This window comes from Pseudomonas sp. PS02290 (assembly GCF_029960075.1).
Classification (GTDB): domain Bacteria; phylum Pseudomonadota; class Gammaproteobacteria; order Pseudomonadales; family Pseudomonadaceae; genus Aquipseudomonas.
Genome location: NZ_JASCOY010000004.1, coordinates 107,824 through 164,820, shown reverse-complemented (window position 1 = coordinate 164,820; position 56,997 = coordinate 107,824). Strand labels below are relative to the sequence as shown.

Annotated in this window: 60 protein-coding genes; 44 read left to right on the top strand and 16 right to left on the bottom strand. The window is 53.3% G+C overall.

The genetic code is table 11. From position 1 onward, the window contains the following. Positions 1–28 precede the first annotated feature (28 nt). The 3 genes from QMX88_RS04320 (at position 29) to QMX88_RS04310 (ending at position 4,176) form a co-directional block, all read left to right on the top strand. On the top strand, positions 29–1,732 hold the full coding sequence (locus tag QMX88_RS04320; protein WP_282366678.1) for a hypothetical protein: 1,704 nt from the start codon (positions 29–31) through the stop codon (positions 1,730–1,732). 138 nt (positions 1,733–1,870) lie between these two features. Further along, positions 1,871–2,923, top strand: a complete 1,053-nt coding sequence (locus QMX88_RS04315) for an AAA family ATPase (protein WP_230691880.1) — start codon at positions 1,871–1,873, stop codon at positions 2,921–2,923. Between the two features lie 125 nt (positions 2,924–3,048). After that, positions 3,049–4,176 carry a DUF3150 domain-containing protein gene (locus QMX88_RS04310; protein WP_230691881.1) on the top strand — a complete coding sequence of 376 codons (1,128 nt, stop codon included), beginning with the start codon at positions 3,049–3,051 and terminating at the stop codon, positions 4,174–4,176. Positions 4,177–4,245: 69 nt separating this feature from the next. Here the strand turns inward: QMX88_RS04310 and QMX88_RS04305 are convergent, their stop codons facing one another. Continuing rightward, positions 4,246–5,130: a helix-turn-helix domain-containing protein gene (locus QMX88_RS04305; RefSeq protein ID WP_282366676.1), complete on the bottom strand. Its 885-nt coding sequence runs from the start codon at positions 5,128–5,130 to the stop codon at positions 4,246–4,248. Between the two features lie 498 nt (positions 5,131–5,628). On the opposite strand from QMX88_RS04305, the gene QMX88_RS04300 reads away from it, so the two are divergent. The 3 genes from QMX88_RS04300 (at position 5,629) to QMX88_RS04290 (ending at position 11,850) form a co-directional block, all read left to right on the top strand. Further along, on the top strand, positions 5,629–6,606 hold the full coding sequence (locus QMX88_RS04300; RefSeq protein WP_230691883.1) for a hypothetical protein: 978 nt from the start codon (positions 5,629–5,631) through the stop codon (positions 6,604–6,606). 154 nt (positions 6,607–6,760) lie between these two features. Beyond that, a complete protein-coding gene (locus QMX88_RS04295) occupies positions 6,761–9,346 on the top strand; it encodes a DNA topoisomerase (protein ID WP_282366673.1) in 2,586 nt (861 codons plus the stop codon). Next, a complete protein-coding gene (locus tag QMX88_RS04290; protein WP_282366671.1) occupies positions 9,343–11,850 on the top strand; it encodes an HD domain-containing protein in 2,508 nt (835 codons plus the stop codon). Before QMX88_RS04295 ends, QMX88_RS04290 begins: the two co-directional genes overlap by 4 nt. A 93-nt stretch (positions 11,851–11,943) precedes the next feature. Here the strand turns inward: QMX88_RS04290 and QMX88_RS04285 are convergent, their stop codons facing one another. Next, the gene (locus QMX88_RS04285; protein ID WP_282366669.1) at positions 11,944–12,942 is read right to left on the bottom strand and encodes a DNA-binding protein; all 999 of its coding nucleotides are present in this window, start codon (positions 12,940–12,942) and stop codon (positions 11,944–11,946) included. Between the two features lie 249 nt (positions 12,943–13,191). Here QMX88_RS04285 and QMX88_RS04280 point away from each other — a divergent pair, with 249 nt between their 5' ends. The 8 genes from QMX88_RS04280 to QMX88_RS04245 all read left to right on the top strand — a co-directional run bounded on the left by QMX88_RS04280 (position 13,192) and on the right by QMX88_RS04245 (position 23,394). Continuing rightward, entirely contained in the window at positions 13,192–13,863 is a 672-nt protein-coding gene (locus QMX88_RS04280) for a hypothetical protein (protein ID WP_282366667.1), read from the top strand. A gap of 14 nt (positions 13,864–13,877) precedes the next feature. Beyond that, positions 13,878–15,008 (top strand): tyrosine-type recombinase/integrase, encoded by a 1,131-nt coding sequence (locus QMX88_RS04275; RefSeq protein WP_230691888.1) that lies wholly within the window; start codon positions 13,878–13,880, stop codon positions 15,006–15,008. A 689-nt stretch (positions 15,009–15,697) separates the two neighbouring features. Next, positions 15,698–16,819, top strand: coding sequence for a ParA family protein (locus QMX88_RS04270; protein WP_230691889.1), 1,122 nt, complete (start codon positions 15,698–15,700; stop codon positions 16,817–16,819). Beyond that, positions 16,816–17,850, top strand: a complete 1,035-nt coding sequence (locus QMX88_RS04265) for a ParB/RepB/Spo0J family partition protein (protein ID WP_282366662.1) — start codon at positions 16,816–16,818, stop codon at positions 17,848–17,850. Before QMX88_RS04270 ends, QMX88_RS04265 begins: the two co-directional genes overlap by 4 nt. Before the next feature lie 245 nt (positions 17,851–18,095). Continuing rightward, a complete protein-coding gene (locus QMX88_RS04260; protein WP_282366660.1) occupies positions 18,096–18,707 on the top strand; it encodes a hypothetical protein in 612 nt (203 codons plus the stop codon). A gap of 482 nt (positions 18,708–19,189) precedes the next feature. After that, positions 19,190–19,360 (top strand): hypothetical protein, encoded by a 171-nt coding sequence (locus tag QMX88_RS04255; RefSeq protein ID WP_282366658.1) that lies wholly within the window; start codon positions 19,190–19,192, stop codon positions 19,358–19,360. Between the two features lie 754 nt (positions 19,361–20,114). Then, positions 20,115–20,627 carry a hypothetical protein gene (locus QMX88_RS04250; RefSeq protein ID WP_230691893.1) on the top strand — a complete coding sequence of 171 codons (513 nt, stop codon included), beginning with the start codon at positions 20,115–20,117 and terminating at the stop codon, positions 20,625–20,627. A gap of 1,312 nt (positions 20,628–21,939) precedes the next feature. Next, positions 21,940–23,394, top strand: coding sequence for a RepB family plasmid replication initiator protein (locus QMX88_RS04245; protein WP_282366655.1), 1,455 nt, complete (start codon positions 21,940–21,942; stop codon positions 23,392–23,394). A 16-nt stretch (positions 23,395–23,410) separates the two neighbouring features. Here QMX88_RS04245 and QMX88_RS04240 read toward each other — a convergent pair whose 3' ends face one another. The 3 genes from QMX88_RS04240 to QMX88_RS04230 form a co-directional block, all read right to left on the bottom strand. Then, positions 23,411–24,352 (bottom strand): hypothetical protein, encoded by a 942-nt coding sequence (locus QMX88_RS04240; protein WP_230691895.1) that lies wholly within the window; start codon positions 24,350–24,352, stop codon positions 23,411–23,413. 138 nt (positions 24,353–24,490) lie between these two features. After that, a complete protein-coding gene (locus QMX88_RS04235; RefSeq protein ID WP_282366651.1) occupies positions 24,491–25,150 on the bottom strand; it encodes an XRE family transcriptional regulator in 660 nt (219 codons plus the stop codon). An 18-nt stretch (positions 25,151–25,168) separates the two neighbouring features. After that, on the bottom strand, positions 25,169–25,987 hold the full coding sequence (locus QMX88_RS04230; RefSeq protein ID WP_282366649.1) for an HDOD domain-containing protein: 819 nt from the start codon (positions 25,985–25,987) through the stop codon (positions 25,169–25,171). Between the two features lie 300 nt (positions 25,988–26,287). On the opposite strand from QMX88_RS04230, the gene QMX88_RS04225 reads away from it, so the two are divergent. Then, entirely contained in the window at positions 26,288–26,908 is a 621-nt protein-coding gene (locus QMX88_RS04225) for a hypothetical protein (protein WP_230691898.1), read from the top strand. A gap of 438 nt (positions 26,909–27,346) precedes the next feature. Here QMX88_RS04225 and QMX88_RS04220 read toward each other — a convergent pair whose 3' ends face one another. The 5 genes from QMX88_RS04220 to QMX88_RS04200 form a co-directional block, all read right to left on the bottom strand. Further along, positions 27,347–28,510, bottom strand: a complete 1,164-nt coding sequence (locus tag QMX88_RS04220) for a hypothetical protein (protein ID WP_282366646.1) — start codon at positions 28,508–28,510, stop codon at positions 27,347–27,349. A 23-nt stretch (positions 28,511–28,533) separates the two neighbouring features. Then, positions 28,534–28,818 carry a hypothetical protein gene (locus tag QMX88_RS04215; RefSeq protein ID WP_230691900.1) on the bottom strand — a complete coding sequence of 95 codons (285 nt, stop codon included), beginning with the start codon at positions 28,816–28,818 and terminating at the stop codon, positions 28,534–28,536. A gap of 166 nt (positions 28,819–28,984) precedes the next feature. After that, positions 28,985–29,287: a hypothetical protein gene (locus tag QMX88_RS04210; protein WP_282366643.1), complete on the bottom strand. Its 303-nt coding sequence runs from the start codon at positions 29,285–29,287 to the stop codon at positions 28,985–28,987. 234 nt (positions 29,288–29,521) lie between these two features. Further along, positions 29,522–30,079, bottom strand: a complete 558-nt coding sequence (locus QMX88_RS04205; protein WP_230691901.1) for a hypothetical protein — start codon at positions 30,077–30,079, stop codon at positions 29,522–29,524. A gap of 124 nt (positions 30,080–30,203) precedes the next feature. Beyond that, entirely contained in the window at positions 30,204–31,223 is a 1,020-nt protein-coding gene (locus QMX88_RS04200) for a lambda-exonuclease family protein (RefSeq protein ID WP_230691902.1), read from the bottom strand. Positions 31,224–31,370: 147 nt separating this feature from the next. On the opposite strand from QMX88_RS04200, the gene QMX88_RS04195 reads away from it, so the two are divergent. Then, complete coding sequence (locus tag QMX88_RS04195; RefSeq protein ID WP_282366641.1) at positions 31,371–31,820, top strand: hypothetical protein; 450 nt, start codon at positions 31,371–31,373, stop codon at positions 31,818–31,820. Positions 31,821–31,861: 41 nt separating this feature from the next. Here QMX88_RS04195 and QMX88_RS04190 read toward each other — a convergent pair whose 3' ends face one another. From QMX88_RS04190 to QMX88_RS04170, 5 genes are all read right to left on the bottom strand, one after another. After that, positions 31,862–32,509: a hypothetical protein gene (locus QMX88_RS04190; protein ID WP_230691904.1), complete on the bottom strand. Its 648-nt coding sequence runs from the start codon at positions 32,507–32,509 to the stop codon at positions 31,862–31,864. Positions 32,510–32,630: 121 nt separating this feature from the next. Next, positions 32,631–33,458 carry a hypothetical protein gene (locus QMX88_RS04185; RefSeq protein WP_230691905.1) on the bottom strand — a complete coding sequence of 276 codons (828 nt, stop codon included), beginning with the start codon at positions 33,456–33,458 and terminating at the stop codon, positions 32,631–32,633. A gap of 915 nt (positions 33,459–34,373) precedes the next feature. Beyond that, complete coding sequence (locus QMX88_RS04180) at positions 34,374–34,901, bottom strand: RDD family protein (RefSeq protein WP_282366635.1); 528 nt, start codon at positions 34,899–34,901, stop codon at positions 34,374–34,376. A gap of 45 nt (positions 34,902–34,946) precedes the next feature. Then, on the bottom strand, positions 34,947–35,564 hold the full coding sequence (locus QMX88_RS04175) for a hypothetical protein (RefSeq protein WP_282366634.1): 618 nt from the start codon (positions 35,562–35,564) through the stop codon (positions 34,947–34,949). After that, on the bottom strand, positions 35,557–36,588 hold the full coding sequence (locus QMX88_RS04170; RefSeq protein ID WP_230691908.1) for a ParM/StbA family protein: 1,032 nt from the start codon (positions 36,586–36,588) through the stop codon (positions 35,557–35,559). The genes QMX88_RS04175 and QMX88_RS04170 overlap by 8 nt, the downstream gene beginning before the upstream one ends. Positions 36,589–36,880: 292 nt before the next feature. Between QMX88_RS04170 and QMX88_RS04165 the strand changes: the two genes are divergently transcribed. From QMX88_RS04165 to QMX88_RS04085, 17 genes are all read left to right on the top strand, one after another. Then, positions 36,881–37,339 carry a hypothetical protein gene (locus tag QMX88_RS04165; protein WP_198860026.1) on the top strand — a complete coding sequence of 153 codons (459 nt, stop codon included), beginning with the start codon at positions 36,881–36,883 and terminating at the stop codon, positions 37,337–37,339. A 1,648-nt stretch (positions 37,340–38,987) separates the two neighbouring features. Then, positions 38,988–39,278 carry a hypothetical protein gene (locus QMX88_RS04160; protein WP_282366628.1) on the top strand — a complete coding sequence of 97 codons (291 nt, stop codon included), beginning with the start codon at positions 38,988–38,990 and terminating at the stop codon, positions 39,276–39,278. 25 nt (positions 39,279–39,303) lie between these two features. Continuing rightward, entirely contained in the window at positions 39,304–41,175 is a 1,872-nt protein-coding gene (locus tag QMX88_RS04155) for a UvrD-helicase domain-containing protein (protein WP_282366626.1), read from the top strand. A 35-nt stretch (positions 41,176–41,210) separates the two neighbouring features. Beyond that, complete coding sequence (locus tag QMX88_RS04150; protein WP_282366625.1) at positions 41,211–41,612, top strand: hypothetical protein; 402 nt, start codon at positions 41,211–41,213, stop codon at positions 41,610–41,612. Beyond that, positions 41,605–42,285 carry a hypothetical protein gene (locus tag QMX88_RS04145; RefSeq protein ID WP_282366624.1) on the top strand — a complete coding sequence of 227 codons (681 nt, stop codon included), beginning with the start codon at positions 41,605–41,607 and terminating at the stop codon, positions 42,283–42,285. Before QMX88_RS04150 ends, QMX88_RS04145 begins: the two co-directional genes overlap by 8 nt. Before the next feature lie 138 nt (positions 42,286–42,423). Beyond that, positions 42,424–42,909 (top strand): DUF2726 domain-containing protein, encoded by a 486-nt coding sequence (locus tag QMX88_RS04140; RefSeq protein WP_282366622.1) that lies wholly within the window; start codon positions 42,424–42,426, stop codon positions 42,907–42,909. 96 nt (positions 42,910–43,005) lie between these two features. Then, positions 43,006–43,860, top strand: coding sequence for a hypothetical protein (locus QMX88_RS04135; protein ID WP_282366620.1), 855 nt, complete (start codon positions 43,006–43,008; stop codon positions 43,858–43,860). 49 nt (positions 43,861–43,909) lie between these two features. Next, on the top strand, positions 43,910–44,500 hold the full coding sequence (locus QMX88_RS04130; RefSeq protein ID WP_282366618.1) for a hypothetical protein: 591 nt from the start codon (positions 43,910–43,912) through the stop codon (positions 44,498–44,500). Between the two features lie 318 nt (positions 44,501–44,818). Continuing rightward, a complete protein-coding gene (locus QMX88_RS04125) occupies positions 44,819–45,106 on the top strand; it encodes a hypothetical protein (protein ID WP_230691917.1) in 288 nt (95 codons plus the stop codon). A 105-nt stretch (positions 45,107–45,211) separates the two neighbouring features. Continuing rightward, entirely contained in the window at positions 45,212–45,535 is a 324-nt protein-coding gene (locus QMX88_RS04120; protein WP_230691918.1) for a hypothetical protein, read from the top strand. A 127-nt stretch (positions 45,536–45,662) separates the two neighbouring features. Further along, the gene (locus tag QMX88_RS04115) at positions 45,663–45,974 is read left to right on the top strand and encodes a hypothetical protein (RefSeq protein ID WP_282366615.1); all 312 of its coding nucleotides are present in this window, start codon (positions 45,663–45,665) and stop codon (positions 45,972–45,974) included. Between the two features lie 126 nt (positions 45,975–46,100). Next, positions 46,101–46,283, top strand: a complete 183-nt coding sequence (locus QMX88_RS04110) for a hypothetical protein (protein ID WP_282366613.1) — start codon at positions 46,101–46,103, stop codon at positions 46,281–46,283. Between the two features lie 245 nt (positions 46,284–46,528). Beyond that, positions 46,529–46,828, top strand: a complete 300-nt coding sequence (locus QMX88_RS04105; protein WP_282366611.1) for a type II toxin-antitoxin system MqsR family toxin — start codon at positions 46,529–46,531, stop codon at positions 46,826–46,828. A gap of 1 nt (position 46,829) precedes the next feature. Continuing rightward, entirely contained in the window at positions 46,830–47,231 is a 402-nt protein-coding gene (locus QMX88_RS04100) for a type II toxin-antitoxin system MqsA family antitoxin (protein ID WP_282366609.1), read from the top strand. After that, entirely contained in the window at positions 47,228–47,446 is a 219-nt protein-coding gene (locus QMX88_RS04095) for a hypothetical protein (RefSeq protein WP_282366607.1), read from the top strand. The genes QMX88_RS04100 and QMX88_RS04095 overlap by 4 nt, the downstream gene beginning before the upstream one ends. 16 nt (positions 47,447–47,462) lie before the next feature. Continuing rightward, entirely contained in the window at positions 47,463–47,684 is a 222-nt protein-coding gene (locus QMX88_RS04090) for a hypothetical protein (protein WP_282366605.1), read from the top strand. Positions 47,685–47,743: 59 nt separating this feature from the next. After that, the gene (locus tag QMX88_RS04085) at positions 47,744–48,043 is read left to right on the top strand and encodes a hypothetical protein (RefSeq protein WP_282366600.1); all 300 of its coding nucleotides are present in this window, start codon (positions 47,744–47,746) and stop codon (positions 48,041–48,043) included. A 273-nt stretch (positions 48,044–48,316) separates the two neighbouring features. Here the strand turns inward: QMX88_RS04085 and QMX88_RS04080 are convergent, their stop codons facing one another. Next, positions 48,317–49,006 (bottom strand): VRR-NUC domain-containing protein, encoded by a 690-nt coding sequence (locus QMX88_RS04080; protein ID WP_282366598.1) that lies wholly within the window; start codon positions 49,004–49,006, stop codon positions 48,317–48,319. 227 nt (positions 49,007–49,233) lie between these two features. Here QMX88_RS04080 and QMX88_RS04075 point away from each other — a divergent pair, with 227 nt between their 5' ends. From QMX88_RS04075 to QMX88_RS04025, 11 genes are all read left to right on the top strand, one after another. Next, positions 49,234–49,611, top strand: coding sequence for a hypothetical protein (locus QMX88_RS04075; RefSeq protein WP_282366596.1), 378 nt, complete (start codon positions 49,234–49,236; stop codon positions 49,609–49,611). Next, a complete protein-coding gene (locus QMX88_RS04070) occupies positions 49,604–50,017 on the top strand; it encodes a GntR family transcriptional regulator (protein ID WP_230691928.1) in 414 nt (137 codons plus the stop codon). Before QMX88_RS04075 ends, QMX88_RS04070 begins: the two co-directional genes overlap by 8 nt. Further along, the gene (locus QMX88_RS04065) at positions 50,014–50,223 is read left to right on the top strand and encodes a hypothetical protein (RefSeq protein ID WP_230691929.1); all 210 of its coding nucleotides are present in this window, start codon (positions 50,014–50,016) and stop codon (positions 50,221–50,223) included. Before QMX88_RS04070 ends, QMX88_RS04065 begins: the two co-directional genes overlap by 4 nt. Then, positions 50,220–51,236 (top strand): hypothetical protein, encoded by a 1,017-nt coding sequence (locus tag QMX88_RS04060; RefSeq protein ID WP_282366590.1) that lies wholly within the window; start codon positions 50,220–50,222, stop codon positions 51,234–51,236. The genes QMX88_RS04065 and QMX88_RS04060 overlap by 4 nt, the downstream gene beginning before the upstream one ends. After that, complete coding sequence (locus QMX88_RS04055; RefSeq protein ID WP_282366588.1) at positions 51,229–52,197, top strand: hypothetical protein; 969 nt, start codon at positions 51,229–51,231, stop codon at positions 52,195–52,197. The genes QMX88_RS04060 and QMX88_RS04055 overlap by 8 nt, the downstream gene beginning before the upstream one ends. Next, positions 52,194–53,525: a hypothetical protein gene (locus QMX88_RS04050; protein ID WP_282366587.1), complete on the top strand. Its 1,332-nt coding sequence runs from the start codon at positions 52,194–52,196 to the stop codon at positions 53,523–53,525. Before QMX88_RS04055 ends, QMX88_RS04050 begins: the two co-directional genes overlap by 4 nt. Next, on the top strand, positions 53,522–54,766 hold the full coding sequence (locus tag QMX88_RS04045) for a hypothetical protein (protein ID WP_282366586.1): 1,245 nt from the start codon (positions 53,522–53,524) through the stop codon (positions 54,764–54,766). The genes QMX88_RS04050 and QMX88_RS04045 overlap by 4 nt, the downstream gene beginning before the upstream one ends. Continuing rightward, entirely contained in the window at positions 54,757–55,128 is a 372-nt protein-coding gene (locus tag QMX88_RS04040; protein ID WP_230691934.1) for an HNH endonuclease, read from the top strand. Before QMX88_RS04045 ends, QMX88_RS04040 begins: the two co-directional genes overlap by 10 nt. Then, on the top strand, positions 55,125–55,499 hold the full coding sequence (locus tag QMX88_RS04035) for an ASCH domain-containing protein (RefSeq protein ID WP_230691935.1): 375 nt from the start codon (positions 55,125–55,127) through the stop codon (positions 55,497–55,499). The genes QMX88_RS04040 and QMX88_RS04035 overlap by 4 nt, the downstream gene beginning before the upstream one ends. 534 nt (positions 55,500–56,033) lie before the next feature. Then, complete coding sequence (locus QMX88_RS04030) at positions 56,034–56,282, top strand: hypothetical protein (RefSeq protein ID WP_230691936.1); 249 nt, start codon at positions 56,034–56,036, stop codon at positions 56,280–56,282. Between the two features lie 70 nt (positions 56,283–56,352). Further along, the gene (locus QMX88_RS04025; RefSeq protein WP_230691937.1) at positions 56,353–56,901 is read left to right on the top strand and encodes a hypothetical protein; all 549 of its coding nucleotides are present in this window, start codon (positions 56,353–56,355) and stop codon (positions 56,899–56,901) included. The last annotated feature ends 96 nt before the right edge of the window (positions 56,902–56,997 follow it).

The window sequence follows — 56,997 nt, the reverse complement described above, 5'->3', positions numbered from 1 at the left end:
TGCAATTTTCAACGAAGGGAGATTCACCATGGGTCATTTCGAAGCATTGCCGTCCGCGTCAAAATTCTCAATGCGCCATCTGTACTTGTATACCCATATGCTCATCGCGGAAGCGAACAGGGCGGGACGGAAAGTACGCATAGTTTGGGCTCACATCAGCACAGCTTCAATTGGCCCCGACTCAACCACTCCTGGTGGCTTGGTCATGAAGCTTCCGAAGATGGCTTCATTGGGGTCAGAGGAAGACGTTGTACTGATCGATGGACTGATCTCTCACGAGATCATTTGCCACGGACTGCATACCGACTTTTCTGTACCAATGAAACCTGGCATCGCCGGCGACTTGTTCAACATTCTGGAGGACCCACGTGGCGAGCTCTTAGGTAAGTCCAAATATCCTGGAGCCAACCAAAAGATTCACGCAGCAATTCGCATTTTGAAGGCTAAAGGTGTGTTTCGTGGGCCTGAATTGGCGCAGGAAACGCCGCCGTCGATTCTGGCCAGCTGGCTTGTCACCGAGCTACGCAGTGAGCTGCTCAATCAGGACTGCCTGACGGAGTTCGCAAAAGCGTACAGGGCCCTCGCAGTCGACACCTTCGGGGCCGACCTTGTTGGCCAGGTAAAGCAAATAGCACTCGATGGTTGTCACGCGGGAAGTTCACAAGGTGCCTGTGATGCAGCAGACCGTATAGTCGCTTTGCTGAAATTTGCAAAAGACAATTCACCTGATAAGCCCAAGTCCAGCGACAATGGCAATGGCAATGGCAATGGCAATGGAGAGCCTCAGCCATCCAAGGAGAATTTGAGCAGCACGATCGATCAGGTCTTGAACGCATCGTCGAACGAATTGGGACCGTTCGGTAAAGGCCTCGAAGAGGTCCTCAGCGCGAACAACAATGCACTATCGAAATCGGGAGGAGGGTATCAACCCGATAACGCAAATGAAATGCAGGAGTTACGCCAGTCGAAGACGGGAGGCTCTATTCAGAACCGCGCACACCTTCGAGCAGGAGCTCAAAAGACCGCTGCGATGTTGTCCTTGACGTTTGAGGACATGATCGAAACGGTCACCAAAAGCGAAACTCGACGCACAACCGAAGGCAAACTCAACACCCGAGCTTTGTGGCGGTATCCCCTCGGCGAGGAGAAGCTCTTCACCAAAACGGCGGAAGGCGAGTCAATTGACACGTGCTTCTATCTGCTCGGTGACGAAAGCTCTTCTATGGCCAGTAAATTCGGGCCAGTCCCAGCCCAACCTGATGAAGACAAACGAATCACCGCTCATGAGGCCTGCAAGCGCGTATCCGTTGCAGTAGGGGAAGTGCTGAACAACCTCTCGATACCGGTGGGCATAGCCACTTACAACAACGTCGTTAGGGAGTGGCATGGGTTTGAAGAAAATTGGGCAACCACGCTGCAACGGTTTGCTCCAACTCCGGAAAATGGGACCAGCACTCACCTTGCGGTGGTATGGGCTCTGAAGAAACTGATCGATCGGCCTGAGGCCCGGAAGATCTTGATTGTGGCAACCGATGGCGATCCAGGTAATAGCGAAACTCTGAACGCGGCTATTGCAGAATCATCCGCCCTCGGAATCGAGGTTCGCTTTGTTCTGATCGGTGACCGATATAAGAGCCAGTACGCACGTGCCGGCTTAAACCATGGGGTTGCTCTCAACGAAAACGAGCTGGCAAAGGCGGTGTTCGAAGCGCTAAAACAGGCAGTAGCCTAGTCCTAAACTCTCCACACACCGAGTTCCTAAGGGAGCTCGGTTTTTTTTTGCATTTCTCTTCAATTCTCATCCCATGTGAAGCATTTCCCTGTACCAGGCCTTCGCAAGAGGCCCCAACCTGTCTATATGGGGATTACCATGGAAAACGTCGCTCAGTTCGCTCCTGTGAATGTCGAATTTGAAACAAAAACTGCGAAAGAAGTTTTTGGAACCACGTCGCCGTTCTTCGAAAACATGCAAATAAAAGTCTTCCCCGCTACGCCGCATACACCAGTAGTAGGGCATTTCAAATTCAAAGAAAGCAGCCTTACTCGGTTGATGCTTTGGGCCGCGGCAGCAAATCTTCCCGCTGGCTATTTTGGCGCAGAGATGAAACGCAACATGTATACGTTCGGTCCATCCGGGTGCGGTAAGACCAAACTAGTCGAAGCTTTTGCTTCGCGAACCGGACGCCCTATCTTCAGGGAGCAGTGTTCGAAAGAAACCACCCTGTCTGACCTTTTCGGTAGTTGGAAGCTTTGCGGTAAGGATCAAGGCATGAAATGGGTATATGGAAAGGTTTGCCAATGGGCAAAGACACCAAATGCGATACTGCTATTGGATGAGTGGGATCAGGTTCCAGCTGACGTCGCTATGGGTCTTAACGGTGTTCTGGATGGCGCTCCGATCCATCTGGACCAAACAGATGAAATCATCAAAATTGCTCCCGGCTGCATGATCATGGCCACAGGTAACACGAATGGCCGCGGCTCAGCGGGGGGACAAGGTGGGAGCGCTGCAATTTATAAAGGTACGCAAAAGATGAACTTTGCGAATCAGGACCGCTTCAACGTCATGTTCGAGACGTACCTGACTGAGCAGGATGAAATCGATCTGCTCGTAAAGGAGACGAATGCAAGCCCGTTAGCAGCAAAAGCAATGGCAAGTCTTGCAGCAAAAATTCGAGCCAATTTTATTGGCTTGAATGAAGACGCTGGCGCCGGCGGTATGGCTTTCCAGTTCACAATCACAACCCGCAACGTCCTTAACTGGTCAATGAACTTCAAGCTACTCACGGGGTTTGGGAAAAAACCAGAAGATGCGTACGTCGAAGCACTTAAAATGACGGTACTCGATTTTGCATCGAAGGACGAAGCATCGGCAATTCTCGGAACTTGGTCGTCCATCATGGGCACTCCCAGCAATCAATAACGCTTCACCCCACCCCGGCTTTGCCGGGGTTTTTTTTGTCTTCAAGTTATGGGTAGCTGTGCGCCATCTCCTGTCACTAGGTCTTCGCAAGAGACCTGCATTTCAGTGAAATTCAGGAGAAACATATGAGCACAATCCAATCCAATACCGACGTCAGCGTTCAGATCCTTCAGGATGTCGTGTTGTTCGACTGCATCATCGGTGGGAGCACTGGCGAGAAGACGGTTGAGGCTGATGACTTCATTCGTGAAGTCGGTAAAACATTGCCTAGTGGCACTTTTGCTTGGGTCAATAAATACCGAGCTGAAGCCAAACGCGAGATCCTGAAGGTGGGGGTTTCTCGGCGAGTTAACAATCGTGTGCGGGGGTATTTCGTACCCACGGCGCACGCTCAAGGCCTAGCCTTGGTGCTAAAGCAAATCAAAGATAAATACTTGGCAGAGAAGAAGAAATTCTTGGCTGAACTACCAGGTAAAGTCGAAGAGTGGGCCAAAGCGCCAGAGAATGCCGGTGTTACAAAGGCCGGCGGGAAAACTCGGGCAGAACTGATTCGTCTGCATGCTCCTCAACAAGGAGCTCTCGAAAAGATGCTGACTTTCGACGTCTCAGCTATTCGTATCAATGACACCAGCTACTTTGGTGAAGATGATGCGCTTCAGAAGGAGGTCAAGGGCCTGGTTGGTCAAGCTGCTTTTGAGATCTCCGAGGACGTACGTAGATCCTGGTCGGGACCGACAAAGGGCAACACAACATCTCGCGTTTTGGGGCTGGTGCGACGTGTCCAGGATAAGGCAGAAGCAATGAGTGTGCTTTCGAGCAAGTTCGGGAATCTGGCCAAGTTGTGTGGTGACGTTCTGGCCGCTGTACCAACAGGCCAGAGCATCGAAGGTGTCGCCTTCATTCAAGTATCCAGCTTGCTACAGTTCTGCATGGATCCGGAAAAAATCATTGGCGATCAAGCCACTGAATTTGATCCGCTCGAAGTCACTGATCAGAGCGCTACAACTGAAACTGAAAATAACACGAACGTCATTCACGGAGGGCCTCAACCTGCGAATCCGGCGACGGGAAACTCAGCACCAAAAACGCCCGACACCGAAACAGGGGTATCCATCGTTCCTCCACTCCCAACTGATCGCGAGGCACATACCAACATCTTCACCGATGACAAGCATGACGCCGTAGCCCTCGAGCCTGCTGCTCCGGTCTCTGAACCGGAACATCAGGAACCTGTCCAGCCGTTCATTTTCTAACCCACAAAAAAGCCCCGATCCGTATGGACCGGGGCTTCTTCATTTCCGGGGATACCGCGGCGGACAACGTTACTCGGTGAAGTTGTTGCCAGGCACTTCCACTTCGGCTTTAGCCATCAGGTAACGCTTGGATTCGCGCTCATACAACGAGACAAGGGTTATCCGCACGTTAATCGGGGTTTGTTCCCATTCTTCAGAGCTTGGTGCATATCCAGCCCACTGGGGGTCTTCTTGCATCTTCCTGATCGAGAGCCACAGCTGCTCGTTGAGATCTTTGGAGTTAAAAAAATCTTCAGCAGTGAAGTGCTCGGCGAGTAGGTAGACCTGGATAAGAGGAAGCCCCAAAAACTCAGCAATTTTTTGCAGCTTCTCTTTGCCCAGTGATTTGATCTGGCGGTTGCCATTCGCAAGGGAGTTCCAGTAGATCTGAGTTACACCCACGATATCGGCAATAGCGCGATCTTGAAGGCCACGTTCAATAATGGCCTTTTTGATCATCTTAATCAGACGATGGCCTTCTATTTTATTCCGGTCACGTGGCGACGATTCATCTGTGGATGCCAGGTTTGAATCCACCGGCGCATGAGCCTCAAGGTGCGGTTGTGCCTGCGCGGAAGCTGATGCTGAAATTCTCTGCCGGCTAGATTTAGGTTCAGTCGTAGCGGACGCCGGCGGAACAGTCGCGTCAGGTGCGGCTGCTGGGGTAGGGGACGGTTGTTTAGTAGCGGCAGTCGATCGCGCTCTAGAGGCGGGCTTCGCAGTCCCCGATGGCGCTTTTGGTGCAGAAGCCTTTGCTTTACTTGCAGCACTTGCAGCCGCTGGTTTCTTTGCTGTGGTGCGAGTCTTGCTCTGCGGCTTCTTCGATTCAGTCGCAGGCGCACCTGCTTTATTTGCTGAAGCGCGAGACTGCCCTTGCGTAGAGCCACTTGGTTTCTTGTCGCTAGGTTTTGTCATGGTTACGGCTCCAGGTTGTTCGCGTGGGGTCGAAGAAGAAGGCGCCCCCTTGTATGATTAAATAAAGCAGGGAAATGCCATTATCTGTGAAATTAATTCTACACAGTTAACAACAAGATTCAATCTCTTGTTCATGTGGAACAAGAGGGTAATCGCCCCGTTTTTTGGTCTCTAAATTTGAGCTGCATTGGGCCATATGCGGGCCCTATTGGTTGTGGTTTGTCTACAACCTTGGCTCGAATCCGAGCATAGAGCCCGGCCCGCGCCAACAAGTTCCCAACACTCTTCACTTACCAACCTTCATCACCACCGAGGCGCCCCCCAGCCAGGTAGGCATCCGAACCATCGATTAGTCACCCGCAAGCATTCGAATCGTATGCCTGTGTATCGATCCAAATGCCGCCCCCGCACCTAAAGCATGAAAAGTCGACTAGTTGTATTATTGCTACGTGTTGAGTATCCTCAGGACCACCAACTCCAGCAAAAAAGAGGTTCCTCATGCTCCCCCAGGACGCAAAGCGCAATCCGGATTCCTATTCGTATCCAAACGGGATGCTCAACTCAGGCTATATCGCCGGCGTCCTGCGGAATAACGATCCTGTAAAAGGGATTTGCTACATCCAGCAGACCCGCAGTGAAAACCACATGCTTCCGATCCATTACGACCCGAAAAAGTCGCCGATTCCACGCGAAATCAAAGAATGGGATCTGATCATGGCGTTCGTACACACCGAAGGCGCTGTGGAGGGTGAAGATCGAATTGCCAGGCTCAAAAGCATCCGCTTTGAAGCCCCAAACTTCATGCACCTGGGCCCGCGATTCAGGGATGACTTTATGAAGAAGTGGGGCGCCGCGGTTCATGCCGCAGCCATTGATTCCGGCACCCCGAAATCCGTCGAAGAATTGCAATCGATGCCAAGCGACGACAACGATGCTCGCCGGGATTCGTTTGACTGGAAAGCAATGGAATTGAACAAGAACGCCTCGAACCAGATTCGCATCGCAGGCTTCATTCAAGCGAAGTCGCTTGAGCGCAATCGCAGGCATCCGGTTGAAGGAACTCCGATCAATGATCGACTAGTAGTTCTGATCCGGCAGAGCAAGGATTCCGATCAGTCGATCCCGGTGCGCTGGTACGGTCGTAACCTCCAACCTCTGGCCGAGAAACTGGCCCGTGGTATGCCCATCGTTGTCTCGGGTGAGTTCCGTATCGACGTAAAGGCACTTTCGCTGCCGGATCCTGAGACTCAAATCGCCCCTGTCTCGAAGATCCCTTTCATTCAAGCGAAAGACATGCCTGCACCGGTCTCCCCTGATTCAGGACATATCAAAATCGTCCCAGGCTGGGCGGCAGAACTCTTCAAAAGCCACGGTAGCGGGCAAACAGAAAAACCTGCTACCGAAGATCGAACTGCTCTGTTTGACGCTGCCTTTGTTCCACAAGAAGGCGGCGTGGTCGAACAACCAAGTTCGTAAATAATCGGCAACGCCATACAAATAAAAAAAGCCATCGAGGTCCTTGACCGCTGTCGATGGCTTTTTCCGTTCTGAAGCTGTGATAACTCACTCCAGCACGAGAACGCGCTTGGCAGTTGGCTTCACCTCTAGAAAACAGAAGGCATGGGCAGCAATGGGCAAGATACTCATCATCACTGAAAAATCGACTGTGGCAGTCACCATCGCCAAAGCGATCGGCGGGTTCAGCAAGGTTGAAAACTGGCTCGAGAGTGACGACGCCATCCTTGCTCCCGCTGCCGGGCATTTGGTTGAGATCCACTCAGAGGAGATGGCGAAGGCCGGCAGGGATATCATCAACCTGCCGGTGATTCCGGAACAATTCGAACTAAGGGTCATTGAGGAAAAGAAAAAATTCTACCAGGTGCTCGATCGCCTCATGCGCCGCCCGGATGTTAACGCTATCGCCAACGCCTGTGACGCCGGTCGAGAAGGGGAATTGATTTTCCGGTTGATTTACAAAAGGGCCGGCTGCACGAAGCCAATGCTGCGCCTTTGGATGACCTCGACCACAGACGAGGCCATCAAATCTGCCTATGCAGGAATGCGTCCTGGCTCGGACTACGACAACCTCGCGGAAGCTGCTGAGATTCGCAGCGAGGGTGATTTTATTGTCGGGATCAATGCTTCCCGTGGCATTACCCGCCTCTACGAACGACAAACAGCAAAAGCTGAGACTTTCCCACTGGGCCGGGTTCAGACTCCGACGCTCTCATTGGTCTGTGAACTGGAGCTCAGTATTCTTACTTTCCGCCCTGTGCCTTACTGGGAAGTACACGCTACATTCGGTGTTGGCGCCGGCGACTATGTCGGTAAATGGCAGGCACCTATAGCGGTTGACGGATCACGCGAACAGAAGGACATCCACCCACACCGGATTCTGAATCGTGCAATAGCAGACGCCATAATTGCCAAATGCTCTGGTGCGGTGCCGACCAGTGTTGAAGAGGAAGTCAAACCAGCACAAAAGGGCGCCGGCAAGCTGTACGACTTGACCGGTCTTCAGCGTGAAGCGAACCGCAAGTTTGGCTTCTCTGCTGCTTACACCCTGGAGCTCGCTCAGAAGCTCTATCTCGATCTGGGCCTGACCACCTACCCGAGGACTGACTCCGCCTACCTGCCGGATGACTTCGTTGGTGAAGCAAAAAAACTCATGGGCGCGTTCGGCGGCACTTTATACGAAGTTCACGCCCAGCGCGTTCTTGATTCGGGATGGGTTAAGCCGAACAAAAAAATCTTCGACTCGAAAAAAGTGTCTGATCACTACGCGATCGTGCCCACCGGCAAGCGGGCTGGAGAGCTCACCCAAGACCTACAAACGATTTACGACATGATCGTGCGTCGATTCCTCGCCGTCTTCCACCCGCCGGCTGAGTACTCAGTTACCGTGCGACTTACGACTGTTGAAAATGAAGTGTTTCGCACAACGGGCCGCGTGTTGGTTTCGCCAGGCTGGATGCAAGTTTACGGACCGGGTGCCGCGGACGCCGACGATTCAGAAGACCGCGACGCTGATGCTGACGACAAAAAAGAGTTAGTCCCTTACGTGAAGGGCGAGCCAGTCAACGCCATCGGCGTCGACTTGAAGATGCTTAAAACAAAGCCACCTCAGCGGTACACCGAGGATACTCTGCTCGGTGCCATGGAAACAGCAGGGCGCCTTATCGACGATGAGGAGCAGCGAGAGGCAATGAAGGATCGCGGTCTCGGCACGCCTGTCACACGCTCAGCAATGATCGAATCGCTATTGGCGGCGAAGGATGGATCTAACCGCAAGAAAGATCCTTACATGTTGCGTGACAAAAAGTATCTCGCGCCCAGTGCCAAGGGGATGACGGTCTACCGGTTTCTGGTGGAGAACAATATCCACGCACTGACCTCCCCGATACTCACCGGTGAGTGGGAACAGAAACTGCGATTGATGGAGAAGGGCCAATACAGTCGGAGCACCTTCAAACATGAACTGTCTGAGCTAACAACTCAGATTCTTGAAACCATCAAAGAAAAGTATGCTGGCATCACTGTAAAGGTGCTGAAGGCGCCTTGCCCGAAGTGCGGTGGGGCAGTAGAGATCCAGGCCAAGACGTTCGCATGCGCTGAGAAATGCGGCTTTTCGATCTGGCGTGAAATTGCCAAGCGCATTCTCAAGGTGTCCGAAGCTGAAACCCTGCTTTCTGAAAAGCTGGTGCTAGGCCTGAAGGGGTTTGTCAGTTCGAGTTCAGGGAAAAAATTTGAAGCGGGCCTGCGGCTGATGGATGAAGGGAAGTTGGAGTTTTACTTCGACCCAACCGCCAATACCAAAGACTCGAAGGGCAACGTTGTGACATGCCCGAAATGTCAGGGCCCAATGCGGAGGATCAAAACCGATAAAGGGCACTTCTGGGGATGCTCAGACAGGGATGTGTGCAAACATTCCATGAACGACCGTAACGGGGATCCAGTAGAGCGTCCAAAGGCACATGAATGCCCAGAATGCGGAAAGCCCATGTACTTACGAAACGCTGATAAATCGCCGTTTTGGGGATGCAGTGGTTTCGTTAAAGGCGGCGGCGGATGTAACAACACCCTGAAGGACAATAACGGGACACCTGTACCGAAGTCTTCACCGCTCCCAGCGCCCACGCCGGCGCCAACATCCGTTGTCCAACAGCCAGAACAAGTTACCAAACCCCAGCTGGCGGACTCAGAGGTGTTCCTGTGAACGCAAACAACCGAGTGATCCGAGCGGCCTTCCTTGTATTTGGCTTTTGGTGGCTGGTATTCACCTTGATGGAGTTCGGCGGCCAGCCTCTTGAGGTGCTGGAAAACTGGCAATACGTTGGGAGCACGGTGTCACGTTGGGTGCTGGGCGTCGTCGCCGGTCTGATCATTGGTGTTTGGTACATCTGGTTCGGCCGAGTGACCGCGATGAACCGATTGTTCAAGGGAAAGTTGGGCAATCGTAGCAATGGTGCACGCTCGACGTTGGGGGATGTGCCCATGCCATCCAGGACACCAAAGCGGGTCGACAGCCCGTCCAAAAGACTCCCTATTAAAAGTCAGCTAGTGAAGACATGGGTTGCAGCCAACGAAAAAAAATTCCCACACCACGTAAAATTCTTTTGGGCAATCTGGGACACCTATTCGGCGCATCAACTCTTTCCAGCTTCGCACCGAAAAGGTGGCCATGGTAATCGGCGGCTGTGGGAGCACTGCCTGGCGGTCGCTGATACGGCCCTTGCTGATGCCGGTACCTATGTATTTGATGGGGTCTACGTAAAGGCTCGGGGCAAACCCAAGTTTAAAATCATCGATCTCAAAAACAAGGAATTTCGGTTCGACGCACATGACCCGCTGATCCCACTGTTGGCTCTCGCACATGACATTGGCAAGCTCGAGGCTTATATCCTCGAGCCAGATGGGTCAGTCAAAACCAAGGAGGAGGGTAGCGCCCTTACCCCGCAGGATGACAATCGTATCTCTCATGACTCATTGGGCGCCCGCATTCTGGCGCGGTTTCCTGAATATTGGGATCTACCTGGGCGTGACAGACAAGCTATCAACCTGGTCATCGGTCACTATCATCACCCGAGTCAATTCCCCGTCGATCGCAACGGGCTGAGCCTAGATGACCGAATGACTGCGCTGATGGAGTTTTTGATTCAGGTCGACAAGAAGACCGGGATGGCTGAGTCAAACATCACAGACAGTTTGAATGAGCAAGAGATCACCGAGGAAGAGTCGAGCTCGATCTACCACAGTTTCGTCAGCATCATCACCGAATTCGGCCGTGTAAACGGCACTGGTGACAAAGCCCGAGACTCCACGCTGAAAATTGCCCAAAAGCATGATGGTCTGATCGTGGTGAAAGAAAAGGACCTCCGCATGCTCATCCTCGCCAAGATGGGCTGGTCCTTGGACGAAGGCGATGGCCGCTACCGAGTCACGCTCAATTTGATGTCGACACTGCAAGAGAAGGGTGTCCTGCACTCGACCCACAACAATGCGGACATGAGCAGATTCCTTCCGATGTTTTCGGTATCCTTCAGAGACCCGCAGACAGGTGCGCATCAGACGACGTGGGAGCCCGTAATCATCATTCGTCCTGTGTCGACAACACCTGAGTTGTCAGGCCTGGCCGGGTTAGCGAATCTGGGTTCGAAACTGGACGTGGAACGCCCACTCTTTACTCACAATCTTGGGATTCAAGAGGTCGACGGCCTCCGGTCGCTGATCGCGCTCGGCTTTGGAAGCGACGTTGCCGCCAAGGCGAATATCGCAGGCAAACAAGCGAAAGTACTGAACACTGCGCCACCTGAAGCGGTACAGATTCCGCAGCCACAGAATGTCCCAATTGTCCCTTCGCCGGCGGATGCAGCACCAGGCCCAAATCCCATTGATGTATCTGTTGACGCTGGGGCCACCACACCAGTCAATCAAACCGTAGAGGCAACTCCCCAGCCCTCGGTAACTGGAAAGCCTTTATTGCATCTGGTGGAAACAACGCCTCCCACCAACATCGTTAACAGCGAGCCGCCATCGGAGCCGTTTGAAACCACGACTGAAGAAGATATGCAGCCGGATGAACTGCAATTGGAAATGGCGGGGGCGCTTGAGCAAGCTTCGGCCGATAACGACGATGATGAATTTATGGCGTTCGTCGGAGAATCCTTATCCGACGATGACAGTTTCGGAGATGGGTTCGCCGACTTTGACGAGGAGCTGGCCAGCCCTCAGCTTGAATCAACCATAAAACCTGAAACAGTACCGGCTATTCCTGAAGAACAGCAGCTCGAACCAGATGAATCACAGTCCTTGATCAGTCAGGACCTGGCAACTTCAGCTCCGGTGGCTGTAGCGATACCCGATCCAGATGCACAACCTTCCAGACGTAAGCTAAGCCCGGCGGCAGAGGCCGCTGCGTTGAAGGCTCTCGGTGATGCCACCCCGGACTTCACTGCTTTCGTGCAGCCACGAAAAAAGAAGAAATCGGTCTTGAACAACATGGCCCGCATTCGCGACGCTGTCGCACGTCAAGTGATACCTGTGTGCGGTAGCAGGGATGGGTTCGAGTATTTGCTGGAAGCGGACATTGTTGCCTTTGACGCTGATATGGACCTTAAAGCCCTAATCAAAGCAGAGAAACTGCCCACTGTGACGCCTAAGCCGGGTTACACGATGATCGGATTTCCGATCGTGACTGAACGGTTGAGCCAAGACTGGTAAAGCGAGCGATCGGATCTCCCTGGCCAGCGCGATGCAGGCCGGGGAATATGCACAGTGGATTGAGCCAGGCTTAGGCCCCCTCAAAATCGCAACTCACCCCTTGTCCTCAGGTGGAGTCGGTAGCTCCTCTACCAGTTGCTCTGGCGCAATAACTCTGGCTTTGACGCTTTCGAGCAGGGTAGTTTGAAGTTTGTCATTCTGCTCTCTGAGTTGCGTGATCTGCCGCTCAAGTTTCTCTTCATTTTTCTCCATCGCCTCAAGCCTACCCCGGAGCTGAGCAGCTTCATCGCGTGCAGTGGAACGTAACTGTCGAAGCTGATCCTTCTCATTCCTCTCACGCTCAAGCTCTTTGGTCAGCTTGTCAGTTTTAGCTTTCTCTTCATCGCGAACCCTGGCTGTTTCGCGCATCAAGAAGTCTTGTGTCTTGACCAGTTCAACCTGGTGGCTTTCAGCCAAGGTGGTCAGCTCCCGCTGGGAGCTCGAACGAAGATCCGTCAACTGCTGCTGCAAGCCATCCATGAGCCCTTGGAGGCGCTGCTGTTCCTGAATATTGTGCGCATGCTGAGCAGCGGCTTTTTCTGTCTGATCCTTCAGCTCAACCGCCAACCCTTTACGCTCAGCCTCGTTGGCCTGTAGCTGTTCAGTGAGGTTGAGTTTGTCGGCCCGCAGGCCTTCAATCTCACGCGTTTGACCGTCGAACCGCTCAATGGCCGCCTGTTCATTCGCCTGGGCAGTTTTCATTGCAGCCACCGCGTCGTCTGCCTGAGTCTGGAGCTGCTTGCGCTCAAGCTCATGCCCGGAAGCGGCTGCATCCAGAGCGACGTCCCAGATTTTATCGAAACTCGTGCAGACCTCATCCGGAATGCCGGGCCGGCGCAGCCGCGCACTCATGAGCGGACCAGCCTTCACCCAGAACTTCTTGATCTCATCATTGACCAGATTGGGTGATGCGGTGATGCCGTGCTCGGCCGCAATCAACTCGCGAATGGTTGTCTGCCGGACTTCCTCGCCATTCGCGAGCAAGCGGGCGGCATAGTCATGAACCCATTGGCGGGTGCTCTTGAGTTGGGCGCTGCTGGACTGAGTGGACATGGTTTCTGGACCAGTGGTTGAGGTGAATTTTCGTAAAAACGCTACTATTTCAGATAGATGATTATGTATTGAAATCGATAGGATTTGTATTATTTTGTAAAAGATTCGTGAATACTGTTTGTTATCACGAATTTTTATAAAGAGAGGTCTCTGAGGGGGTCTCAACGAGTAGCTGGCTGTTGATGGGAATGGGTTGCCGTTCTGTCAAAACCCTTTAGAATCGGGTTTTTACTTCAAAAGACTTGCGCTGTGGATCAAGCCAAATCACGCAAGGTGGAAAAGGGTTCACCATTCTTGCGCCCGCCGACGCTGTCTCGAGCGGCCTTCAAAGCGTTGATTGACCAACGTGGCTGGCGAATGGCAGACGTGGCGTGCCGCTGGTCAATCCGCCCCGAGCACTTGAGCCGGATTGCCGCGGATGAAGACCGCGACCTGAAATGGGATGACCTGGTGCGCTCGCTGCCGACATTGAGCGCCTTCGAGCGGTCGTGTGTGACCGCGGCTAGGCTTTCCCTCATTCCGCCGAAACCCCGACGGCGCAAAGGCCAGCATATTGGCGAAGCGGTCCAATCAGTAGAAGCTGAGGCCGCCGGCGCCGCCGTGCAACCGGATCCACCGTTCAAGTGGGAGCATGGCGACGAGGAGGATGAGGATGAGGCGTTCGTGCCAGGCGTAGACGGCTTTCGCTACCGCAGCTATCTGTCGCGGGGCTCAGAGCTGGTGGTCGTGCAGGAGATCGATGGCTTTGCCCGCGAGCATGCCATCCTGGTCGTAACCGCTACCCGGGTCGGCGTCGACCCCGCCGGTGGAGCACAGGAAGAATACCAATGTGAGTCAGCGACAGGTGATCAACGGTGGTTTGCGCCGGATCAGATTGACGATTGGCTGGTGTCCAACGGAAAAATGCGGGATCTACGATGAGCTCACGAACAAGCTTGCCCACCCGCCTGGATTTCCAGGCCAACACCGAGATCACCTTACTCGACGCATACGCGATGGTGGAACCAGGTGAAACTCCCGACCTGATCCAGGCCAACAGCGACATCGAGGCGGCAGCCATCTGGCTGACAACCACCGCCACCAATTTCAAAACTCGCCGGGTCATGCGCAAGGAGGTAGAACGCTTCATCTTGTGGGCGCTGCATACCCGCGGCAAGCAGCTGTCACAGATCAACGTCATGGACGTGAGTGACTATGCCGCGTTCCTGGCAGATCCCCAGCCCCGTGAGGTGTGGGTCAGTGAGACCAAATATCCGCGTCATCATGAGCAGTGGCGACCATTCGCCGGCCCCTTGAGTTTGAGCTCACAGCGTTATGCCCTGGTGCAAATTGGCAGCATGTACACGTGGATGGTCAAAGGGGGGAGACTCAAAGGTAATCCCGTCGCGTTGGTTCGAAAACCAGAAGCACCGCATGACAATACGATCAAGCGCTTGCTGTCAGAAGAAGGCATTGCCCTCGCCTTTGAAGCGATCAGCCTGACCAAGAGTCCGCGCAAGCGAGCGCGGGATCACTTCATGCTCAGTTTGTTTTACCTGACCGGTGTGCGCACCTTCGAAGGCACCACGTCGAACATGAGCAGCATCCATCGTGCGGCCAGCGGAACCTGGTGGCTGACAGTCCTCGGCAAGCGCAACAAAATCCGGGACGTGCCCATCTCTGACGAGCTGTACCAGGATCTGCAAAAATATAGAGAGGCCTTCGGTTTGCCGCGGGACATCCCAGCGAAAGACGCAACCCCCCTCCTCCTGGCTGCCAACTCCAAACTCAAACGGGCCCACACCAGCACAGTGCTCAAAGCCATCATCGAAATCATGACCCGGGCGGCAGATCTGGCCATACAACGCGAGCAGTTTGACCTGGCCGATCGGCTATCAGAAGCAACGACGCACTGGCTCCGTCACTCCTGTTTCAGCCATCTGGCCAAGGCCACAGGCGACTTGGTGATGATCAAGTCCTTGGCTGGCCACAGCAAGATGGAAACCACCAGCCGTTATCTCCACACGGAAAACGATGAGCTTCATGCAGGCGTTGTCCAAACCCTGAGCACCCCGCGCCTCAAGTAATTCATTTTCGGTACAGATGTCCAAATTCTACGGCTCCGTTACAGCGGAGCCGCCACCATCCCTCGAGCGCCGGCCCACCTTCTATTCGTTAGCCCTGTGGTTTGCCTTTTCGCGCCACTTTGTTTCGGCGCTTGACTGGCTGGAACTGCGGACCTCAATTCGTTCTCCGCGGAAATCCGCATAGGCTCGGAATGTCTTCCCGTCTTTCACGATCCAACCTTCGGCCAGCTCATCGTCAATCATGGCTGAAAACCTTATCGCCGCGCTCATCCCACCCGCCTCATATGTCAATGATGCTTCCAGATTGACGTCACGACACCGTTCAATGCGAATTTCCTGTGGCTTGCTTTCAGACTTGAGGACGCGTGGGCTCGCCTGACGGGCTGGTAACAAGCCGAGTCTTGCGAGTGCCCGCCTAGCCGAAACAGTTTCCCCCCGCTTACAAGCCGCTTGGTTGCCCGGGAGATCGATATCCTTAATAGCTGGTACAGATTTGTTTTGCTTGCATCGGGTATACGAATAAAAAAATCGATTCCATACGGTCTTAAACGTGAATTTGCCATTTACCTATATAGAGCTAAAGTCAGTTTGTCGGTTTCTATGCGGTGATTCCTCCTTTTTGGCTTGTGCAACCCCTTTTTCCGGTACAGAATGGCCAAAATCACCCTTTTCTTTCGCTGGTGCCCTACATGAACGCAGCAACAGAACATCTTGACCAATACACGTTCACCGATTTCACCACTCTGCGATACAGCCCTAAGTTTGTGGCTGAAAGCTTGCAGATAAGCACCCAAACCCTCAAAGCGATCGAGAAGGACAATGACCTAATCATTGATCGTATCCGCGGCCCAGTCGGAGTGCGAAGCTACTCTCTGGCAGATATGTTTCGTATCGCGGCAATTCGACGACAGAACGGCAACACCAAAGGTCTCGGTCGCCCGGTAACTTTCAGTACCTACGTTCAAAAAGGTGGCACAGCTAAAACCACGACTACTTGCAACACAGGGATTCTGTCAGCACTGGCTGGCTATAAGACGCTGATTATCGACAACGATCCCCAAGCTGACGTATCCAGCATGCTGGGCTATGACCCAGACCAAACGCCTGAAGAACTCGCCGAACTTGGTCTACCAGTTGATCGGGCAGTAGAAGGTCACTTGGGTAACCTGATGCGCCTAGGATCGACCTTCACGCCGATGGATCTTGACCAGGTAATCAAGAAGCCTTTTGGCGAGGATGGCCCGCATCTGATTCCAGCTTTTGATTCTCTTGATGATATGGACGTCGTCCTTCGAAATGCGCAAGGTGCCGACTTCCGCTACTCGCTATTCATTGAGCGTGCCCGCCAGGGGAAGATTCCCCACTGCGACCTATCGAGCTACGACGTCATCGTCATGGACAATGCACCCTCGGGCACCATGCTTTCGCGTAACAGCCTCGCAGCGGCAGATTTCCTGTTGTGCCCGATTCGAATGGACAAGTTTTCTTTCCGCGCTCTGTCCCGGCTTGCATTCAAGATCAATGACATGGGTGCTGATTTTGGTCGGGCGCCCGAAATCATTGCCATACCTACAATGTTCATCCGTAACCGGCCTCGGATTCAGGCCAATTTGGCTAGGCTGTCGTCTCTCTTCCCGGGTAAAGTTACCGAACAACAACTTATCCAATCTGAGGACTACACAAAAAGCCTCGAGGACGGCATCCCGCTTGCTCTCTGGAAGCAGGGCTCCGAAAACTCCCTCGGTGCCTTCCGTAAAGTTTTTGACGAAATCATGCAGCGTGCTAAGGCCGTACTGGAGAAATCCAAATGAGGAGAACGAGTCCGATCGGCAGCCCCACAGTCATACCAGCTGAGGGCGGCAGTATTCAGGGCGTTTCAGTCCCCAAAGTTATGCCAGAAGCAAACCTGAAACCGATGGAACAGGTTCTTCGGGAAATGGGTTTGGGTGAAGATCCGGTAGCGGAAACGTCGTCATCTTTGAACGGTCTGATTGAATCCGATACACGTCACTTTGAGCCAGGTCCCTCAGATGTTGTGCTGGCGGGTGAGAAGCTGCCCGGCGAAGTGATGTTTCTGCCGATGTCGAAGATTCGTAAAGGGAAGTATCAGCCCCGTCGAGTTTTTGATCAGGAGAAGCTTGCCCTACTCGCCAACACAATCGAAGACAACGGCGGACTAAACAACGCCATCGTTGTCCGACCTCTGCCTGATGGTAACTTCGAGCTGATTGCCGGCGAGCGTCGCTTCATGGCGCACGAGCTGTTGCGCAGAAACAATATCTACGCACTTATCCGCAATCTCTCGGACGAAGAAGCGGCCGTGCTGTCGGTGGCGGACAACGACGCTCGTGAGGACCTGACGGATTTCGAGCGCGGCGTAAGCTACAAGCTGCTGCTTGACGATAAGATCGTTCAGAACCAGACAGAGCTTTCCCGACGCGTTGGCCGAAGCATGGCCACTATTAGCCGGTGTCTTGCATACTTCAAGTTGCCCGCACCAGTAATCGAAATGCTTGAGGAGAATCCTGAGCTTATTGGCAACAGGGTGGTGGCGGACCTGGTCGCGCTGTCAGATCAAGGCCATCGAGAAACGGTCATCGCTGCCGCTTCGAGGATCCGCGACGGTTCCTCCCAGGACAGCTCTATTAACTGGGCAAAAAGCGAGGTTCGGAAAAAAGCCAGCCCTCATACCCCATCACCTCCCAAACACATCGCCTACAAAGAGCGCACGCAGCTCGATGCTCGTATTGACGGCCGGAAGGTGATTCTTACTCCACCGAAAGGCGTGAATCCTGAAGACGTCTTGAAGTACTTGGAAGAAATGCTCAAAGATAAGTCGTAGTACAGCGCACTAATCAAAATCGCCACTGGAGACAGTGGCGTGATTTTGCTTCAGCCCCCTCCCCGCTTTATTCCTCACTCCCTCCTCTGGTGTGTCCTCGCTTTTAAACACGGATCCCCCCCTGGCACTACCCTAGTGATCACATAGAGCGTCCTCACTCGAATCAGTTCTATAAACTCCGTGCGTCAGCTACGCATCAGCCGGTATCGTGAACTCAACTAAACCATTGGGCATCTGGATCAGCCATGCACAATTACCCAGCAGAATCGCTCGATATACAAGCGCGCCTACATAGCTTAGGCCTGATGCCATCTCACTTGATGCTGATAGGAGGGTTCGTCGTGGTGTACGGCCTCTTCGAAACGACTCTTGAGCGTGCACTCTGGTCGCTATCTGAGTCGGATGTCGCTGGGACTCGACCCTTTACTGAAAAGATGAAAACGGAAGATCAGTTCAAGATGCTAGCTGGCGGCAACCCGCATCTCAGCGATAGATGTAACGCTGTTTTGAAAGTAGCTGCAAAAGCTGCTGAGGATCTGAACGACTATCGAAACAGTCTGGTTCATGGGTACCTACTCGCTCTGGGTGGTACGCCCATGTTTATGAAAAACCCCAGGTGGCATGACGTCAAGCGGAACAAACCCGTTGGCGATGCTTACATAGATGAGCCCTTTCAAGATCTAGTGCTCGTTGCCGCCTGGACACTTTTCAAAGTCGTGCAACTTGCAGAAAAAGCACCCATAGACCCTTCCGCAGCACTTGCTATTGAGAACCTCTCTGATGACGTTAACCGGGCAAGCAGCTATGCCAACGAAACACGTTATCTGTGCCAGCTTCTCAATTCAGAAAAGTACTGAGGCATGAACTCGACCACTAACTGATTCCACCTGAGCCCAAAGTTTCAGCAATACCTTATGGCGTGTTTTCTGCTCACACGTACTGACTGCTGTCTTCCCAACCTATTGATTTTACACCGAGTTTTTGGTGATCTGATTTTTCACTGTGAAAATCGTGTGGGTTTTCACAGTGAAAATTCTCATTGCCGATTTTCACAGTGAAAAATTGGGCACTCAGCATTCACAAATCGAACGCTGTTCACGATAGACAGGTGACGATACCCAAGATTGTATTCGTGTTCCGCTGCTGCGACGCTAACCCTGCTTAGGAAGGGCTCTTTCCTTAGTCAGCGCAGTACATCCTGAGCACTGAGCGCTGAGCGCTGAGCACTGTGCAGTGCACACTGCACACTGCACAATGCACAATGCACAATGCACAATGCTGACTGCCCAGTGCACGATGCGCAGCCCTCGCCCAATACCCTAAGCTCGAAGACCTAGCTATGCGCTCAATCCTCGGCGCGACCAAGATACGTCAAACCACATCATCAAACACCCCGCCGCTCAACCCTTCTGCTTTCAGCAAAAATCGAAGCTCGCCTTTTGCCGAAATCATATTTGGCGATCTGCTCGATTTCACAGTGAAAATTTACCCCTTCCATTTTTCACTGTGAAAACCTGTTTCTTAGTAAGGTCGTCAATCCAGTTTTCACCGTGAAAAACACCAGCGTATTCCAATGGCGAAATCCGCTATCAGTTTTCATTTCCAGGAATATCACCCACTGCGCCAAAGCGAAATTTTCACTGTGAAAATCCACAATCTTGATCAGCGCGGGTTTACCCCAATACGTTATCTGCACGCCGCGCTCTTGAGCGATCTGCTCTCAACGTTTTCCTTCGCTCAGCCCCTGGCCTTTTTCACTGTGAAAACCTTTGGGTAGCGAACGGGGTACGCACGATAAGTCGACGTTTTCACGGTGAAAAGTTCGCCAATTCAAGGGGCACATTGTTTCCCCAGGTAGGCCCACTTTCTAACTGGCATAACGAGGCGATTTGGGGATAACTTTTTTCACAGTGAAAATCTAGCCAGGTTGCGTTCGCGGTCCCAGTGGAAGGATGTGATCGGCTGTCGCCGATATCAATAAGAAGGATGCATATGTCCGCGGATGCCGAAGTGGGGTACCTGGAGCCACCATTCCGGGTTTCACTGTGAAAAATTCAGTCTTCTGCATTTAGGCAAAAACGCGTTAACGATAGGTGCGCAGGGATAGGTTTTGGATTTGGAATCGTAGCGCATACCATGATTCATGCTTTAGATTCACACATGATATCTCTACGCGTTATAGACGGATTACAATGCCATGTGATTCATACCGAGTTACACCCAACGGCTCAAAATGAGTCACCTCAAATACGTCGGAGATCCACATGACTACTATCGCACTGCTTCTCAATGAAGGCTCAGGCACCATTTTCGCTAACGCTGATCGGACCTCTGACCGTGCACCGATCATGGTTGGTTATGTCGAATTCACACAGAACAAGGAGAAGAATCAAAAGCTCAAGCTCGACGTAGCTGTCTGGTTGAAACAAAAGACCAATTCTGAGGAGAAGTTTTACTCACTCTCGATCGGAGGCATAAACGCCAGCCTGTTTAAAGAGAGCGAAAAAGTGGGGGATGGCCCTGACTACGCCGGTAGTTTCGGTTTCAACCATGAAATGCGCATCGCGGGCTGGAAGAAACCGGGCGTCAACGGCGCCAAGGATTACATCAGCCTTTCTATTACACCGAAGATAAAGAGTGCCTCCCAGCCAGACTCCCAACAAACCCCGGCATCAACGCAGGCCGCTTCACAAGGTCAGGCAAATCAACAAGGTCAAGGGCACGATGATCAGTCCACGCCCCTTGTTCAAACTGGTACACCTGGATTCGTATTCTAGGAACCGTTTAACCCCCCAAGCCTTGCACGTACGTGCAGGGCTTTTTTTTTGGCTGAATTATGATCGTGAAAAGACCCTGCCATCTGAATGGCCGTCTGATTCACTGAGCGATCGTATCGAAATGCAGGACCTGGTTACCGGCTCCAATGAACGCGCATCGGGAATCGCGAAGGATGCCCTCTGGTCGATCCTTTCTTTTGAACAGGGGGCACGGCGCTGGTTATTCAACACATGAGCAGCGCCTTGGCCAAGCAATAAAAAGAAGCAGGCTGGCACCGGAGGCGTGCGATTTTCACAGTCATGCCTCGTAGCAATGGATTCCAAATGTGCCATGGCTAGATGAGGTCATTTGATAACTGTCAAATGATGCAGATTGATCAAGATCCCCTCAATACAGAGGACACATCATCAATTGTGCCATCGTTAGATCGCAAAAGGTCGGGATACTGCCCGAGTTGTGCCACTGCTAGGGATCGTAAGCTACATACAGGCTCCAGAGATGTGCCACCGTTAGTGTTTATAGCCAGAAACGATTACAAGCCCTTTTCACTGTGAAAACTCAACGAGAGGTGCCTGATCGCTGCGATGACCAGGGTCGTCTCAGTATCGTTTGTAGGGACTGCTGAGGGTCGCTGGGGGTTAAACGTCACTCGCCCCGCCTAATGTGCCATGAATAGTGGCAATAGAGAGGTGCTACCCCATTGATCTACCTAACAAAACCCAAATGTGCCACGGTTAGAGCATTGCTAAAGTAAAACGCCAGAAATAGCTGCCGGAGGTTCCACCGATCGAGCTGAAATGTGCCATGGTTAGAAACGCGAGTGTGGAAATGGTTTGCGCTACTAGGCCTAGAGGCCTTTAAAGACGTGGTGTTCGGGAGATGTGCCATGACTAGTGAAAAGCATCACTAAGGGCGGCACGATAATCCGTTGTATCTGACACTGGCACAATTCGGCTCTAACAGCGGCACATCACCCTAAGCCTGGCACTCTGCAACTCTACCGAGGGCACAAATGACAAGAGCGCTGGCACTGTTGGCCCTAACAGTGGCACACAAAAAGGGCTGAAGGCCTTATAAACCGGGGCTTTAGGGGGGGCACTAACAAAGCTTCTAAAAAGCAGTAAAAACAAAACAAGCTGTTGTTTGTTTTTTTGATCTGACCTAGCTGCAAGTCAAAAGCGAAAAACACAGAAAGGGGCGACGCACTAACGGTGGCACAATTTGACCCTGAGAATGGCACCGAGAAATGATTGACCCAGTCGGAAACGTTCGAGTAATGTGCCACATCAGTTCACCAATGGCACATTTGAGATGGATACCCCCTCAACACGATCAGCAACAAAACGGAAGTCAGTTACGTCTGGCGATGTTGATAAAAATCCCGTGAAGCGTAAACGTGCACCCAAGATCGTTGTTGTTCGGGAAATTGAACCCTCAAAAGCTGTTGAGCTGAAAAAGGCTGTGGAAGCCCAGGCGATGCGAAACGTCTCGACAACTAGCGATCTTACGTTCCTGCAACGCAAGCTTTACAACACGCTAACTCAATTCGCTCAACAAAGACCAGCAACGGAAATGGTTCACGATATCCCAATCAAGCTGGTTGAGGAATATGTGGGTCATACGACATCGAACAGCAGAGACCACCTGAAGAAAGTGCTTAGGGGAATGACTCAGGCACAGGTTGAGTTCGATTACAAAGGCGACAGCCCAGGTCGCAAAAGTGGATGGGGCGTAGCGAATCTGATCGCAGAGGCCTATATCCTCGAAGACAATGAGACCATCCGATACTCCTTTCCACCCGAATTGAAACGCCGGCTACTCGATCCGACCATTTTCAATCTGATCGACCTGCGAATGCAGTATCACTTCACGAGCTACTCAGCGCTGTCCCTGCACGAGCTCGTTTCCCGCTACTACGGGTTTTCCCAGAAAGAAACCTTTCGGGAGCATTGGACTGCCTGGAGTGTCCTGCTATCGGGTTCTGCGACCCCGCATGCGGAATTCCGTGATTTCAATAAAATGCTTGGCCGAGCCGTTGAGCAGGTCAACAGTATTGAAAGCCGCTTTAAAATCGAAGTCGTTGTGACCAAAAACAACAGGAAGTATGACAAGCTGTGGTTCAAGCTTGAGACGTTGATGCAACCAGAGTTGGGGTTATCGCCAGCACCCGAGATCGTTGGTGCTGAGCTATCAAAGCGACTGAAATCTCTTTGCTTGAGTAGCAAGGACATTGAGGAATTGGCAATGAGTCATGACGAGGAGTATTTGCTAGCTCAGGCCGACTACACCGAGTCGCAGATGAAGAAAAAAGATTCTGTTGCAAGTCCAGCGGCGTACTTCAAAGCAGCTGTTACTAACAACTATGCTAAAGCGCCGAGCAAACAAAAAGCGCCTGCAAAAGCCAATACAACTACAGCCGCGCCTAGCCAACCGAAACTGGTCAAAAAGCCCGCTGCGTCCTCACAGGCTTCCTCTACGAACCAGATGGACATCCTCCTCGAGCAGTGGGGGTCGGCCCAACGGACGATTATTCGAGATGAGATCAATGCTCTGAACCCAGATGAGCGCCAAGAGCTTTTAGCGAGTTATGAGGCGAAGCTCAAGAAGGACGATCTGGCTTTCAAACAATACAAATCCAAGGGGTGGACTCCTATCGTCCTGAATTGCCTGGTAGCGATCATTTTTGAAGAGCGATTCCAAGAAGCTCCAACATCAGACCAATTGTTGCAATTCTTGCTATCGGCGAACGCCAGCGTCAAAGCGTAAAGGAAATCGAGTAACCCTAAGGGTTTGCCATGAGGCCTGTACGTTTAATCAACGATAGCAAAGTCTCTGCGGTGAGGAAGGGGGCATTCTTCAGCATCTGCTCCATCACAAGGGTGATCACCTGATAGCAGTCGCCTGGTCCGATCGGTAGTGATCTTGAGGCTTCCCCCTTTGCATTCAAGGAAAGAAAAACTTTTCCCGGCTGGTTTTCCAACACAAACCATTTTTCGTTTTGTGCACCGTGGCCTTTCCCTTCGAACCTGTTCTGGATTTGTAGCAGGGTAGCCAAGACCGATGGCAACTCCCTGGTAGATACCTGAATCGCGATCTTGTTGTCCCAGTTATAGGATCGACCGCCTGAGGTGAGGGCTGCTTCAATCCGAATTGTATGCTCTTCGGTTCTTGTCTGATCAGCAGAGAAACAAACTGCGACCTTCCCCCCATATACATGCCGATTCACATAGTTTTTAGCTGAATGTTGATGCTGCTGTTCATCAATCGCGGTGAGCGGGTCACCGAGATCTATTGACGTACTTGCACTATCATTGGCTGCTGGAGCCGCTTCACTGGTGACAGAACAGTTCAGGTTGGTGTTCGCAGCCTTGTCGTAAGACATGCGCAAGTACCGTGCGTCGTCATTCTCAGGGCAACCGTTTTCCACCCACCGCTTTAAAGCCTTAGCGAATATCGGACCTTCTGATCGGCCAATAGCGACGAGCAGAGGGATGCTTGCCGGTGCGAATTTAGCTGTGGCCAGACGTTCGTTTACGACAGGGAGAACAGAAAAGAAAATGCCTTGGAGATATGTCTTCGATTGAGGGTCGCCAGCTGTAGCGCGCTCTATGGAAGAGGTGAGGGTATTGCCCTCAAGAGAATGTATCTCCTCCAATACCTCAGTCGATGGAACCGGCAGCTTGAGCCGGAGAAGATCGGAGCTGGTGACGCGTGCATTGAACATTTTTGAAGTCCTGGGCAAAAGGAAAATCCAACCAGTAGGCCTGGCAAGGATCTTAACAATCAACCAGTATCTTATCAATACGTGTTATTTCATTGTATTTAACAAGGTTAATTTAAAAGGCGTTTTGGTGGGACTGTTCTATAAGATTTCTACGTCCAGCGCGTGGTTCAATTCGGTCTCGATGTCGATCGCAACACCATCAATCATGAAATCATCAGGGGTGATTACACCAAGCGCCATCATCACCAACGGAGTCCCCATATCTAGATGCTTAGCGAGGACTCGAATGGCCTCTAAGTCTTTGAGGGTGGGGCTGGGTTTACCGACACGCCAGGATCGCAGCTTCAAGAATGGTATCTGAGTTTTCTCTGCTGCTTCCCTTAGATCTGTAGACCAGGTAGCGGCGACTAGTTCATCGATGATGAATTCAGCCGACCCGACGACATTCGATTTCGTAACCGAGTCGAAGTAGTCAGCGGCCAATCGACTGTCTTGTGCATTTGACGATGCCTTGAAAACTGAGGAAGTCTGGATCAAGCAATAATCCGACCAACAGAAAACGTCTGCCATTTGCAGAACTCGAAACCCGGAGCAGCCTAAAAAAGCGGCAATTTTGTCAATACGTTTTCGATCCAGCACGTCGAGTAGTACGTGCGGTTTCAATCTGGAAAGATCGCCAAAGCAGCTTGCAAGCGAATCCGCAGTGAATCCGCACTGGTTACTAGCGACTGAGAACGGGACAGAAAGCATCTCGCTCCTGTCAATTATTGCCTGATAAAGGCGAATCCCTTTAAGCACGACGAATCCTTTTCGTTTTCAAACAATCATCAAATTCACCGAAGCGGATACCCTATCTCGGCTGACTGCCCACCAATCTTGAGCCAAGCCGAGTCTTAAAATGACATTAGGATCAACACGTTCGGTAACTGAAGATTCATCCAACCCCGACACTACGCTGAACGCAAAGGCCGAGGATACTGATAGCAATTGGCCAAGCTTATCGGGTAGTGGCTCAACATTGGAATACGTGAGCAATGCTTTTTGGATCGCCACCGGAAATTTCCAACGTTTAAGGAGCTCGGAACCAACCTCCGCATTGTCGAAACCAAGCTGATCTTTTTCAACCTTACGCCGCATCATGATGTCCAACGGCGCCACGTGTTGTATTACTTCCATAGCTTGATCCGGCATGACCAGGTGAATCAATAGCACACCCAACCCCTGCATCAGCCCGGTCGTAAATGCCTCATCACGATCATGATTGGTTTGCGCGGCAAGGTGAGAAGCCATGAATGCGGTATGCAGTCCCATTTTCCAGTAGGCCGGCATATCGATACCCTGCGTTGCTGGAATCGCTTTCATCAGACCGTTCGTAATGATCGTGGTTCGCAGTGTGTGTATCCCGATGGTCGAGATGGCATCCTCGAGTCTCGAAACGGTGCCGCTGCGTCCAAAGTATGCGGAATTAGCAGTTCTCAGCACCTTCGCTGCCAAGACCTGGTCAGCGCTGATGTTTTTTACAATGCTGGACAGAGGTACCGCAGAGTCCTTAGTCATCTCGTACAGATCCAGGACAACGGTCGAGATCGTAGGCAGTGCCGCGGGTCGTTTGAATATCCGCTCCAGGTTTCTCATAATCACTCGCAGGTTAGGTCGATTCGCGGTGCGAATTGTACGCCGGGCGCATGTTACCCCCAACGTTTCTGGTGGTCTCACAGACAATGGCCACCATATGCTAGACCGTATGATAATACTCAAGGGCCACTATATTCGCTCCTAACGCATAACATTACTCACAGTGATTCATAACAATACTTGACAGTATTGAAAAGTATTGTTTTATGTGTGCGGAAATATAACTTCCTGTTGTGCATCTCCTGTTGCAAGGCCGTTAGGCGGAACGCCTCAACTGCATACTCTTTCAGGAGATTCACCATGATTCATCAATCACAATCCACTCAACCAAATTCCCAGTCCCTGCTCATTTCAGGCCTCTTCCCTAGCGGAGAATCCTTCAGTGATGTGGTGGATGCAGACTCCTCCTATGAAGCTATGATCCGTGTCATCTCCCAGGCTCGTTACAGCGACGCCGGAGGTGATCTTGAAGTTATCCAAGTTGCTGATGCCCGAACAGGTGCACAGCTCACTGAGGTGCTTCTCTCTGCGGATCAGGATCTTCTTCGTGAGGTGGATGCGGTCGAGTACGTGCTTCACACTGTTCAAACCTCCCTCGAAAATGGGCGCATTGCTTGGTCGGACGAGAAGTCTGTCCAGTTGCGCGCATTTGTTGAGTTCTTCGACCTCGTGCTGTCCCAAGCACCGGGTGTCTTCGATGGGCTGTGTTCAGGCCACTCACTGACATCCGATGACGACATTACGGTCGTGTTCGAAGATTCCAGAAGCTTAGAGACTGAGCTTGTGCCGGCCGATGCACTTTATGCATTGGCGACTGCGGCGCTGGAGGAGGGGGGGGTAGCCGCGGTTTATCAGGTTCTCACGATGGCCGGGCTCACTCGCGTTGCACTGAGCCAGGCCTGCATCAGGGCGCTGGTATAAAAAAAACCTTCTGGTCCATCGGGCCGGAAGGTTTTTTTTTGCTCACCAGATTATGTTTACAGGCTCGAGACCTCTGATCAGGCCGGTCAAGTCCTCTTGTATCAGGGCCGTACTTCCCTCTATTGCTACTCTCTGGGATACGAACTGTGCGCTGTGATGCCAGTGAACCCGATGCGTCGGAATTAGGCAGGGGATTTGCCCTGTTAGATCTGACGCTGTGAACGAGTAAAACTCTTCATCATTCTGTCTTAGAACAGTGGGTGGGCTTGTTATCAGATAAACACCACGGAAAGAAACGCCCGGTTTCAAGGTGGCGATATGGTGGTGGTGGCCAGAAGATGCGTATGAATCAAAGTGTACGATCATGGTGTCGCTCCCGCGCTGAGCCGAGATTTCACAGTGAAAAAAAACCCCGCTCTTGCTGGCGGGGGTTTGAGATCACTTTTGTTCAGCGAGCCGCTGCTCAATCATGTGGGAAAAACGCTTTTCAAAATCATCGATCCACTGCTCGTATCTCGCCAAAGCCGTCGGATCAGGCTTTGTTTCGTCATTGCGCCAACGATAGATCGTCATCTTCGTTACCCCCAAACTGGTGGCTAGATCTTCATCATTCTTGGGTTTGAGGCGTTCCTCCCATTCCTTGAGTATTTGGCTCATTGGTCGATTGAATCGTTTCAAACGCTCCACTCGAAGTGGCTCGTCGGCAAATAGAGCCCGAGCCTTTTTCATAACGTCGATTGGAACCGAAGCGGTTCGGCCGTAGATGTACGAAGAAAGCCGAGGAAGGCCGATGCCCAGCGCAAAAGCGTAATCCTGGTTTCGAAGGCCCAATTTGTTGCCGATGTCGACCAACTCCTGTTGGTCCGCAGATAGCTCGGTGCCCTTTTTTTGCTTTTTTTCCCCGCCATGTGCCTGCGACGTACGCTCTGAGGATGCCGGTGAATCGATATCGTCATCGGGGGTTTCATTATTTTTCAGTACAAGACGCACTAGTGGGTCTTGTTCCATTTGGAATACGCCGGAATCTGCCACTTTCTGTTCTCCGCTTATCACCCGTTGAAGTGCCTCTGCCATCCGCTTTGTGGCGGTTTGAGTGTCTATCTCACGATCGTGATCGATTTCGACTTGATCCACCAGAGTCAGTTGTCCTAACTCCTCGCCCCGCTCCTGCATGTCTTCAATGGAGGAATGGTTCGCAACCAATTTCTGACGGTCTCGGAATACCTCTCGGGTCACATTGTTGGCCACGGCATAAACGACCGCGTACACCGCGTCGGTATCTTGAGTCTTGGGCAACATGGACAGCAGGAAGACCTCCATAACGCGCTGCAAAATCTCATCCAGATCGTTGAGGTCGCAGCCGTTCTGTTTGGCTTTCACTCGGCAGATTTTGCGTACACGCTCGTCCTTATTCATCGCGTAGGCGATTCGATTGACGAGGAGGGGGGAGCGGTCGTCATTCGATATGTACTTTTCGCACAAGTTTTCAAATGACGACTTTTTCCCGGGGGGGGTCAGGAGGGAGTCGGGGGCATCGCTGGTGTTTCTGTTTTGCTCCGGATTAAGTTCCAACTCCGGAGATTTTGCTTGTTCTGCTGCCATAGAGGGCTCGTTGGTTAAAAATCCTACGCAGCCACGTTGTCCACAGTTCGATCCAGGCGGGGGAGAACAACCTCTTTGAAATGATCCAGCGTACTGGACATTTCAAGGAGAACCTTCATGCCGGCTGCCAGGATCTCTGTTCTGATCTCTGGATACTTGAGCATGGATTGTTCAATGCGTTCATTGACCTCCTGCACCCGGCTTGTCAGATGGCATCCATTGACTCCGGCTTCGTTAACCGAAATCTGATCAAGCACTTCACCGAGAGCATCCATACCAATCTCGATTGGGGTGTATTCATGGTTCATGAAGCATTACCTCTGGAGCGACCACTGTGGGCTGCTGAAATTGATTATACGTACGTGACAGATTGCGTCAATCAATCCATAACGCGTAAGTAGAAACCTTGCGCGGTGTGAAACGCATTTTCTGTGCGGCGCAAGGTTTGGTAGAAGAGGGTGGATCTTTTTTGATTTAGATACAGGTGGCCTGGATAGCGTTTTCGAAGCTGGACAAGGCGCCGTGCATCTCAATCATTGACGAGGCGTGGGTCGAGGCGATTAAGATTCCAGCCAGAAGGATCTCAGCCTTTGCTTCTGGGAAATCACTCATTGCGGTGACCATGCACGTCGTTGTGCAGGCGGTATCGCAGTCTTTCTGGTACCGAGGGCAGCGTGGTGTTCCATCGACGGAAAGACAGCCTAGGGAAGTAAGGCCGATCTCCGTTGCGCCGTGATTGTCAAAGCCATATGACATATAAGTAACCATATTATCCATCGTATTCCGTTAGGTTGGATCCACGATTGAAATTATAGGTAACTGTTAAACATGCGGTCAATAATGCGACGCCAGAAATGTTACGGTTTTTATACTCTTTAATGCGTGCAAAATTTGGTATGCGTATTTTTTGCAGACCAAAACACGAATATAAATTACAGGTCCAAAGCTACAGATTAAAGATATACGATAAAAAAACCGCCGCCAAAAAATGGCGACGGTTTGTGGATCAGTTCACAGGAAAATGCTGTCGTGCTGCACGAAGACTTCGTCAGATTCGTCAGGCGTAGCAGGGGTTTCAGCGTTGGTGAACAATGGCAGTGTTGCTCCGACTGGGGGCTCTGCGTTGCGGTTGTCCGAGTGGGTCTTCGGTTTTGAACCTAGGAGGGCGCATCGCTGAGGGAGTGCCCTTGTCGGTTGTTTCTCAGGACTAAGCCCATTGCCGCAGGGAAGGCTATATGTTGGTTTGTCACCCTTTCGTTTGGGTGGATAAGGTATGTCGCGGAGATCGTATTCTTTAGGAGCGGTATTCGCGGTCATACTCGGTTTGTTAGTTCTTGTGGATTGTGCTGAGTTCTCTGTTTTTTGAATTGGAGATTCGATACTCTTTGCTTTGGGAAAGTAAGTGAAACAGCCGGTATAAGCTAAAGAGTAGAACGGCATGAATACACCAATGCTAATTGGAATTAAAATTCCAAGGTGGGATCGACCACTACATGCGACTATGGTCAAACCAATCAAAGCTAGAGCAAAGCAAATCAATTGACTATTCGAGATTTTGAATTTGCGCATACAGACTCCTGTAGTTAATCCTAGTAGTGGGGGATGACTTACAGGGAGACCTACAGGCCTACCAGGCAATCAACCTGGCGTGACCACAAAAAAAACCCCCCATAGATGGGGGGTGGGTTGGGTTTCAGAAAACGAAGCCAAGGCCTACGCCTCGAGCAACCTGGTCATCTAATGCAGATGGTTTTGGTAACGCAGGTACTGTGACCATTTGTTTTGACGACCCAGCGTTTGCGGCTAACGTGTTGGTCGATCGGTTGATCATTGGTGAGCCATTAACGTCTCGAATGGTAACGCTGTCCGATGGTCCTTTCCTGTATTGATTGAGTTGATCCTCAGTCATTGATATCCCGTGATCGGCAAAAAGTCTTCGCCAGTCAATATTTCCCTTTCTTGAGCTCAACGAAACAGAAACCCCACTCCCTTCATGTCGTTTCAATCCGGGAGGCATCAGAGACACCAGCAATGCCCTTGCCGCTTGTTCCCGTTCCTCGGCAAGCTGTAAGTGGTGGTTTGCAGATCGCCAAGCAGCGGCGGCCGCTACCCATTCATCCGTTCCCCACTTGCCTGTTTGAAGTCTGTTCCAAAAGTCCTGTACCGCAACCAAAATTTCGTCAATCCGTTTTTGATTACGAGAGACCTTCAGCAGCACGCCTTTTTCTCCATCAAAGGAGTAGTAGTGTGCGTAGTTGGCTTCAGCGACAAACATCTGTTGCTGGAGCTGATCATAGTACTCAGGAGGTACCACTCCCTTGAGAGCAAGGGAGTGCGCAGTGTCGCCAGGGCATTTTATTTCAACCGGTATTGCGTCGAACCCGTTGTACCCATCGAAGGAAGCTCTGATGAATGGATGCGTAGCGCTTGCTGCGATGAGGGGGGTTACCGTGGTACCGGTGTGCTTTTCATATGCAGCGCGTGCTACAGGTTCGAGCCTATGTCCTCGCTCTCTAATGCGGTCCAAGAATGGATTCGGAGGCGGGGGAGGTCCGATCCCAAGACGCATTCGAAACAACTCGTAAGCAGTTCTGAACTTGGACGTGCCAGTGATTATCGGTGCTTCACTGGCACCTATCCCATCCGCCCGCCAGGCGAGCCACTCTGGCGTGTTTTGCTTTGAAGCTGGTCCTGTAACGATTTGCATCGCCATGTTTTTTCTCCACAAATGTAACCGGGCTTCAGGGATATCCCTGAAGGTTCCTTGATAGGTGGAGATGTTTAACGCCCTCACGGATTTTCAGGTTCTCACAAGCTGTTGAGCATCTCTCGAGACAAGACAACTCCCTGAAGGCAACAAATGAACAGTTCAAAGAACGATTCAATGGATGAGATGAGACATGCCTTGGCTAGGATCGGCATCTTTGCAATGCCGGCGACGACGCGTTTATGCACACATGGGTTCCAGCTTCATCGAATGGAGGCAGAGCATGCTTTGGCATTGACTGAAGAATTTGATCGTAAACTTTTTTCCACAGTCAAATCTCGGAAGATCCGTCTTATGAAGAGTCATTCGGGCAATGCTGACATCTGGACGATTCGCGACGCGGAGCTTCTCGTGCGCGGTGAAAACGCTGTTTGTATACCTGGACTGAATAGCCAGCTACCAACGCGAACGAGGATTCAGGATCTCGGCGATGGTTATCTGAGTGTGGAAGGGTTCTGGAAGGATGCTGGTGAGGATCGAATTCTGTTAACGCGGTGTGCTGTCGCCGCGAATGTTACATCGCGAGCTTGGCTCGCTGCGTAAACCCACCCGCCCGGCCGTCATTTCTGACAGCCGGGTTTTTTTTAATAATTGCTTTTCAGGCGCATGGAAGTGGTAAGCCCGACCTGAGCATTCTCTTTGCGAAGATCATCTAGCGACAAGGCCGGATCAGAAGTGGCAGCGATCGAACTCGCACAGCCATGGCCACCCAGGCAAATGCTATGGATGACGAGGTTGGTCTTCTTCAAGCTTTCGGCTGACTGGCCATTAGTGTTGTTGGCTGCTTTGGTGGCCTCGTTCATGTTCATTGCCACGCCGTTGCCGAGTACGCCGGGAGATGAACAAGAATTCAGCGCTGCGCAGGTTGCCACAGACAAAGCAACAGAAACGCCCGTCGCCAATGCAGCACCAGCACCGGTGTGGGCCTCCTTGTACTCGGATGCTGGCCCTGCGTAGATCTCACGTATCGAATAAGTTAGATCTGCATCGCCATGCACAACGTTATATTTGGCGCTTTTCAGCGATTCGTTCACGAAGTCGGCCATTTCAGTGTGGGTGTCAGTCGCCACCGCCTTGACTGTACCTTTCCAACCCTCCTGCAACCGTGCATTGATCAACGAGGACTGGATACGGACGGGGCCGTTATCGACAAGAACTGGCTTCTCTGCGCAGCCGACTAGAGTGGCGAGAATGAGCGAAACAGGAATGGCAGCGGACAGCATCTTGAACATGTTGGGGCCTCCATGGAATAACATGTAACTATAATACTGGTAATCAGCGGATCTGCGCTAGTGGCATTGTGAAATCGGTTCGGTGCTTGGATTAGGCTAGGCCAAACTGGAAGAGCAGCAGTCATGTTTCTGCAAGTCCACTTGGTTTGGAGACCGTTATGGTGAACTGACCGCTCCAGGATTTATGGTCGGGCTCCCCGGAGATTTTGGCCTGTTCAAATGCGGTAGCCGTGTAAGTGGCATGTTCACCATGGCGTATAAATCCACCTTTGCCTTCCACTACCAAAGGGATGCCACGATCCGGATAAGGCACTTTCGTGAGCTCCAATTCCATATCGGTAGCGGCGCCTTGCTTGCAGACGAATAGGCCGACTTTCCAGTTCCTAGCAAGCTCAATTAGACATTGCAGGCTTTCTTCCCTCGCCCCCTGAAAGCGTTCGTCGAGGATAAAGATGTCACCAGCCGTAGGGTTGATATCCAACATATGGAAAGCATTGAAATCGCGAATATTTCCAATTTCAAAGCACCTACCTGGGAAATCTTGGCACAAGGTATCCCATACTTTAGGTGGCCAGCCTGCGGGCTTTGATGTGAGGAAAAACAGTCTGGCTTTGGACTTGGCCATTGCCTGACCAGCTAGAACAAGTGCAGTCGTCGATTTACCGCAACCGACCCACCCGCAGATCATTACGAGGGGCTGTTCACAGGTCAAGTTGACGACCTTGGTCTCACCACTATCAAGAGGTAGAGTGAAGCTGGCGATTGCAGATACTCTTTGGCTTGTTAACCACTCGTTGACTCGGTTCCAAGGTAGGGCAAGACCATGCTTCAGCGCAGCTGCATCCTGTGCTTGGTTGAGCGGAATATTCTGAGTCTTGGCGAGCTTTTTGGCGTCTTTCTTGACCTGGTCAAGAGTTGCGCCGGATGGGAAGCGATTTACGTTAGACAAAGCATCTCCTACACGGATTTAGCACCACGCCCACAAGGCGCATCACCGTAAGGCAATGCTTCAAAAAGAGAATTTTCAGCCATGGCCTGATCCAGCCTTCGCCCTGGTGGGCGTGCAAGCGTTGGCAAACGCTCATTGCGATCATGCCTGAGCTTTTAATTTTTGCAACCATCTGTCTGTGCTGACTCAAGTGGGGAGGGGATGATCTCGCGCAAATACAAAAAAGGGGAGGGGTGGAAAAAAGCAAAAAAAAGCTGGGTCTTTTGAAAAACAAAAGAGCCCAGCCTCGGTAATCACAGAAGCCGCGGCTCTGTAGATGGAGTTCCATCGTTATTACCAAGACTGGGCTCACCTCTTTGAACGCCTTTTGGATCTGTCGATAGCAGTACGACGTTCACGGCTCGGCTAGCCTTGCGAAATCCCCACCAGTTGCACCTGGCTGCTATGTAAAGGACGTGGTGTCCGGGGAAAGTCATTTGCGCTGTTCACTTAAGGGTGAACGACCTGAGGGAGTATCGCTTCGACCTATTGATCCATACATGTGTTGTCTGCTACCGGGAGACGCCCGATGCACAACTATTGTCTGATCTCGAAACTGGCGGTGCATCACCGAGTTGAGAACACAGAAGCAAGACACAAGGGATGCATTAGGGAGCGGTACTATCAGGCGGTATGTGGGTGATGCGCTTACCCGTTACCGTGTTGACTACAAAGGAGGCTTCGCAACCTCGGACCTGACTGGCTTGTCCAGTGGAGTATCCGTTAACTTTGCAACAGGTGATGTTTTTCAGGGGCTTGTAATCGAGATCGCATCCCTTTGGTAGCCCCCACCCTTTCGACAAATAAAACCGGCCTCGAATGGCCGGTTTTTTTGTACGGTTTAAATGGTTCGGAAGAGGAGGGCCACGGGAGATGTCAGCCAACGTTTGAGCGGGATCGATCTCTGACTGTGGTCGATGCCAGCAGATCATAGACCAGCTGATTTTTCACGGTGAAAAGCGCAAACGCCATGTAGAAGACCAACACGGAGCCAAGGGCGTAGAGGTTTTCAATACTCAACAACATGAACATGGACAGTATTTTGAGTGTAGTGCGGAACAGGCTCTGCCAGAACGTAATGTTGCCTTCTGCCGAAATCGTCCGGATTCGAAGGAGTAATTTACCAATGGTAGTTCCGTTCCAGACCTTGATCAGCGTCACTTCGTAAAGCAACCAAACGATCGGAATGGTGATGATGAGGTAGGGGGCCATGCTCAAGGCTATGCCCTCGTACCACTTCACCGCCTCAATGCCATCTGGCACAGAAAGAGCCGTGAATGTGTGCGCCGCCATGAATGCGAAAAGAGCCAGGAAGGCGAGCGTAAAGGCGAAAATTAACAGCCCGTCGACCGTGGACGCTAACAGCCTCCGAATGAGGAACAGGGAGTTCAGCAAAACTTTCATGGTGTAGACCTAGTTTGTCCGCGACATTGACTGCCGCGGAGTAGGTTAAGGGAACATATCGCCCATTGTTTGAAGAAGAGCTACCTGATCCGAATCCGGCAGTTGTTCGCCAGCTCCAACATTCTCTTGTGCCATGGTTAGAGGATGCTGATCAGACCCGGATGTCGGTGTTGAGGAGGATTGCTTGACAGGGGGCAGGGCAGAAGGAGGCTCTGATGCTTGGCTTGTCTCGATGGGCCGATCCCGCTCAACGTACGCCGGTTCATCAGGGGGCGACTCAATTGCATCCGTCACATGAGACACGGCTGGGTCAGCTTGATGCCTTGGTGCGGTCTGGCGAGCGCCAGCTTTTACCGTTACCGTTCTCTGCTTGGTCGTCCGTTTTCGATGCCTTGCGTTGGGCTGTTCTCGAGTCGCTTGTGAGCTATGAGAGATCAAGCCAGCAGGTCCCGACAAAACTTTGTTTAAAGCTTCGTCAAGAGTTCCTTCTTCGCTGTGCTTCTTGAACCACTGGTAAAATACACCCCTGATTAAAGGGGTATCCATGCCATATGGAAGCTCCGACATAAATTCGAGAAGTCCAGGACACACAGCTTCCTTGAGAATTAAATTAATTCTCCGCTCTGTTTCGTCAGGATCGTAAACACGTACGAGCTTAGCCATTAGCAGCTACCGATTGGCTGGCAGTAACAGTAGCTCTTACAAGTTGACCCAAGGCATACCGTGCAAAACCATCGGCAACCGACCAGCGAGGGTTCACCATCGAAATACTGTGCTTCCACGTTTGGGATGTAATGGCATGAATTGCTTCCGCGCTGCCACCGGCGATCAATATGCCGTTCAATGAACGAGCGTCATCAGCGAACAGCGAATTTCCTTTTGCAATAATTTCTTGAACTACATGACTCTGTGCCTCGAGAACTTCATTCCCAATTGGGATTTCTTCACCAAACTGAAATAGAGTTTTTGTTCGGAACGCTTCTTCGCATTCAACCAAGCTTGCGGTGAGATTTCTTTTGGCGAGAAGCCGGCGTAATTGCTCTGCGGCGGTGCTCATCCCCGAGCAGGAGTCTGCGCCGCGCTCAATATATTGGCCTTCCTTCATCAAAAGGAAATCAGTTGAAAAATGGCCGCCCTCAATCACACCGTAAGATTTAATGCGTCCACCTGTGGCGATCAACTTGTCCTTGATCGGCAGGCCAGATTTGTCGAGAACGTAATCGCAGTAAGCACCCATCGGTTGAGGAAGTGCTTTGATTTCAACATCTTTAGGGAGAACGCGTTTCGTTTGTTCAACCAATCGCTCTTGGCGGGTTCCGTAAAGTTTCGACGGAGTGCCAATTACCACGAAAGCAGAGTCGAGATCCGGAACACCAGCTTTGTCCAGCCGTGTGAAGGCGGACTTAACCAGCGCCAAATATTCCGGAGTATCGGTCCAGTCATCATTCAAGCCGATGGTTGTGGTGAGGTTGCCTTGGAGCCGGGCGGTATCACCAGTGAAATAGGATTTGCCATCGACAATTTCGGTCTCCGCTTTCGCTCGCTCCGCTGTGGCTGGGTCAGTCAGAGCTACGGCAGGAACCGCCAGGGTAGGGTACATGATGGAAAAGCGCACACCATTCGCGTAAGAAACCACTTTGATAGCGCTGCGACCCACATCCAGACCGACAACTGTACGACTTTGCATTTTGTAAAACCTCATTAGATCAACGACTTGAAAGTGGTGCGCAATGCGCATTGCACACTGAGAAATGCTCAATGAGAAATAAGAAGTACACATTTCATACTGCGCATTGGTGGGAGTTTAAGATACATAACACGTATTGACAATACAGACAGAATCCTTCAAAAATCCGCCCCGAACGCACCTCCCTGGTGCGGCTATACACAACCCCCCGAGCAACGCTTAAACAATGGCTATACACAACCCCCCCAGCATCGATGATTTCGAGGGCCTTCGAAGGCATGCCAAGGAGTCAGTGGACACAGCCGTCGATTACCTGATTCGCATCGACAACCTGCTTGTGCGCATGGGCGAGCTGCTCTACGTCATGCAGCCCTTTCAGTCCGGCAGAATCGCAATTGATTTCAACCTTCACCGAGGCCAGACCAAGCCCTTCATCCGGGTGTACAAGAAGCTCAGGGCAGGCAAGGGGAAATGGACCTCCACCAACGTCAGCCACCTGGGCCTAACCAAGAGAGTCAAGCGTTCCCGTGAGTTCGAGCCTAATCACAAGCTCATGATTGTCCTATGTGAAAGGATCACTAAACTCTTTGAGTTGCGCGGGCAGATGCATGACCGTATCCGCTATCTGATGCATGGCGTAACACTTGCCGTAAGCAAGCGTGCCGCTGAGCTAGATGAACTTGAAAGCCTGGTCAACGGAATGCTCGACCGAGTTGAAATGCAATTCGAAGGGGAGATGGAAGTGGAGTAAGGCTCCATTGCAATTACCCGGAAGCCTCAACGCTTTACTGTGTTGGGGCTTTTTTGTTGGCCAAGTCGAACGAGAAGCTTGACGGTAGTTGGCCAAGTCGGAACTGGGCTTTGGCGAAGTCGAATCAGAATCCTGACGGTGTTATGCGAAGTTGATCCGAGGCTTTGGCTGAGTCGACCAGAATCCTGACGGTAATGTGCGAAGTTAATCCGAGGCTTTCCCTGAGGCGAGGTCGACCTGGTTTGCCGAGAATTACTTTCTGCTGATCGATGGCAGGCTGAGTTTGATTATACGATCGCCATTCCCCTGCAATGGCTGCACGCAGCTCACGCCCATCCATTTAATTCCTTCAATTTCTTTTCTTCCTTCTGCGCCATTGTTCATCCGGCAGTTGTACGCGCAACACTTGTGCCGCAATCTCTTTTGCGTGTGCTGCATCTCACTCCGATATTTCGCCTTCGGTATGCTACCGCCTGTTGTTCCGCCAACACTTGTTGCAATTACACTTTTGTCACTCTCTCTTCCTGCGCTGGGAATTCCGCTCGGGAGTTCTGCTGCCGCCCATTCCCGCTTCGGTCTCTTCGGCTTCTTCAATTCTCTTTTTCCACTTGCTGATCCATCTCTGGAAGTTCTTTCACTTGTTACTCTGGTGGTTCTCCTTCTCGAACAGCGAGTGTTGTTCTTCATGTGAGAGTTGCACGCACTCCTGTGTATCTGGCACTTCTGCCTGCTCTGGTTTGGGTTTCCTCTCTCTTGTTCCAGCGCATCTTTTGTTGGTGTCGCCGTACGCGCTTTTCTGCCAGCGTGAGCATAACCATTTGTGTTCTCCTGCCCACCTTGGCCGAATAGATAGAACTCCGTCACCCTGGTGCGCTCTGGTGAGCTGAGTGGATCCTGCTCGGATGCTGAGCGATTCTCCGGCTACTCGGTGGTGACCACCAGGTGGGATCTGACGGGGTGAGAAAGCAGGCAGGCTGAAACGGATGTGACGGGGTGCGGCGGCGGGGCAGGGCAACGGCGCTGTGCAGATGCGCGGAGTCGGATGCGTCACGTCGGGAGCGCTGCCAGCGGTGGCGGGCGGTGTCTCAAACTGCGCTGGTCGGCGTCAGGCCTGATGCGGGTCGATCGTCGGCGTTGACTCGTGCGCAGCAGGTTCGGTTGCGAGCGGTGGTGAGCTGTGTCGGCTTGCGGCTTGGCCCGGTGTCTGGCCTGAGTCAGCTTTTGTCTGATCGGTGCGTTTGGCTTCCCGGGTGGACGACGATGGATGAGTGAGCTGCCGGCGAGCGGTGCGTCCTCAGCAGGCGGAGTGCGGCGCCTTGTTGCCCGCTTTCGCCCAATCAATCTTCTACGGTTACTCATGGATCACCAGCAGGTGTCCATTACGGGATTAAAGACGATCCTGTGGGAATGCGGAGCCGGCGGATCGGCTTTTGTGGTCCGGCAGGATCATAAATGGTTGTGCCGAGGTCTGGGATTTTCCGGATCGGTCGGGCATAAATGGTTGGCCATACACCAACTGGCTTTTGTAGGTCGCTAGGCATAAATGGTTGTGCGAACTATTTATAACACGTACCTATAAAATGCCTTGCTACGATCCAAATCTATCTGTATCTTTAAGGCATAAATGGTTGTGCACTAGGAGCCGCAAATGGCCAAGTTCAGATTGATCAAGTGGGTAGGGAAGGCGCTGTTCTGCATTGCTTTGCCTTTGGCGTGCGGTTTGCTCGCCATCTACGCCAAGCACCATCTGCCGGGCTGGGCCTTTGCCCTCTCGCTGTTGGTTGTGGTCGCTGGTTCCATTCCGGCGGTGCTGTTCTTCAACCTGTTCCGAGACAAACGCTCAACCGCTCCAAGCAAACGCTTTGAGTTCAGCAAGCAACAAGATGAGTGGGATGACCTGTTCAGCCCATGGCACCGCGACGATGACGATCGCAACTGAAACCCAACCCATAAGGAGGCCGGCAATGGCCGCAGAAGTATTCACTCCCAACACTGAGCAGGCTGTTGCTCTGGCGAGTACCGCACACCGGTTGCTCGTTCGTGCCAAAGCCGGTACCGGCAAGACCGCACTGTTGATCGAGCATGCTCGACGCAAAGGCCAACTGCGCCTTCTGTACGTGACCTTCGGCAAGGCCAACCAAGAGGATGCAGCAGCTCGCTTCCCACGCAACGTCACCACCAAGACCAGCCATGGTCTAGCTTGGGAGGTTGGTGGCCAGTTCAAGAAGACTGGCAAACAGGGCGATCTATTTCCTTCGCAGCTGGCCAAGGCGTACGGCATTCCGATGGCCTTTGCTCGACACCTGCGCGAGACCCTCCACAACTTCATGGTGTCAGCCGACAACGAAATCCTGCCGGTTCATGTTCCAGCGATGATCAGCGTCGCAGAGAAACCCAAAGCGGTGGAGTGGGCCCAGCTGGTGTGGTCGGATCTGCTCCGTCTGCGCCAGTGGTCGCGTGGATGCGGGGAGAGCCAGGCTGATCGTGCCTTGTTTCTCGACTCCACACCGCTGCGCATGCCACACGATGGATATCTCAAACTTTGGGCGATGAGCAATCCCGAGCTGCATCACCGTTACGATGGCATCCTGCTGGACGAGTATCAGGACACCAACCCGGTATTCGCCGCTGTCATCCTGCGTCAGAGCTGTCCGGTGCGGTTGGCGGGTGATGACTTCCAGAGCATCTTCGGCTTCCGCGGCGCATACAACGCTTTCGATGCGGCGCAGTTCGATGAGGTGGTCACTATCTCGGAAAGCCACCGCTTTGGCCCTGCGATCGCCCAACTGGCTACGATGTTGCTTCGCGAGTTCGCCGGCGAGCAGGAACCGGTGCGTTCTTCGCGGATGGATCTGGCTACACGCTTCGAGGTCGACCGTACCCAGCCATACGCAATCATCGGTCGTACCAACGCCAGGTTGTTTGCCAGCGCGGTCGCCCTGCTGGGCACAAAGCGTCTGCATTTTGTGGGCGGCGTCGACGAGTACCCATTCGACAAGCTGGTTGAAGTACACCACTTGCGAGCCAACACCGGTGCTCAGCTGCGTGATCCTCTGATCAGTGCCTTTGCTTCGTTTGCCCAGCTGGAGGCTTACGCCCAAGACACCGACGACAAAGAGATCCACTCCCTCATCAGCGTCGCCAAGCAGTACGGCGATCAGATTCCGTCGCTGGTCAGCCAGATCAAGGCTGCCTGCGTCGACAAGATCGAGGAGGCGGACGTTGCGCTGCTGACTGCCCACCGCTCCAAGGGCTTGGAATTCCCGCAGCTGGTACTGCTCAGTGATTTCCACAACCTGATCACTGACGGCGGTTTGCCGCAGGAACTCGATACTCCTGAACTGCGTCAGGAGCTGCACTTGCTGTACGTGGCACTGACCCGGGCGAAGTGGGCGATTGAGTTGAATGAGCAGATTCTTGCGATCGTGCGCTACTGCGAGACCGTTGGCCGAGTCGATACTGGGGCTGTGGCGGTTTCGAACAGCACCAAACAAATCGGGGGGGCTGCTCTGGAAATTGCGGTTGAACCAGAGAGTGACTTCGGCGCCGTCGAGTATGGCGTGGGGGCATTCGCCAACGTGGCCGAGCTGGTGGGCCAGGACGCAGCATTGTTGTTCGACGGTGACGAGTTGGAATACCGCATTGAGTTGGCGATTCTGCGACAAGGCCTGCTGACCGCGGCCGGGCTGGCGGGATCCCTCGGCGGTCCGGTTTCTGAAATCGCGGACGCGGTGGCGAAGATGATCCGTTGCGGTCGTCTGTCGGCGGGGCTGTTCATCGAATGCGAGGCGGTCACTCGGCGACTGGTAACCAATATCCAGCTGGATGCGGCCTGATATGCGCCGTTCTCTGATCGGTGATGGGGGCTTCCATGGCGGATGACTTCATACGCATCGTGTACCGGCGTGAGGTCGGCGGAAAATCGAAACGGACTTCAGTGTCGATTGACCCGCTGCTGTTTGAGATTTTCAGCCACGTGCGCGGCGGCATCGCCGAAGCCCGCACCGTGTTGCGCGTGTGGGCTATGGAGGCTGATGCCGATCGCACAGAAGCCAATTGGCGCATCGGTAACTCGCGACTGGTTCAGCAGCGAATGTCGGTAGAGATCCTCGAGGCGGTAAAGCTTGGGATTGCCTATCGCAAATTGAGTCAGTCGAAGGGCGGGAAGGGGCAAAGGCGCGGCGCAAGGTTGGACACCGTAGTGGTGGGTGTTGACCAGGAGTCGCAGCAACTGCCGGCGGTAACCGGTCACCTGGAGGTGGAGCATGAATGACAAGTTAAATCCGGTGGCGGATCGCAAATCACTAACGAAGGCACAATTCGTGATGTTGCGGTCACTGGGGCGGGAGGGCAGTTGGACCGAGGGCGATCACCCTCTGTGGAAGGTTTCCCGCCATTGGGTTCACAGCCGCGAACATCACATCTTCGCGATGGGCGCGTGCTGGGAACTCGAGGGCATGGGCTTGGTGGTAAGCACTAATCCTCTTACTTGTTGCGAAGTACACCGATCCGCGAAGAGATTCACCTTGTCCCCACGAGGCAAGGCAATGCTGATACGGATCAATAGTCAACGTCGGGCGCCTCGACTGGCACCATGGATTCCCAACAACGTGATTCTGGCTCTTGCCCGGGCGCGTGCGGCGGTAACTGCTGGTGACCCGACCACCGTTGTGCAACTGATCCTGGTGCAGGCGCAGCACGAAAATGCTTTGAGGCTGGGTTCTGTTCAAGAGCGATTTGTGAAGTTGGTCAAGTCGGCACGCAAAGTTGCAGCCGGGCGCTCTGTACAAGACTTGGGGGCGTTGGAGGAGGCGTTGCGAAGCAGCACGAACGTGCCGCCGGAGTTCGTTGACTCTATCGCTTCCGTGCTCAAGCAGCAACCCCAGCTCGATGCGGTACCGGATTGTCCGCATGAACCAACCGAACAGGAACAGGCTTTGTCCTGACCGGCGCCGCGGTACCTACCAGCAGCAGCGAAACTGCAAAAAGTAATTGTGACTTGACCAACCCCACAGGCGAACTATTCGCACAAATCACCGACAACGCGTATTGGTACGTGTATAGAATCAAAAAAAGGAGCTAAGATGGCCATTGCAGACGTTTTAGGGGACAGCCCGGTACTAATTGTGCTCGCGTGCGTAGCGGCAGTTTTCGTGTATTCCAAGTTGGCAAAGCGGAAGAAGTACTCGACCAAGCACTACCAGTGCATCCCGTTATTGACCGAGCGCGAGCAGGACTTTTTCTGGCGGCTCAAAGATGCGGTACGCGATGACCTGGTCATCGCACCCCAGGTGGTGTTCGGGGCATTCATCAAGGTCAAGGCCACGGCGTTGACCGACAAGAATCACGCCCGGCATGTGGTCGCCCACAACCGGTGTGACTTCTTGCTGTGTGACAAGAAACTCAAGCCGGTGGCGTTGGTGGAGGTCGATGATTCGACTCACAACAACTTCAAGGCCCGTTCCAAGGATCGTCGTCGCGACGATCTCATGAAAGCTGTGGGGGTATCGGTAATCCGATACCGGGACATGCCGGCGCCGGCACAGATCCGCAAGGACCTGAAACTGTAGTTCTGCGTCAAGGAGAGCCGGGGCGTCATGTCCCCGGTTACCCGCGGATGGCAAGGCTCGGCGCAATGGCGAAACCTGTACGAGGGGGAAGGAGTAATGGCAAGCAACGAGGCTCTGACAAACCGAGCGATCGGCATTCTGGTCAACCTGTCCGCCGGGCTCGATGAGACAGGTCGTGAGTGTGACGATGATCGGGTGCAGCTGACCGCTAACCTGCGTTTGGCCGCCGCCGCTGGCGCTGCCGCATTGTCCCAGCGCTCAAAGCGCTCAACGCCGTTCGCCAACGACACCGCTAGCCCGAATGTGAAGTTGGTCAAGTCCGCGGCTGGCTGGCTTGACCAGCTCAAGCAGGCCAAAGGCTTCCACGGCGATGTAACCGCGGCTGAGTTCCTGGGCGTGAGCCCAACCCAGTTCTCGCGCTGGCGCACTGGCAAAGACTTGCTCGACAACTACCACGCCTGGCAGATCGCCACCGCTTTGAACGTGAGCCCGATGGCGATCATCGGCAGCGTGAATTTTCACCATGCTCGTGATACCGAACGTACTCGTTGGTTGCACATGCTCACGACCGTCATCGACGCGGAGTTGCCTCCGATATCAGATGCAGTCATATCTGCCCCAGCCCCAGCGTTGGTACCTGTGGACCCACCAGCGAAAGAGGCGACCGCACAAGGGAGTAAGTGGACAGCAGAAGAGGATGCGCGGCTCGTCTCTGCGTATCAGGATTGTGCCGACGTAGCTGCCTTGGCCAAGTCTCATCGGCGATCGATCAAAGCCATCTTGCTGCGCCTGAGTCACACCCATCGCCTTCTGAGCAGTGAAACGTTAGCCAGTCTGTGTGAGCTGTATGGCGTGGATTTGCGCCACCAGGGGCGAGACAAAAAGCCTGCACGCAAAACTCCTCAGGCCGCGGAAAAGTCGCAGCAGTCTGCATCGTCAGTTTTTTTGTAATTGAGCGCGTTGGATGCCGATCAATTATCGGATGTAAGGACGAGTAGTTGTGCAAACCAGTGTTTCAACCACCGCCCCGATTACCGGGGCTTTGCAGCGCCACGACGTGAGTGCACGTCGTGATTTATCAACCATTTGGAAGGGGAAAAACATGTCTGCAACTACCGATGAGCAAAAGTCCTTCAGCAGGTGGCTCATGGAGGTTTTCGTTGCCATTTCGGTGATATTCAATCGGCTTTGGCTCGGACTGGTAGCAGTGCCTGCTGGTTTAGTGCTCACTTGTTTGCTAATGGCAAACGACTTTTCGCCGACCAAGGTCATTGAAAGTGTCATGGTCATCAGTCACGAAACGATGCAGAACTTGCAACCTGGAGCTGTGGTTGGCACATACCGATGGACGGAGTGCGCCGACGCGATTCATTCAAAAAAACTGAGCGCACCTGTCACCAACGATCAGTGTAACCACCTCGTGAATCGTGCCGGTACATTGTCTGAGGCGTTGAACGGTGTTGGGCCCATTGCCTACTTGTTCCTCATCCTGGCGGTGTTGTCTTTCATTGCCCAGTTGTACATGTGGCCGAGTTCCCGTTTCGGTATGCGCTCAAAACTGGCGCGCTTGCTGCGAATGAACCATTCGTAACCGTGAAACCGCCGGGCAGACCGAGTTCTTGTATCAAAGGGGCTTGGCTGTGCAGGGCGGGGCAATCGAGTGGGTTGCTGTTCGTCAACTTGACCAATTGTGCCATCCAAACCATCAGGCACTAACGATGGCACATCTCGGCTCAAGCAACCGCCCTGTATCCAAGGCTTTCAGAGCTCTGAGTCTGTCGTCACTAGCGATGGCACATTTGGCGGTCGCTCTAGCGCCAACTCCCAGGTAATCCGGAATGTTTCACAGATCGTTCAATGAGCGATCTGTGTTGATCGTCAAGTCACCAGCGAAAATGGAGCCTAAACCATGAGTGAGCCAAACCACTTCCGTCCCGACCAGGCCGGGAATTTACCATTCACCACTGAGGTCGAGCTCCTGCTAGGTGGTATCAGTCGTGCGATGCATCCCGACGGCACCCTCCAGTTCACCGACCAGAATTGCGAGCCAGTGGCGTTGTATTCGCCTCGGCTCAATGAGCATGCGCTGGAAGCATTTTGCGAGCAGCACATTGAACGGTATCGAGCACACCACCAGAAGCACAAAACCGCCATTCAGGAAGACGAGACGCCGCCCATTGAACCGTTTTGGGAGTAAGGCAGGTACTTGAATTGTTGAATGACTGGTGACGAGAATAAGGCTTGAATAGGTGCGTTAAACGCACCTATAATTCCCGCGTCAACGATAAATGGGAAGGCCTTCATGATCGACAACAATGACCGCAAAAAAGATTTGGAAGACGTTGGCGTGCTGTTTCACGCGCTCATTCGCTACATCGAAGCCAATGAGGAGATGCGCGACCAGTCGGTGGTAGCCGCGGGTTACGCCAACCTTTTGGATATGGCTGGAGTGGCCGCACAAGCGCTCGCCTTGCAGCATCAGGAAGAAGGTGATGACTGGGACGGATGTGTCTGGTTTGAACTGTTGGAGAAGATCGACGCAGGCAGCCTCGCTGAGGCGCTTATGGCGGATGAAGACCCAGATGTGCCAGCGGTAGTGCAGGAGTGGTTGGATCGCATTGAGTGATCCCCATCGCAAAAGTTGCTGGCGCAACTGCGCTTAACTTTCAAGCCAGCTTCCAACAAAACATTCCTCCAGCGTGCCACTTTCAGAGGTGCCGCCCGGCAAGGTAACAACAATTACAGGTGTGATCATGAAAGAAGAAGCAACGGCCGCAATGGCGAACTTGGAACTGTGTCGCGAGCTTTACCCCGAGGAACAGCGCCGACAGTTCTATGCGGTGTATCAGGAGGCTCGTATGGCTGCCAAAGCTGCGGCTGACGAACTATTCTCGCTTGAAGACCCCCGTGGATGGCGCTTCTGGCAGCGTCCTAAGCACGATTGGCTATGGAAACGAAATAAGTTGGATGAGGCGTTTCGCAAAGCGCGCCTGATTGTCAAAAAATTGGAGGAACAACACCCGCTGCTTGCGAAGGTTTTCATTCACCGCGGCAACCCGGTCTGATTATTTGTAGTGGCCTTTTCCAAGCCTCGCATTTGCGGGGCCGATTAATTAGAAGGGTGCCCGTTCTGGTATCCAATTGATGAACAGAGATCAAGCATGGCCAGTGAACCTCTCGGGAAAACGATCATGAGCAGCCCCACCAAAGCCCAACTGGATCAGATCTATCGCAACACTCACAGCGATTACAAAGGCCTGTCAGAAGATGGTGTTCGCATGATTTTGGTTTGCCGGGGGGCGACCTGCCTTGTCGCCTTGGAAGACCTGACGCCGGAAGAGGCCTCAAAGCGACTTCCGAGATCCAAGGAATAAATATCTTTCGTCGCACTAACGGCCCTTAATGTCCTTTTGCAGTACAGAGATTGACCAGCGACAAACTGTCGTCAGGCCTGGTAGAACGCTTGTAGATGCTGATCATTAGCAACCAGCACGTGGCCGCTGAGTTCGTATCGCGCCAATCCTGATAGGGTTGTTCTGTAGAGCTGATTCTTCACACCCTCGCTTCAATGCATTAACCTATTTGCCAAATAATAACCAAATAGGTTATTGTCCTTCGTATGGAAAAAAGAACCCCACACTGCAAGCTGTCCGTTGTGAAGGCCTTGATTGGTGCGGGCAAAGTGAAATCGACCACAACCGCGCTCATTGGCGCTGCTGCGTTGGGTTTCGACTTTGAAGGGATGGTCGGCATCGTATTGCTGCTCACGCCTGCCGACTTCTACAAGAGCATGACAACCTACGCCGACCACACCACTTGGCAAGACGTCTACCGTCCGAAGCTGGGCGATGGTCGCCGGGTTTATCTGAAACTCACTGTGACCGATGACGCGTTGATCGTCTCGTTCAAGGAGCAATGACATGAAATGTCCAATCTGTGGGGGCGCGGAGCTGGTGACTGACACCCGCGACCTGTCGTACACCTACAAAAACGAATCGACCGTTATCCCGGACGTACACGGCGAGTTTTGCTCTGCGTGCGGGGAATCGATTTTGGGCGTTGCTGAGTCGAACCGTGTAAGCGCGGCAATGCTGGCGTTCAACAAGAAGGTCAACGCGGCCGTGGTGGATCCGCTGTTCATCACCAGCGTGCGCAAGAAGCTGGCGCTTGATCAGCGCCAAGCCGCTGAAATCTTCGGCGGGGGCACCAATGCGTTCTCTCGGTATGAAACGGGGAAGGTAAAGCCCCCGATCGCGCTGGTGCTGCTGCTCAAGCTGCTCGATCGTCACCCGGAATTGCTGAATGAAGTGAGAGCGGCATGATCGACGACGGCCTCGAAGAGGCTCGCATGGATCTGGCGAAAATCAAAGCGTCGCTGGAAACATCGCTGGCGGCCCTTGAGCTGGTACCGATCGAGCCGGGGGCCGATGCAATCGCTGTCAGGGCGCGAGTAGTGGAGGAGGTCAAGCAGACCCTCCAAAGCGTCGAGCTGCTGGCCCAAAACATCGGCGGCATCCCTGCGCCTGTTCTCCACTGATGACACTGAGGCCCCTATGAGCGAAATGGATGAAAAGACCAAGCGACTGGCTGAATGGCACGAAACGCTGAGCGGCACGATCGTGCGCGGCAGCTACGACGCTTGGCACGCTGAGTTGCGCCAGGGTGTCCGGATGATGAAAACCGAGGGGCTGATAAGCGCTGAGGAAGCACGTGAGCTGCTGGAGCTGGCGGACGCTGCGCACAGCCACATGATCGAATCCCTGAACGATCGCTGATCGGCCTCGATGCCGTTCGCTGCGTCATAAACCAACCCTCAACACTCAAGGAATTTGTTATGAGCATCAACACAGAGCGCACCTACCGTCTCATCGGCAAAGACCAGGCCGACGCGACGTTTTCCGTCTTCCCTACCGGTCAGCTGCAAATCGATTTCCTGCATACCCTGTGCAGCGTGCGAGCTCATACCAAGCAGCTGCGGTTCGAGCCGCGGGTCGTCGCTGGCCACCTTGAGACGGTACGCATCACCTACGAACACGGCAACGATGTGTTCTGGAGTGTGACCATCAGCCCGACCGATGCCGAAGAGCTGCAGAGCATCATCCGTGCAGCTGCCGAATCGCTGGAAAAGATCTAAGGCCAAACGCCGCGTAGTAGATAACCAAGTTAAACCGAGGGCCGGAGCGATGATTCGTCACCGGCCCTCTGTGCATTTTGGGGTGACACACTCGACCCTTTGCGATCCGGGGCGACCTTACGTACGGTTGGCTTTTGAGCCCAACAGGTCCTCTCTAGCGATGGCACATTACGCATTCTTACCGTCAGTTTTCTCTAACGGGACGCGGGGGCGGAGACTGACTGTGCCCATCAAAAGGGCTACTCCATTTGCGGAGTCTAACGATGGCACAACTCAGACCCCTTGTACTTTTGTGGCCTTTAATCGGACGACATTGCAGTCGAAACCCATCGGTGACGAGATCCCTTTCGCAAAGCGCAATTGTGAGTCCAGAAGCTTGTCGCTGGTCTTGACCTCGACCAGACTCATCTGCCCGCCCTCGATCACGATCAGGTCGGGCCACCCAGCGCGGTAATCGTAAGGTGCATCGGAGAACGCCATTAGCAGGTCCGCCAGTTTCTCCCTACCCAGTTGCTCGAATAATTCCAGCATGAATGTCGCCTTCACCCTCGGAAAAAATGACGCGAGGGTTGAGCTTCTCGAAAGCTCGCTCACATTTCGCTCAAGTGCGTCCGATGTAACATTCCTAACGGAATATACAATCTCGGCAGTGTGCTCCACCAGAATCGTCATCTGTGCTTCCAGGTAGCGGTTGACCGCATCGACTCGATCGCCGAATGGATTCCTGCGTGCCAAAGTTTCTAGTGCAGCTGCCTTCATGAGTAAAAGGGCAGATCCTCCTTCGCAATAACTCACGCTGGCGCCGGCGTCGGCAAACATCTGACCAACCACTTCCTCAGGTAGTCCGACCGGGTTTCCCTCTATTGACCAAAGACGTTTGTCATGTTTCTGCGCCCGCACCTCGGTCAGCGACCAGCCGATATCGGCGCACTGATCGGCCAGTGAGATCTTCTGCTGTTTCATGGGGTACATCCTTTGTCAGGTGAATTGATACCGCTATTTCCGTATAGCTACGTGTTATGTATCATTCAGATACCAAGAGGCATTTTGCTTCCGTGGGTTCCAGACGATCACGCTCGCTGCGCTGTGTTGATTCAAGCATGGCGAAGCCGGTAAGCAGAACTCAATCAATAAAACGGCGGGTCAGCCCTACAGCAAGTGGCAGAACTCGACACCTAGAAGGGGAAGCCATGAGCAACGAAACGGCCCAATGCGCATTGCGCAAAATGGACAGCGACCTTGAGCTGCATCACCGCACCTGGGAGATCGATGGCGATCTCTATCGTTGCCGTCACTGCAAGTCCGGCCAACTGTCCAGCAAGGGCGCTGAGAAGTTTGTCCACGCATCTGATTGTGTAGCAAAAAGCACGGTCAGTGATCACCCTTGGCTTGACCTCGTTCGTCATACCTCAGCTCTGTCCAGACCTACTCAGGTCGAGCCCTGCTCGGGTTCCATGTCTCAATTGGAAGTTGCAGGCGAGGCCCACGCCATTGAAAACCGCTCTGAGGGTCATTACAGGCAGGTGGGCTGCTTGCACAACGGACCGAAGGAACAGACCTATGTCTGAACTCTTGTTGAAGGCACTAGGTCCGCGTCCGGACCGCCCAGTCGATGGTTTTTTTATTGCTGCGCAGTTGGCCCAAGTTATCAGCGACGGGACTCTGCCGGTCGGTACCAAGCTGAGTCAGCAGGCTATCGCCAACCATTACAACGTCAGCCGCATGCCGGTGCGTGAAGCACTGCGCTGCGTCCAGGCTCGCGGGCTGATCGACGGCAAGCCACACCACACGCCTAAAGTGGTGGCCAGCGCTCTCATCGATGATTCGATGGCCAAGGCTCAAGCTGAACTGGGCAAAGCATTGCGGCTGCTGGAGAAGTGCTTGCCTCGCCTTGACCGCCCGAATGATGCGTTGGCGCCAGTTGTCGCCGAATTCCTCGCCGCCAATCAGGCAGGCCAAGGTGGTGACCAATGAGCACCGGTCAACAGAAATTCCCATGGAAGGCGCACGGGATCACCTTCACCAGTCGTGTCCATCTTGAGCAGACAGTAGAGAGCCTTTCAAAGGGCAAGTCCGCCGCGCATGTAAACGCTGCACAAACCCTGCTGCGAGACGCAATGCACCACTACAAGCTCAGCACCGACCAGTACACAGATATCAAGGAGAGATTGCACCTATGAGCCAGACGCCCGAATTCAACCTGAACACGCCCGACGGCGGACGCGGTTATATCGACAGCCTGTTCAAGACCGTGCTGAAGCGGCACGACTTCCGCCAATACATCAACGATCGGCTCGCCGGTGACTTCGCCTGCACGCTGGCACAGTACCTCGAAAGCCTGAATGCCCAACTTGCCGAGCAGGTTCACAAAAACACCACTGAGGTCTCGCGCTACAACGATGAGTTGCAGGTCCGTCTGCATCTGGCTGACGAACTGATTCGTGATGCGTGGCGCCTGATGGATGGTCAGGACGCGAAAACGTCCAGCTGGCACCTGCTGGCCAGCCTCTACATTAACAATCCTGACGCCGCTGGCGTGGACATCAAGGCAATTGGCTTGATCGATACCGCCCGCGTGGATCTGTACGAGCGCCTACACATGCAAGAGTTCGCGCTGGTGCCGTACTTTGACGACAGTGTGGCCAAATGGTTTATTCCCCCGGCGGACGATGATCAGCACGACGGGCAGGCCTTCGGCACCTGGCGTCAGGCCATCGACTCGCTGGCGCAGGTTGGCGATCTGCCGTTGGCGCCTGTCGTGAGTGAGGTCGAAACCTCGCTGGGTGATCTTCAAGCCCGTCATTACCGATTGCTTGCCGACATGGAAACAATCGCCGCCCGACAGGTACCGGTCACACTTCCCATTGCTGAGTTCGCTGCTGCTGCCATGGCGGACGCCCTGTCGAATACCTTCAGCGGCTTTAAGTGGGAAGACTTCCAGCGCATCGCAAACAAGCCCGGTGTTCATTGCGCATTGGCCGCATTCTCCGCGGACTCAACCGGCGACAACGGTGTGAGGGTCGTGCAGGCCGTCATTGAGGCGCTGAACATTCACCAGTCCTCCACCAGCCCCTGCAACGACTGTCACGTCGCAGATTTCTGCATGTCGATCAGGCAGGAGGAAATCCGCTGCTCGTGTAATTCACCTAATCAGGTCAGCAAGGCCGCCATGGGGGATGAACGCCATGAATAAGCCCGTTTCCGGAACCCTGTCTCGAGAAACCCTAACCACCGCTTTGCTGGCCATCACAGCTGATCTGGAAACTCTGGCTAATGGCGCTGCTATCCAGCACCACAAGATCGCGGCCGCCGAAATCCGCGCTCTGCTGAATGGCCAGGAAGGTTTGGGAAGTGATCCAGTAGCTGAGCTGGCGCCGGACTTTGTAGCCAGCCTTCGGCTGCGGTACACCTCAACTCCTGTTCCACCCTGTCGCGTGTGTGGTGGGGTTTTGCATGTAGCCAAGTGCGGTGGCGGTAAAGCAACGGTGTATGCCTGCAAGGGCGCCACACGCGAGGATAACTCGACCGATTGTGCTCACTATGAACAGAGCCAGTTCATGCACCGGAATGCGGGAGACGATGAGGTCATTGCGTTTATTGATGCGGCCACTACTGAGCTTGAACGCACCAAGCGTTTCATGAACATCAATGCGGAGTCTGCCCAAGCCAAGCATCTGGAAGCATTGCGCTATCGAGACGAGCGTGACGCCCTGCGCATGCTGTTGGTTCCGCCAATGGGAATTGGGCGCTTGATCAATTCGCAAGACAACAGCGGTACCGACCAGCCGCTGTTCGCAGTGATGGAAAAGCGCGGAATGGTCACCCTCGAAACACACGACCACGACCGTATTGAGTGGTACCACTCCGAAAACGTCTCCACGGCAGATGACCGCACCGCCCTGCGACTGGAGGCGATACACGCCGCCGGACGAGAAGTGAAGGGCTGGGAGCGTTACGCGGTGAAGGATATCGACCTGTTCGTAACCGCCTGCTTCACAGAGCAAGGGTGTATCGACTTCCTAGCTCGTGATGGCCATAACCACACCAAGCCATTCATCTGCGCATTCGGCAGTTATCGCAACGGGGAGTACCAGAAGCTCCGTGATTGGCTGAAATCGCTCCCAGCAACTCAAAATGCGGAAACACAGCTATGAAGGCACAAACCCCGGCGACAGTGAAAACCAGCTGCGAGCCAAAGCTCTATCCTGACCGTCTGTGCCATCTCGATTACACGGCACATCCACATCGTTGCGGGTGCTTGGGTGGCGATGACGAAGCGCAGCGGCGTTTCAACGAGTACCGAGCCATGACCAATCCCCCAACGATTGCCGACGTATTGCGGGGAGATCTTGAGCTTGTCCTGACTTACGGATGCAGTACCGACGCATCGAAGGCGGCATGGGAAAAGCTGCGTGCTCTACTTGATGCGCCTGTGGAGTCGCAAGGGCTAGCCTCGCCGCTCAGTGACACCGCCCAGGCGCAGTTAATCGCCATTTGTCGTGGCGCTGCGCAGCGGTGCGATGAGCAGCATGCGTACATGGCTGCGGCCAGTAGCGACCCTCACAACTGGTTCCCGCATAAATGGGTGATGGACGCCATGCGCTCCCTGCTGCAAGTCAACGCGCGCAGCCAGCAATCAACCATCAATCAGCTACAGGCACGCATCGAAGAGCTGGAACGTGAGCGCGGGCAGCCGGTTGATAAGTGGCTGGACATGGCCTCTGCGCCACGTGACGGAACCATGGTGCGCTTGCTGGTTGAGTTCGAAGAACACTCGACAGAGGATGTGGATCAAGCCCCTACCATCGGCGCGAACAACTTTGACAATGACGGGGAAGATCGTTGGCAGTTCGCTGGCTGGTGCTGGTCGCATGACCATTTTGTGGAGGGCAAAGGCGTCCCGGTTGGCTGGCTCCCGTTTCTGCACGTTCAGGTGGCACCGGCGGCGCTCCCTGATGGCTACTGCATCATGCCGAGAAGTCTGACCGCCGAGAATGGAGCGAAAGCGCTACTGCTTGGGGAATTCAAGGTGACGGTAACCAAAGAATGCCCCGAATGTGCCGAGCTGGATGACCAGAACGAGCAGTGCGAGATTTGCGACGGTGAAGGCCAGTACAGCCAGAGTCACATAATTTCGTGGGATCAGATCAAGTTCATTTATAGCAAGGCGGTGGGGGGGCTGTCTCTGAGCCCAGGTCGCGTCGAACTCCAAGCCGCAAGTTTTGCAGAGCTGGGTCGCCTGCGAGGAGAGGCGCTGACCTTCACATACAAACACCCATCCACTACCGAGCGGCGCACCGTCAGTCTGTCACGTGCCGAAGTCGCCGAAGGTATGGAAGCCACTTTGTACGAAAAGCTTGTTGCGCAGCTATGCCAATGTGAATCGGTTGGCGAAACGAACGTGGTTGATTGCAACTGCCATCAGTACGGCCACGATTTTGAGCGAGTTGCGGAGACTGACTTTGAAGGGAGCGCGGTATGACTGAACAAATGATTGAAGTACCGCTGGTGCTTAACGAGCAACAGCGCAGGGACGTATTGCGGTTCCACGAAACCACCGAGGATGATCAGGGCTACGACGTCCCTGCTGATCGGATGAAGTCGCTGGCGCGTGTCGGGTTAATCCGGTCTATTGGGTTCAAACGTTACGAATTCACAGATGCAGGCCTGGCGGTGGTTGTGGCAATCAACGGCGCCGCCAGTGATGCCTTCCATACCCCATCCACGGGTGACGCTGCTGGGATCCAACCATTCGCCTGGATCGCGGACTTCGCCGCATGCGGCGGTGGCCGGAGCGTTTTCACCTCCGAGCAGGCTGCACACAATACCGACCGCATGTGCGCTAAAACGCCGGTTTATACACTCGAATCCCGAGCTTCGGCCTTGGCGGCGATTAAGACATTGGAAACCGCCGGGTACGCCTATAAGGGGGGCGAGGTGTGGGAACCGCCGGTAGGCGCTGCACCGGAATTAAGCCAACACCAAGGGGCACCGGTGGATCTCTCTCTACAGAGCATGCTGAACCTGAATTGGTCGGCGGCGGATGTTGTTCGCGCTATTACCGATCAAGGTCCGCTGTACCGCAAACCGCCGGTGAGCCACGGAGATACAGCTTCACTTCGCAAGGTGTACGACTTGATCGGCCTTTCCTACAGCCAGCCGGTGTCTGTGCTGCTGGTGAACTTCACCAACATCATCCGGTTCGCTAACCTTCTGCATGCGATCGAGCGTGAGTTTTTCATGGTCCCCGGCGAGCCGAGCGACGAACCCGAGGACGAAGGTTGCGAGCCTGATGACGTTTGTCTGGTGAATTGCTGGGGATCCTCCGAAGCGGAATACATCGAACAATTCCGGGCAGCACTTTCCACACTGACAGAGCCGCGCAGTACTGCGTTGGCCAAATACATCGCTGTCGTAGATGGCTGTTACCGTCTTGCCAGCATTCACTCCGGCAGTATTGACGGAGTTGATGAACAGGGTGGCGATGAGCACTCGGACCCAATCTGCGCCATTTTTCACCGTCTGTATTACGCCCGGTACCTGTTACCCAAAACAGTACCCGGAACGGCGGCAGTAATGACCAATACGAGTGGTCAAGCTCACTGCCCTCATTGCGCGGTGTGCCATACGGCCGAGGAGACGTGTATCCAAGCTCTGCGCCGAACTCTCTCGCTTTATGAGCGTACCGAGCATGGGACTGAAGGTGTTGAACCATGCGCCTGAAGAAAGCTGAACGCGAGCAACTACGGCTGAAATATGGTGGCCACTGCGCCTATTGTGGCGTTGTGCTTGTGGGTAACAGATGGCACGAGGATCACCTTGAGCCGATCATCCGACAAGTCGATAAGCCCACCGAGCGACCCGAAAACCATCGCCTCGACAACATGATGCCCGCCTGCGCCCCGTGTAATCGAAGTAAAGGGCGGCAGGAGCTTGAAGGTTGGCGCAATTGGCTTGCAGGGCACGTGAATAGCCTCAATGAGTATCACGGCATCTATCGAATGGCAAAAGCCTTTGGGTTGGTCGTGGAGACGGCGGCTCCGGTCGTCTTCTACTTTGAGAAATGCCCGGCGGGGCGAGAATGAAAGCCCTGACTATTCGGCAGCCTTGGGCTTGGCTCATTGTGCACGCTGGGAAGAACGTCGAAAACCGCAGTTGGCGGTCTCACTACCGCGGCCGCTTTCTGGTGCATGCGGCAAAAGGAATGACCCGACGCGAATACGAAGAAGCCAGGGCGTGGTCTTTTGCATGCGGAGCGATTGAGATCCCTGCGTTTGGTGAACTGGACCGGGGCGGTGTGATTGGTTCGGTTGAATTGGTAGACGTCCTCGATCACAGCGACTCGCCCTGGTTCATGGGGCCAAAGGCTTTTTTGCTACGCGATCCGCAGCCCCTTCCATTTGCGCCGCTCAAAGGTCGACTCGGATTCTTCGAGGTACCAACCGCTTATGACTGACATAGACGAATTGCAGGAGGAGCGTCGCCTCTGCTCCATCTGTGATGATCCAATGATTGTGGGGCAGGCCTTCCACGGCATTAGCCAAGTCCATTGGGATTGTGCTCAGCAGGCGCCGGCGGAAACTCCTACCGGGGTTTTATTTGTTCATGCGGCAACAGGGGCCGCGGGTGCTATGGGAGAAAGCCGCGGCTTACGGCCTCAACCCCGTATGCCCGAACCGGGACCGACCACCGCAGATGTTCGCGTCACCTCAATGGACAAGAACGCACGCCAGGTTGAGTCTCGGCAGTGGGCGGAGATTTGGCGAACCCCGGAGAATGGCCGAACCTGCATCGGGTTGGAGTGCCCATTCTGCTTCGAGGTCGTAAAAGCGTATGTATGGTCTCTACCGAACGGTAAGAGGTGCCTGTGCGGTGCGTTTCACGGGCGACTCAAGTCGACGCATTGGCGTCAGGCAGAGTCATCCGCGGACACTTCGTCCTTCGTGAACCTGGCGGCGACTGATCAGTAATTCAATCGAGGAACATAAACTTGAACCAAGAACTGAAGGCCTACCAGTTGGGCGACGATATTGTTGCCCACTACAGTCCGGAAAAAGCACTCGACTTTCTGCGTCGCTTTTGCGGATTAACCGATGAGGTAGGTATCGAGGATATCGAGTTGACGAGCGATATTTTGCTCGACACCGAAATGCTCGAGGAGGACGGCACGCCGGCCGGGACTCTGCGTGCTCACCTCGCTGCGGCTACTGAACCATGCTATCTGCATGGGTCTGAATAACGAGACCCACCTCGTGATGGTCGATGTGACCCATCTCCTGGGACAACGCCTACACCCTCAGGAGAGAATCATGAACAGTCATGCAGGTACAGTTGTGAAGAACGAAACCACCGGAGATGATGTTTCGCCAGAACAATTGCACGTGGTTTTTACACCTGACCACGAGGAGGAAGGCAGTGGCCTCAAAGTCGACATTTCAGAATGGTTGAGAGAGGCAGGTCTTCCAGATCTGACGCTCCTGTGGACTCACACGGAAGTTTTCAACATCGACCATGTTGGCCGAATTCTAGAGTGGTATTACGTCGACAAAAATCCCGATCTCAAAACTCTCGTTGAACGATGCCGGCGCATTAATCGGGAGGTGATGCCGTTCGATTATCGGTGTACGTTCAATGCAGAAGCTCTAAAGGCTTGGATCCTCGCAAATCGTCATGACCTCGGTAATTCGCTGGTGTGCTTGCGCAACTCTGTAATTGTCTACACCACGGATACGCCGGGGTTCAAGTCGAAAGGATCGTACTTTTGGTACAAATTGAATTTCGGTACCAGGTCCACAGAACGGTTTGATAGTGAGCTTGAAGCGGCCAACAACGCAGTAGTTGTGCTCAGTCTTGCATAGTCTCGGCATCTCAACATTCACCTAAGCCCTGATCGCATTGCGCGGTAGGGGCTTTTTTGTGCCCCGTGCGAACAGCACCGCAATCGCTGCGGTGGT

Coding starts and splice junctions, on each gene's coding strand:
- QMX88_RS04320 (WP_282366678.1), top strand. CDS start 29: ATGGGTCATTTCGAAGCATTGCCGTCCGCGTCAAAATTCTCAATGCGC.
- QMX88_RS04315 (WP_230691880.1), top strand. CDS start 1,871: ATGGAAAACGTCGCTCAGTTCGCTCCTGTGAATGTCGAATTTGAAACA.
- QMX88_RS04310 (WP_230691881.1), top strand. CDS start 3,049: ATGAGCACAATCCAATCCAATACCGACGTCAGCGTTCAGATCCTTCAG.
- QMX88_RS04305 (WP_282366676.1), bottom strand. CDS start 5,130: ATGACAAAACCTAGCGACAAGAAACCAAGTGGCTCTACGCAAGGGCAG.
- QMX88_RS04300 (WP_230691883.1), top strand. CDS start 5,629: ATGCTCCCCCAGGACGCAAAGCGCAATCCGGATTCCTATTCGTATCCA.
- QMX88_RS04295 (WP_282366673.1), top strand. CDS start 6,761: ATGGGCAAGATACTCATCATCACTGAAAAATCGACTGTGGCAGTCACC.
- QMX88_RS04285 (WP_282366669.1), bottom strand. CDS start 12,942: ATGTCCACTCAGTCCAGCAGCGCCCAACTCAAGAGCACCCGCCAATGG.
- QMX88_RS04270 (WP_230691889.1), top strand. CDS start 15,698: ATGAACGCAGCAACAGAACATCTTGACCAATACACGTTCACCGATTTC.
- QMX88_RS04265 (WP_282366662.1), top strand. CDS start 16,816: ATGAGGAGAACGAGTCCGATCGGCAGCCCCACAGTCATACCAGCTGAG.
- QMX88_RS04260 (WP_282366660.1), top strand. CDS start 18,096: ATGCACAATTACCCAGCAGAATCGCTCGATATACAAGCGCGCCTACAT.
- QMX88_RS04255 (WP_282366658.1), top strand. CDS start 19,190: ATGCGCTCAATCCTCGGCGCGACCAAGATACGTCAAACCACATCATCA.
- QMX88_RS04250 (WP_230691893.1), top strand. CDS start 20,115: ATGACTACTATCGCACTGCTTCTCAATGAAGGCTCAGGCACCATTTTC.
- QMX88_RS04245 (WP_282366655.1), top strand. CDS start 21,940: ATGGATACCCCCTCAACACGATCAGCAACAAAACGGAAGTCAGTTACG.
- QMX88_RS04240 (WP_230691895.1), bottom strand. CDS start 24,352: ATGTTCAATGCACGCGTCACCAGCTCCGATCTTCTCCGGCTCAAGCTG.
- QMX88_RS04230 (WP_282366649.1), bottom strand. CDS start 25,987: ATGAGAAACCTGGAGCGGATATTCAAACGACCCGCGGCACTGCCTACG.
- QMX88_RS04225 (WP_230691898.1), top strand. CDS start 26,288: ATGATTCATCAATCACAATCCACTCAACCAAATTCCCAGTCCCTGCTC.
- QMX88_RS04220 (WP_282366646.1), bottom strand. CDS start 28,510: ATGGCAGCAGAACAAGCAAAATCTCCGGAGTTGGAACTTAATCCGGAG.
- QMX88_RS04215 (WP_230691900.1), bottom strand. CDS start 28,818: ATGAACCATGAATACACCCCAATCGAGATTGGTATGGATGCTCTCGGT.
- QMX88_RS04210 (WP_282366643.1), bottom strand. CDS start 29,287: ATGGATAATATGGTTACTTATATGTCATATGGCTTTGACAATCACGGC.
- QMX88_RS04205 (WP_230691901.1), bottom strand. CDS start 30,079: ATGCGCAAATTCAAAATCTCGAATAGTCAATTGATTTGCTTTGCTCTA.
- QMX88_RS04200 (WP_230691902.1), bottom strand. CDS start 31,223: ATGGCGATGCAAATCGTTACAGGACCAGCTTCAAAGCAAAACACGCCA.
- QMX88_RS04195 (WP_282366641.1), top strand. CDS start 31,371: ATGAACAGTTCAAAGAACGATTCAATGGATGAGATGAGACATGCCTTG.
- QMX88_RS04190 (WP_230691904.1), bottom strand. CDS start 32,509: ATGTTCAAGATGCTGTCCGCTGCCATTCCTGTTTCGCTCATTCTCGCC.
- QMX88_RS04180 (WP_282366635.1), bottom strand. CDS start 34,901: ATGAAAGTTTTGCTGAACTCCCTGTTCCTCATTCGGAGGCTGTTAGCG.
- QMX88_RS04175 (WP_282366634.1), bottom strand. CDS start 35,564: ATGGCTAAGCTCGTACGTGTTTACGATCCTGACGAAACAGAGCGGAGA.
- QMX88_RS04170 (WP_230691908.1), bottom strand. CDS start 36,588: ATGCAAAGTCGTACAGTTGTCGGTCTGGATGTGGGTCGCAGCGCTATC.
- QMX88_RS04160 (WP_282366628.1), top strand. CDS start 38,988: ATGGCCAAGTTCAGATTGATCAAGTGGGTAGGGAAGGCGCTGTTCTGC.
- QMX88_RS04155 (WP_282366626.1), top strand. CDS start 39,304: ATGGCCGCAGAAGTATTCACTCCCAACACTGAGCAGGCTGTTGCTCTG.
- QMX88_RS04150 (WP_282366625.1), top strand. CDS start 41,211: ATGGCGGATGACTTCATACGCATCGTGTACCGGCGTGAGGTCGGCGGA.
- QMX88_RS04145 (WP_282366624.1), top strand. CDS start 41,605: ATGAATGACAAGTTAAATCCGGTGGCGGATCGCAAATCACTAACGAAG.
- QMX88_RS04140 (WP_282366622.1), top strand. CDS start 42,424: ATGGCCATTGCAGACGTTTTAGGGGACAGCCCGGTACTAATTGTGCTC.
- QMX88_RS04135 (WP_282366620.1), top strand. CDS start 43,006: ATGGCAAGCAACGAGGCTCTGACAAACCGAGCGATCGGCATTCTGGTC.
- QMX88_RS04125 (WP_230691917.1), top strand. CDS start 44,819: ATGAGTGAGCCAAACCACTTCCGTCCCGACCAGGCCGGGAATTTACCA.
- QMX88_RS04120 (WP_230691918.1), top strand. CDS start 45,212: ATGATCGACAACAATGACCGCAAAAAAGATTTGGAAGACGTTGGCGTG.
- QMX88_RS04115 (WP_282366615.1), top strand. CDS start 45,663: ATGAAAGAAGAAGCAACGGCCGCAATGGCGAACTTGGAACTGTGTCGC.
- QMX88_RS04110 (WP_282366613.1), top strand. CDS start 46,101: ATGAGCAGCCCCACCAAAGCCCAACTGGATCAGATCTATCGCAACACT.
- QMX88_RS04105 (WP_282366611.1), top strand. CDS start 46,529: ATGGAAAAAAGAACCCCACACTGCAAGCTGTCCGTTGTGAAGGCCTTG.
- QMX88_RS04100 (WP_282366609.1), top strand. CDS start 46,830: ATGAAATGTCCAATCTGTGGGGGCGCGGAGCTGGTGACTGACACCCGC.
- QMX88_RS04095 (WP_282366607.1), top strand. CDS start 47,228: ATGATCGACGACGGCCTCGAAGAGGCTCGCATGGATCTGGCGAAAATC.
- QMX88_RS04090 (WP_282366605.1), top strand. CDS start 47,463: ATGAGCGAAATGGATGAAAAGACCAAGCGACTGGCTGAATGGCACGAA.
- QMX88_RS04085 (WP_282366600.1), top strand. CDS start 47,744: ATGAGCATCAACACAGAGCGCACCTACCGTCTCATCGGCAAAGACCAG.
- QMX88_RS04080 (WP_282366598.1), bottom strand. CDS start 49,006: ATGAAACAGCAGAAGATCTCACTGGCCGATCAGTGCGCCGATATCGGC.
- QMX88_RS04075 (WP_282366596.1), top strand. CDS start 49,234: ATGAGCAACGAAACGGCCCAATGCGCATTGCGCAAAATGGACAGCGAC.
- QMX88_RS04070 (WP_230691928.1), top strand. CDS start 49,604: ATGTCTGAACTCTTGTTGAAGGCACTAGGTCCGCGTCCGGACCGCCCA.
- QMX88_RS04065 (WP_230691929.1), top strand. CDS start 50,014: ATGAGCACCGGTCAACAGAAATTCCCATGGAAGGCGCACGGGATCACC.
- QMX88_RS04060 (WP_282366590.1), top strand. CDS start 50,220: ATGAGCCAGACGCCCGAATTCAACCTGAACACGCCCGACGGCGGACGC.
- QMX88_RS04055 (WP_282366588.1), top strand. CDS start 51,229: ATGAATAAGCCCGTTTCCGGAACCCTGTCTCGAGAAACCCTAACCACC.
- QMX88_RS04050 (WP_282366587.1), top strand. CDS start 52,194: ATGAAGGCACAAACCCCGGCGACAGTGAAAACCAGCTGCGAGCCAAAG.
- QMX88_RS04045 (WP_282366586.1), top strand. CDS start 53,522: ATGACTGAACAAATGATTGAAGTACCGCTGGTGCTTAACGAGCAACAG.
- QMX88_RS04040 (WP_230691934.1), top strand. CDS start 54,757: ATGCGCCTGAAGAAAGCTGAACGCGAGCAACTACGGCTGAAATATGGT.
- QMX88_RS04035 (WP_230691935.1), top strand. CDS start 55,125: ATGAAAGCCCTGACTATTCGGCAGCCTTGGGCTTGGCTCATTGTGCAC.
- QMX88_RS04025 (WP_230691937.1), top strand. CDS start 56,353: ATGAACAGTCATGCAGGTACAGTTGTGAAGAACGAAACCACCGGAGAT.